Source organism: Pantoea sp. UBA5923, assembly GCF_002431095.1.
GTDB classification, from domain to species: Bacteria; Pseudomonadota; Gammaproteobacteria; order Enterobacterales; family Enterobacteriaceae; genus Pantoea; species Pantoea piersonii.
The window spans coordinates 352-57,702 of sequence record NZ_DJDN01000029.1 but is presented as its reverse complement, the minus strand read 5'-3'; the positions used below and the strand labels follow the sequence as shown (position 1 = coordinate 57,702).

Annotated in this window: 55 protein-coding genes and 1 pseudogene (1 of these 56 only partly in view); 36 read left to right on the top strand and 20 right to left on the bottom strand. The window is 56.1% G+C overall.

Annotated elements, in window-relative coordinates:
- The 3 genes in view from B3797_RS07595 to B3797_RS07585 are tightly spaced (at most 1 nt apart) and all read left to right on the top strand, a layout consistent with a single transcriptional unit that may run on beyond the window.
- Positions 1-248, top strand: partial view of a glycosyltransferase gene (locus tag B3797_RS07595; RefSeq protein ID WP_311790777.1) — the final stretch only. 919 nt of this gene lie to the left of the window's left edge; only the last 248 of its 1,167 coding nucleotides appear in the window; its start codon lies beyond the left edge, outside the window; it ends in the stop codon at positions 246-248.
- Position 249: 1 nt separating this feature from the next.
- On the top strand, positions 250-1,506 hold the full coding sequence (locus B3797_RS07590) for an O-antigen ligase family protein (RefSeq protein ID WP_311790776.1): 1,257 nt from the start codon (positions 250-252) through the stop codon (positions 1,504-1,506).
- Entirely contained in the window at positions 1,506-2,513 is a 1,008-nt protein-coding gene (locus B3797_RS07585) for a glycosyltransferase family 2 protein (protein ID WP_311790775.1), read from the top strand. The genes B3797_RS07590 and B3797_RS07585 overlap by 1 nt, the downstream gene beginning before the upstream one ends.
- Here the strand turns inward: B3797_RS07585 and B3797_RS07580 are convergent.
- Complete coding sequence (locus B3797_RS07580; protein ID WP_311790774.1) at positions 2,496-3,473, bottom strand: polysaccharide deacetylase family protein; 978 nt, start codon at positions 3,471-3,473, stop codon at positions 2,496-2,498. The genes B3797_RS07585 and B3797_RS07580 overlap by 18 nt on opposite strands.
- 330 nt (positions 3,474-3,803) lie before the next feature.
- On the opposite strand from B3797_RS07580, the gene B3797_RS07575 reads away from it, so the two are divergent.
- From B3797_RS07575 to coaD, 8 genes are all read left to right on the top strand, one after another.
- A complete protein-coding gene (locus tag B3797_RS07575; RefSeq protein WP_311790821.1) occupies positions 3,804-4,928 on the top strand; it encodes a glycosyltransferase in 1,125 nt (374 codons plus the stop codon).
- 42 nt (positions 4,929-4,970) lie between these two features.
- Entirely contained in the window at positions 4,971-6,080 is a 1,110-nt protein-coding gene (locus tag B3797_RS07570; RefSeq protein WP_311790773.1) for a glycosyltransferase family 9 protein, read from the top strand.
- Entirely contained in the window at positions 6,077-7,075 is a 999-nt protein-coding gene (locus B3797_RS07565; protein ID WP_311790772.1) for a glycosyltransferase, read from the top strand. Before B3797_RS07570 ends, B3797_RS07565 begins: the two co-directional genes overlap by 4 nt.
- Positions 7,076-7,147: 72 nt before the next feature.
- Positions 7,148-8,224, top strand: a complete 1,077-nt coding sequence (rfaQ, locus tag B3797_RS07560) for a putative lipopolysaccharide heptosyltransferase III (RefSeq protein WP_311790771.1) — start codon at positions 7,148-7,150, stop codon at positions 8,222-8,224.
- On the top strand, positions 8,217-9,350 hold the full coding sequence (locus B3797_RS07555) for a glycosyltransferase family 4 protein (RefSeq protein WP_311790770.1): 1,134 nt from the start codon (positions 8,217-8,219) through the stop codon (positions 9,348-9,350). The genes rfaQ and B3797_RS07555 overlap by 8 nt, the downstream gene beginning before the upstream one ends.
- A gap of 85 nt (positions 9,351-9,435) precedes the next feature.
- Positions 9,436-10,710 (top strand): lipid IV(A) 3-deoxy-D-manno-octulosonic acid transferase, encoded by a 1,275-nt coding sequence (waaA, locus tag B3797_RS07550; protein ID WP_120458102.1) that lies wholly within the window; start codon positions 9,436-9,438, stop codon positions 10,708-10,710.
- Positions 10,710-11,486: a glycosyltransferase family 2 protein gene (locus B3797_RS07545; protein ID WP_311790769.1), complete on the top strand. Its 777-nt coding sequence runs from the start codon at positions 10,710-10,712 to the stop codon at positions 11,484-11,486. Before waaA ends, B3797_RS07545 begins: the two co-directional genes overlap by 1 nt.
- Positions 11,483-11,962: a pantetheine-phosphate adenylyltransferase gene (gene coaD / locus B3797_RS07540; protein WP_311784175.1), complete on the top strand. Its 480-nt coding sequence runs from the start codon at positions 11,483-11,485 to the stop codon at positions 11,960-11,962. The genes B3797_RS07545 and coaD overlap by 4 nt, the downstream gene beginning before the upstream one ends.
- Here coaD and mutM read toward each other — a convergent pair whose 3' ends face one another.
- From mutM to radC, 4 genes are all read right to left on the bottom strand, one after another.
- On the bottom strand, positions 11,963-12,772 hold the full coding sequence (gene mutM, locus B3797_RS07535) for a bifunctional DNA-formamidopyrimidine glycosylase/DNA-(apurinic or apyrimidinic site) lyase (RefSeq protein ID WP_311784174.1): 810 nt from the start codon (positions 12,770-12,772) through the stop codon (positions 11,963-11,965).
- Positions 12,773-12,841: 69 nt separating this feature from the next.
- Entirely contained in the window at positions 12,842-13,009 is a 168-nt protein-coding gene (gene rpmG, locus B3797_RS07530) for a 50S ribosomal protein L33 (protein WP_001051798.1), read from the bottom strand.
- A gap of 11 nt (positions 13,010-13,020) precedes the next feature.
- Positions 13,021-13,257, bottom strand: a complete 237-nt coding sequence (rpmB, locus tag B3797_RS07525) for a 50S ribosomal protein L28 (RefSeq protein ID WP_010616494.1) — start codon at positions 13,255-13,257, stop codon at positions 13,021-13,023.
- Positions 13,258-13,500: 243 nt separating this feature from the next.
- A complete protein-coding gene (gene radC, locus B3797_RS07520) occupies positions 13,501-14,157 on the bottom strand; it encodes a RadC family protein (protein WP_311784173.1) in 657 nt (218 codons plus the stop codon).
- Between the two features lie 181 nt (positions 14,158-14,338).
- Here radC and coaBC point away from each other — a divergent pair, with 181 nt between their 5' ends.
- From coaBC to slmA, 3 genes are all read left to right on the top strand, one after another.
- Positions 14,339-15,571 carry a bifunctional phosphopantothenoylcysteine decarboxylase/phosphopantothenate--cysteine ligase CoaBC gene (coaBC, locus tag B3797_RS07515; RefSeq protein WP_311790768.1) on the top strand — a complete coding sequence of 411 codons (1,233 nt, stop codon included), beginning with the start codon at positions 14,339-14,341 and terminating at the stop codon, positions 15,569-15,571.
- Complete coding sequence (gene dut / locus B3797_RS07510) at positions 15,540-15,998, top strand: dUTP diphosphatase (protein ID WP_311784171.1); 459 nt, start codon at positions 15,540-15,542, stop codon at positions 15,996-15,998. Before coaBC ends, dut begins: the two co-directional genes overlap by 32 nt.
- Positions 15,999-16,109: 111 nt before the next feature.
- On the top strand, positions 16,110-16,706 hold the full coding sequence (slmA, locus tag B3797_RS07505) for a nucleoid occlusion factor SlmA (RefSeq protein ID WP_120458113.1): 597 nt from the start codon (positions 16,110-16,112) through the stop codon (positions 16,704-16,706).
- Positions 16,707-16,757: 51 nt separating this feature from the next.
- Here slmA and pyrE read toward each other — a convergent pair whose 3' ends face one another.
- Both pyrE and rph read right to left on the bottom strand, forming a co-directional pair.
- Positions 16,758-17,399 (bottom strand): orotate phosphoribosyltransferase, encoded by a 642-nt coding sequence (pyrE, locus tag B3797_RS07500; RefSeq protein ID WP_311790767.1) that lies wholly within the window; start codon positions 17,397-17,399, stop codon positions 16,758-16,760.
- A 49-nt stretch (positions 17,400-17,448) separates the two neighbouring features.
- Positions 17,449-18,165, bottom strand: coding sequence for a ribonuclease PH (rph, locus tag B3797_RS07495; protein WP_033754298.1), 717 nt, complete (start codon positions 18,163-18,165; stop codon positions 17,449-17,451).
- 145 nt (positions 18,166-18,310) lie between these two features.
- On the opposite strand from rph, the gene B3797_RS07490 reads away from it, so the two are divergent.
- Positions 18,311-19,495 (top strand): NupC/NupG family nucleoside CNT transporter, encoded by a 1,185-nt coding sequence (locus B3797_RS07490; RefSeq protein WP_311784169.1) that lies wholly within the window; start codon positions 18,311-18,313, stop codon positions 19,493-19,495.
- Between the two features lie 33 nt (positions 19,496-19,528).
- On the opposite strand, the gene B3797_RS07485 is transcribed toward B3797_RS07490, so the two are convergent.
- Positions 19,529-19,960 (bottom strand): DUF3574 domain-containing protein, encoded by a 432-nt coding sequence (locus B3797_RS07485; RefSeq protein WP_311784168.1) that lies wholly within the window; start codon positions 19,958-19,960, stop codon positions 19,529-19,531.
- Between the two features lie 159 nt (positions 19,961-20,119).
- Between B3797_RS07485 and B3797_RS07480 the strand changes: the two genes are divergently transcribed.
- From B3797_RS07480 to B3797_RS07450, 7 genes are all read left to right on the top strand, one after another.
- A complete protein-coding gene (locus tag B3797_RS07480; RefSeq protein ID WP_311784167.1) occupies positions 20,120-20,983 on the top strand; it encodes a YicC/YloC family endoribonuclease in 864 nt (287 codons plus the stop codon).
- A gap of 380 nt (positions 20,984-21,363) precedes the next feature.
- The gene (lpxP, locus tag B3797_RS07475) at positions 21,364-22,287 is read left to right on the top strand and encodes a kdo(2)-lipid IV(A) palmitoleoyltransferase (RefSeq protein WP_311784166.1); all 924 of its coding nucleotides are present in this window, start codon (positions 21,364-21,366) and stop codon (positions 22,285-22,287) included.
- A gap of 110 nt (positions 22,288-22,397) precedes the next feature.
- A complete protein-coding gene (locus tag B3797_RS07470; RefSeq protein ID WP_311784165.1) occupies positions 22,398-23,534 on the top strand; it encodes an alanine racemase in 1,137 nt (378 codons plus the stop codon).
- 131 nt (positions 23,535-23,665) lie between these two features.
- A complete protein-coding gene (locus B3797_RS07465; RefSeq protein WP_311784164.1) occupies positions 23,666-24,061 on the top strand; it encodes a polyketide cyclase in 396 nt (131 codons plus the stop codon).
- A 434-nt stretch (positions 24,062-24,495) separates the two neighbouring features.
- Complete coding sequence (locus B3797_RS07460; RefSeq protein WP_311790766.1) at positions 24,496-24,762, top strand: hypothetical protein; 267 nt, start codon at positions 24,496-24,498, stop codon at positions 24,760-24,762.
- A 71-nt stretch (positions 24,763-24,833) separates the two neighbouring features.
- Complete coding sequence (locus B3797_RS07455; protein ID WP_311790765.1) at positions 24,834-25,478, top strand: oligosaccharide flippase family protein; 645 nt, start codon at positions 24,834-24,836, stop codon at positions 25,476-25,478.
- A 375-nt stretch (positions 25,479-25,853) separates the two neighbouring features.
- The gene (locus B3797_RS07450; protein ID WP_033754272.1) at positions 25,854-26,471 is read left to right on the top strand and encodes a trimeric intracellular cation channel family protein; all 618 of its coding nucleotides are present in this window, start codon (positions 25,854-25,856) and stop codon (positions 26,469-26,471) included.
- On the opposite strand, the pseudogene ligB reads toward B3797_RS07450, so the two are convergent.
- Positions 26,352-28,155 (bottom strand): annotated as a pseudogene (ligB, locus tag B3797_RS07445) (NAD-dependent DNA ligase LigB). The gene B3797_RS07450 and the pseudogene ligB overlap by 120 nt on opposite strands.
- A gap of 242 nt (positions 28,156-28,397) precedes the next feature.
- Between ligB and gmk the strand changes: the two are divergent.
- The 7 genes from gmk (at position 28,398) to B3797_RS07410 (ending at position 37,567) form a co-directional block, all read left to right on the top strand.
- Entirely contained in the window at positions 28,398-29,021 is a 624-nt protein-coding gene (gene gmk, locus B3797_RS07440) for a guanylate kinase (RefSeq protein ID WP_103797571.1), read from the top strand.
- Positions 29,022-29,075: 54 nt separating this feature from the next.
- Positions 29,076-29,351, top strand: a complete 276-nt coding sequence (gene rpoZ / locus B3797_RS07435) for a DNA-directed RNA polymerase subunit omega (protein WP_013511051.1) — start codon at positions 29,076-29,078, stop codon at positions 29,349-29,351.
- Between the two features lie 20 nt (positions 29,352-29,371).
- Entirely contained in the window at positions 29,372-31,480 is a 2,109-nt protein-coding gene (gene spoT, locus B3797_RS07430; protein ID WP_311790764.1) for a bifunctional GTP diphosphokinase/guanosine-3',5'-bis pyrophosphate 3'-pyrophosphohydrolase, read from the top strand.
- A gap of 3 nt (positions 31,481-31,483) precedes the next feature.
- Positions 31,484-32,182: a tRNA (guanosine(18)-2'-O)-methyltransferase TrmH gene (gene trmH / locus B3797_RS07425; RefSeq protein ID WP_311790763.1), complete on the top strand. Its 699-nt coding sequence runs from the start codon at positions 31,484-31,486 to the stop codon at positions 32,180-32,182.
- Positions 32,179-34,257, top strand: coding sequence for an ATP-dependent DNA helicase RecG (gene recG / locus B3797_RS07420; RefSeq protein WP_311784159.1), 2,079 nt, complete (start codon positions 32,179-32,181; stop codon positions 34,255-34,257). Before trmH ends, recG begins: the two co-directional genes overlap by 4 nt.
- A 124-nt stretch (positions 34,258-34,381) precedes the next feature.
- Positions 34,382-35,767: a uracil-xanthine permease family protein gene (locus tag B3797_RS07415; protein WP_311790762.1), complete on the top strand. Its 1,386-nt coding sequence runs from the start codon at positions 34,382-34,384 to the stop codon at positions 35,765-35,767.
- A 120-nt stretch (positions 35,768-35,887) separates the two neighbouring features.
- Complete coding sequence (locus B3797_RS07410; RefSeq protein ID WP_311790761.1) at positions 35,888-37,567, top strand: AsmA family protein; 1,680 nt, start codon at positions 35,888-35,890, stop codon at positions 37,565-37,567.
- Positions 37,568-37,637: 70 nt separating this feature from the next.
- Here B3797_RS07410 and fabY read toward each other — a convergent pair whose 3' ends face one another.
- The 5 genes from fabY to typA form a co-directional block, all read right to left on the bottom strand.
- Complete coding sequence (gene fabY / locus B3797_RS07405; protein ID WP_311784293.1) at positions 37,638-38,585, bottom strand: fatty acid biosynthesis protein FabY; 948 nt, start codon at positions 38,583-38,585, stop codon at positions 37,638-37,640.
- 59 nt (positions 38,586-38,644) lie between these two features.
- Positions 38,645-39,082 carry a D-aminoacyl-tRNA deacylase gene (gene dtd, locus B3797_RS07400; RefSeq protein WP_311790760.1) on the bottom strand — a complete coding sequence of 146 codons (438 nt, stop codon included), beginning with the start codon at positions 39,080-39,082 and terminating at the stop codon, positions 38,645-38,647.
- Positions 39,079-39,948, bottom strand: coding sequence for a virulence factor BrkB family protein (locus B3797_RS07395; protein WP_311784292.1), 870 nt, complete (start codon positions 39,946-39,948; stop codon positions 39,079-39,081). Before B3797_RS07395 ends, dtd begins: the two co-directional genes overlap by 4 nt.
- Positions 39,949-39,951: 3 nt before the next feature.
- On the bottom strand, positions 39,952-40,548 hold the full coding sequence (yihX, locus tag B3797_RS07390) for a glucose-1-phosphatase (protein WP_311784155.1): 597 nt from the start codon (positions 40,546-40,548) through the stop codon (positions 39,952-39,954).
- A 219-nt stretch (positions 40,549-40,767) separates the two neighbouring features.
- On the bottom strand, positions 40,768-42,588 hold the full coding sequence (typA, locus tag B3797_RS07385; protein ID WP_120458137.1) for a ribosome-dependent GTPase TypA: 1,821 nt from the start codon (positions 42,586-42,588) through the stop codon (positions 40,768-40,770).
- A 435-nt stretch (positions 42,589-43,023) separates the two neighbouring features.
- On the opposite strand from typA, the gene glnA reads away from it, so the two are divergent.
- From glnA to B3797_RS07365, 4 genes are all read left to right on the top strand, one after another.
- Positions 43,024-44,433, top strand: coding sequence for a glutamate--ammonia ligase (gene glnA, locus B3797_RS07380; RefSeq protein ID WP_120458138.1), 1,410 nt, complete (start codon positions 43,024-43,026; stop codon positions 44,431-44,433).
- Between the two features lie 220 nt (positions 44,434-44,653).
- Entirely contained in the window at positions 44,654-45,703 is a 1,050-nt protein-coding gene (glnL, locus tag B3797_RS07375; RefSeq protein WP_311784153.1) for a nitrogen regulation protein NR(II), read from the top strand.
- Between the two features lie 7 nt (positions 45,704-45,710).
- On the top strand, positions 45,711-47,120 hold the full coding sequence (glnG, locus tag B3797_RS07370; protein ID WP_311790759.1) for a nitrogen regulation protein NR(I): 1,410 nt from the start codon (positions 45,711-45,713) through the stop codon (positions 47,118-47,120).
- A gap of 103 nt (positions 47,121-47,223) precedes the next feature.
- The gene (locus tag B3797_RS07365; protein WP_147402120.1) at positions 47,224-47,349 is read left to right on the top strand and encodes a YshB family small membrane protein; all 126 of its coding nucleotides are present in this window, start codon (positions 47,224-47,226) and stop codon (positions 47,347-47,349) included.
- Positions 47,350-47,422: 73 nt separating this feature from the next.
- Here the strand turns inward: B3797_RS07365 and hemN are convergent, their stop codons facing one another.
- Positions 47,423-48,796, bottom strand: coding sequence for an oxygen-independent coproporphyrinogen III oxidase (hemN, locus tag B3797_RS07360; RefSeq protein ID WP_311790758.1), 1,374 nt, complete (start codon positions 48,794-48,796; stop codon positions 47,423-47,425).
- A 229-nt stretch (positions 48,797-49,025) separates the two neighbouring features.
- A complete protein-coding gene (gene yihI, locus B3797_RS07355) occupies positions 49,026-49,544 on the bottom strand; it encodes a Der GTPase-activating protein YihI (protein ID WP_311790757.1) in 519 nt (172 codons plus the stop codon).
- A gap of 649 nt (positions 49,545-50,193) precedes the next feature.
- Here yihI and yihA point away from each other — a divergent pair.
- Positions 50,194-50,826 (top strand): ribosome biogenesis GTP-binding protein YihA/YsxC, encoded by a 633-nt coding sequence (yihA, locus tag B3797_RS07350; RefSeq protein WP_311784149.1) that lies wholly within the window; start codon positions 50,194-50,196, stop codon positions 50,824-50,826.
- A 404-nt stretch (positions 50,827-51,230) separates the two neighbouring features.
- On the opposite strand, the gene polA is transcribed toward yihA, so the two are convergent.
- The 4 genes from polA to B3797_RS07330 all read right to left on the bottom strand — a co-directional run bounded on the left by polA (position 51,231) and on the right by B3797_RS07330 (position 56,356).
- Entirely contained in the window at positions 51,231-54,017 is a 2,787-nt protein-coding gene (gene polA, locus B3797_RS07345; protein ID WP_311790756.1) for a DNA polymerase I, read from the bottom strand.
- A gap of 377 nt (positions 54,018-54,394) precedes the next feature.
- Entirely contained in the window at positions 54,395-55,024 is a 630-nt protein-coding gene (gene dsbA, locus B3797_RS07340) for a thiol:disulfide interchange protein DsbA (protein ID WP_271152503.1), read from the bottom strand.
- A 27-nt stretch (positions 55,025-55,051) separates the two neighbouring features.
- A complete protein-coding gene (locus B3797_RS07335) occupies positions 55,052-56,038 on the bottom strand; it encodes a serine/threonine protein kinase (RefSeq protein ID WP_311784291.1) in 987 nt (328 codons plus the stop codon).
- 42 nt (positions 56,039-56,080) lie between these two features.
- Positions 56,081-56,356, bottom strand: coding sequence for a YihD family protein (locus B3797_RS07330; protein ID WP_311784146.1), 276 nt, complete (start codon positions 56,354-56,356; stop codon positions 56,081-56,083).
- 52 nt (positions 56,357-56,408) lie between these two features.
- Between B3797_RS07330 and mobA the strand changes: the two genes are divergently transcribed.
- A complete protein-coding gene (gene mobA / locus B3797_RS07325) occupies positions 56,409-56,978 on the top strand; it encodes a molybdenum cofactor guanylyltransferase MobA (RefSeq protein WP_311784145.1) in 570 nt (189 codons plus the stop codon).
- Positions 56,978-57,351, top strand: a 374-nt coding sequence (mobB, locus tag B3797_RS07320) for a molybdopterin-guanine dinucleotide biosynthesis protein MobB (protein ID WP_311790755.1), incomplete at its 3' end; no start/stop codon positions are given. The genes mobA and mobB, both read left to right, overlap by 1 nt.

Sequence of the window (57,351 nt, the reverse complement as noted above, 5' to 3'; positions counted from 1 at the left end):
AGCATGAAAAGCTGACGGGCATACGGGTAGATTTTCCTTACGACGTCTACGATCCCGTAAAAAATATGATGACCCGCCCGCTATTGCTTTCCCATACCGCCTGCGCGGACGCTATAGAAACGTTATTAAATCCGCCAACCTATCAGCGCTTTAGCGAAGAGGCAAAACGCTGGACGAAAGAGCATTTTGATTACGCCGTTTTCAGGATCGAATTTAACGGTGCGTTGAGCGCTATAACTGGTAGCTGATATGAAAATTAAGCCGACTCTTTTTCGACAGGATATGCCGCATTTATTTTTTAGCCTGCTCATTTTCTCCGGATGCGCCCTTGCTTTTCTGACGTCCCCGTTCGGTGGATCGTTCGGCAGAAACGTTTTTTATATCACCAGCTATCTGGCGCTGGCCGGATTTATTGTTCATTCCAGATATTATCTGCAAGAGAAAAAAAACCTGATTTTGCCCGGGGCTCTTTTTCTTGTCGGGGTAGTAAGTATTATCTGGACTACGCTCTATAAACAACCCGGGGATTACATTACCCTTTACCGACAATATCAGTCGACCGGAAGGCTACAAATTGCCGCGTCGTTTTTGCTGCTGGTGACGCTAAACGAAAGGCGTATAAGTCAGCGCGCCGCAATCATCGCCGCCGTTATTACAGGCCTGGCTGTAAACAGTTATGCGCTTTATCAAGGCATTCATCTCAATATTGACCGGGTAGAGCTCAATTATGATCGGGCGACCGTTGCTGCTTATATCATCACAGCCGTAAACCTGGTTTTTATTAAATCAGCCCTGCTCTTCAGGACGCGTCACAAAATATGGCTGTTCGCCCTGTTATTTATAGTGACTTGCGCCACTGTCATTCTGACCGGAACACGAGCAGCCATGCTGACTTACCCCATACTGGTCCTGATCCAGGTCTTGTTTACTAAGGATGTCATACAGCGTAAGCATAAAATCATTCTGTTTACCGCCCTACCGGTATTGCTGGTGATTAGTGCGCTGGCTTTTCAAAGTAAAATAGAGTCGCGCATTCATGACTTAAAAGAAAACCTTGCCACGATGCATGAAACGCAGGGAGAAAACTCGCTAATCTCTCGCATCAGTATGCAGACTGTTGCCTTCCAGACCGGCTCCAGCGCCCTGGCAGGGCAATCCGCCGAGGCGCGCGGGCAGAAAGCTGAAGTGCTGATTAAACAAGACCCCAGCCTCTATGGCGCACGGATTTATCTGACCGTGCATATGCATAATGAGCTACTGGAAAACTTCTCTATAAAAGGCCTTTTCGGCGTTATTTCTTTAATCGGCCTCTATCTGAGTTTGATCTACTGTTCCTTCAGGCCGATGCGTAACTCAGCCCTGCTTTCTCTATCTGTATCGCTTATCGTTTATGGCTTGAGCGATGTAATTTTCTTTAGTACGGAAGGAACCTTGCTGTATTGCCTGGCAATTATTTTCAGCGTGATGATAATGAAAAAGAATAATCTCTCTGAGGGCAGAAGCTAATGGCAGAACAGGCTTATCTGCTAAGCGTCATCGTTCCCTTTCACAACGATGCAGCCTTTATTGTTCCCTGCCTGACCTCGCTGTTGACTCAGGCTGATGACGATATGCAGGTGATTATCATTGACGATGGTTCGACCGATAGTTCAGCGCAACAAGTTGCCACGCTATTAGCGCATTATCCTCACCAGCATATTACTTTTATCCAGCAGGAAAATCAGGGCATTGCAACAACGCGTAATGTCGGGTTACGTCACGCACGCGGCGAGTTTATTACTTTCCTGGACGGTGACGACATGGTAAGCAGTAACTACTATTCTGTTATTAAGCCAGTGCTGCTTGAAGGTAGCGACGATCTTATTGATTTCAATTACGCCCGCTTTGACGAGACGCCGCCTGTGGCGCCGCAAAGCGAAACGGCGCAGCGAAAGGTTTATGATATTCCGGGACAAGGCCTCGCCTGTTTACATCCGCTGTTTAAACGCGCGATGTGGCATTTGTGGAACCGTATTTATCGGCGCACCCTGCTGGAAGGCGACCGCTTCGAAGATGGCCGTCGTTATGAGGATGTGATTTTTACACCCTTCCAGTACTTTAAAACCCGCCATATTTGTCATCTGGATAATACCTTGTATTACTATCGTGACAACCGAGGCGGCATAACGCGCAATATTCGCCAGAGCGATATCAGAGATATGCTTTTTGCGCTGGAAAAGATGCGAACTCTGGCTGAAACGCGGCGCAATGAGCCAGATTTCCGCAGGCTGGCGGCGGACATGATGTTGAACTGCTTTAGCGAAGTAAAAAGCATGTCAAAGGCGCTGTATGGCTACTACTACTACTCCCCTGAGACCAGAAAATCGCTAAAAGCCGCCGCCTTGATTTGCCGAGGCTACTGCAAGCCGAAAAAATACTGGCAGATGCGCTATCCGGGCCTGGATACCTTCTTTTCCGCCATGCGCCGCATCGGCAAAAAGAAGCCAGGCCCAGCCTTACACCGACGCGAGTAACTGCTCCTTTTTCTGGATGGCAAATTCTGTCAGCGTCATGCCCTGAGTACGACTTTGCAGCCAGCTGAAGAGCTGTTCAAGATCGTCATACAATCGTTCAATATCCGCCTCATTTTTAAAGGTCGGGCTGCCGTCAGGCATGAATTCTGACGAATGAAGCATAAACTCCACATAATCGCAGCCCTGAGCCAGGGACTGCTCTGCTACCTGTTTCATCTGTGCCAGGTTGCCGCCTACGGGCCTGAGCCAGTTTACGGAAGGGCCGCGCCGTTTGCCTCGCAGATTATCCCAGGTTGATTTCAGTCGGGTAGCAAGGGGGCCGTGCCGATACTGGATGCTCATGGGCACTTCCAGTAAGCCTGACTGCCCAGGTTGCGATATATCGTTCTGGTCAAGGAAATAGGCGCGATCGGGGAAGCGGCTATAATCAGTGCCTCCATTACCCTGCGGCGCTCCGGCGGATCCGCGCCAGTCAACGCGCGGCGTAACCGAACAATCGACGAGATAGCCGTTATCCACCAGCGCCTGCGCATATATTTCGTTAAATGCCCAGCGTCCAGCGCGATGGCTGCACATCTTCGTCTGAAAAGTCTTTTCCAGCAGATCGGTCATAAAGGCGACTTTGTCGCGCAAAATCTGCTCTGGATATTCAATCAGGTAGGGCTGGTAGCGCCAGTCATCATCAGTAAGAGCATAAGCTGGCGGGCTATGCCAGGCGTGCAGGTGCATTCCTACTTCACCCTGGCCACGCGCCAGCACATCGCGGGCGAACTCGACATAGGCGGGATCGCTTGCCATCTCGTAATTGGTCAGCCAGGTGGGTTTAAAACCATACTTTTCACATAACGCCTGAAATCGCGGCAAAAAACGAACATTATGCGTGGTAACCTGGCCGCTACGGTTGCGCCAGAGGTTATCGCCCTCAGTATCGAGCGTAATTAAAAAAGCTGGTTTTTCCATTGCTTATCCGTAAAACGAGGTGGCGCAGTAAGCTGTTATGTTACGCAGGCAGGACGCAAGTGGCAAAAAATTTAATGGCAGAGTTCTTACTCTGATCTGCAGCAGAGCATGTTTGGTTAAACTAAAATAATTTAAGCTGTAAGTTCTTTCACCTTGTTACGTTAACGTTTTATAAAACAAGGGTAGGATATCCCAGCATGGCTCCTTTAAGATTGGGTCCATAACAAGATTAGTGTTTACACACTTTTTTCTGCCAGGTCGAAGCAGCCTTCTATTTAACTCTGTAAAGGCTGGCAATTTGAGGTAGGTATTTTGTCGAAACGCATACTGATGATCATTGATGGCTTACCCGGCGGAGGCGCTGAGAAAGTCGTACTGACACTGGCGGAAGGTCTGGTTAATCAGGGACATCACGTCTCCCTTTTCTCTTTACGCAGCGTATGCGATTACTCCATTCCGGATGGCGTGGATTATCAGGTCATCAAGGATCGCTGTAAATTTCCCTGGCGCAAACTCACTGAAACGCATCGCCGTGCGCAGCTTCTCGACCAGGCAATTGAACAGTCACAGAGTGCAAAAGGCGATTTCGATCTGGTGCTTTCACACCTTCATAAAACCGATCGCATCGTTAAACATTCTCGCGTACTGGATCAAGCAAAAACCTGGCACTGCCTGCATGGCGTCTTTTCGGCGTCCTATCTGGCCCGGAAATCAGGTTTCACACTCTGGCTGAAGCGATTAAAAATCCGGCAGGTTTATCAGCATCGTCAGCTTATTGCTGTCTCGCCCTATGTTCTTGAAGACTTAGTTGAAAATATTGGCGTCAGGCCCAGCCGCACGCGCGTTATCGCCAACCCGTTCGATTTTGAACAAATCAGGCAGCTTGTAGCAGAACCTTGTCCGCTTGCAGGCACCGATTTCATCCTGCATGTGGGCCGCTTCCACGAAACCAAACGTCATGACAGGCTTCTTGAGGCTTATGCGCAAAGCGGCATTACGGCACCGCTTGTGCTGTTGGGCCAGGGCCGTCCGGAACGCGAGGCGCAGTTGCGCCAGCAGGCGGAAAAACTGGGTATTGCAGAGCGCGTTATTTTTCAGGGCTTTCAGGCAAACCCTTATCCCTGGATACGCCATGCCCGGCTGCTGGTCGTCAGCTCTGACAGCGAAGGGTTCGGCAACGTTCTGGTAGAAGCGCTGATCTGCCAGACGCCGGTCGTCAGCACGCGTTGCCCGGGCGGACCAGCAACGATTCTGACTAATGACTTGTCGCGTGGTCTCGCTGATTTGAACGCCGCCTCTCTGGCGGAAAAAATGCATGAAATTTATCATTACCCGCCCGAGTTGCATCATCTCGACCTAAGCATTTATAGTCTATCCGTCATTTGTGAACAGTACCTGCAGCTTGCGCAGCCGCTACATAAGGAATTATCTGCTGCTCCGCAACGAACGAGCTAAGAAGGTCTCCCTTTCGGCGTGACCGGACAAAGGGAGCACATTTTGAATTACGTAATACTTTTTCTGCTTTTTTTGCCAGTAAAGTGGGTGATGAAGCTGCTGCATCCGCGAAAGGGTAAAAATCTGGTAATTCAGACAGCGAAAATCGGCGACTTCGTTAATATCACGCCGCTGCTGGCGCATCTGCAAAAAAGCGATGCGCTGCTAAGCCGCAGCGTTGCGCCACTGGCGGAGCGTGACGATACGCTGGAAACCCTCTGGTATATTGAGGATTACAAAAGCAGCCTGTTCAAGAAATTCCGGCTGATATGGCAGCTTCTCAACCGTTACGACAACATCTATCTTCTGTATCCCAACAACCTGAATTTATTTATTGCCTCCTGCTGTAACGCCAGCAATAAACAGTTTTTAACCACTTATAAGCGCAAAGCTTATCAAAACCTGTTCTACCTGACCGCCAGCGGCGTCGTCAGCCATGAAAAAAATACGCTGACGGTAGAAAACTATTTAAAACTGGCTGACCGCTCTTTTACTAAAGAGAGCTACCCCAGACACGCCACCCGTCCTCTCTGGCAACCTGACGCCCTGCCGAAAGAGATTTTTTCTGGCCAGGGAGCAAAGATTGGCTTTAGTATCACCGCAGGCAATCAGGCCAAAACGATCCCCCCATCCATCTGGAAAACCCTTTTCGACAGTCTGGATGATCTGCCCTGTACCTTTTATGCGTTTGGCGCGCCCAATGAGCAGACCAGGATGCAGGAGCTCTTTAAGGTGACCGGCGAGCGAGAGAATATTGTTAACCTGGTGGGAAAAGTGCCGCTGGAAAGCCTGCCAGCCGCCATCCGCGAAATGGACTTTTATGTCGCTTCAGATTCCGGGAATGTTTATATCGCCGACGCGCAGCAGGTGCCTGTTATTTTGATATACGGCCCCTGTAGCGTAGAGGAGCAACGCCCGCTTGGCGATGTACTGTTAATTGGCCCTGACCACATTGCCCCCTCTTCTTTTGTGTTTGATGCGCCTTCTCAGTTCCATCAACCAGCTGAACAGTTGTATAAACTGGACCAGCGCAAGCTTAACGATATTCACGATTTTATTTTCGCCAGGCTGGACAAGCAGCTGGCGCGACGGAAAAACAAACAGACAATATGACAGGAAAGCCTGATTATTCCCCTTTGCTCAGCATCATTTCCCCTATGTACAACGCGGGTGAGATGTTCGATGCCTTTATGCAGTCGCTGCTGGCACAGACGCTGACCTCGCTGGAAATCATTATCGTCAACGACGGTTCCACCGACGATTCCGGCGCGCGCGCCGAAGCGTATGCGGCACAGCATCCCCACGTCACCGTTATTCACCAGGAAAACGGCGGCGTGTCGCGCGCGCGCAACGCCGGTCTGCGCGTCGCGCGCGGCAAATATGTCACCTTTCCAGACTCAGACGACACCATGCAGCCAGAGATGTATCAAACCCTGGTGGCAATGGCGGAAGAGGACAATCTTGACGCCGCCCAGTGCAATGCCGAGTGGTTTTTTCAGCGCGACCAGCGCACCAGGCCGATAATTCCGCTGGATCGCCTGCGCAGCACGCCGGTGCTGGGCGGCGCGGAGTGGCTTAATACCGCGCTGAAAACGCGACGCTATCTGCATGTGGTCTGGCTGGGCATCTATCGCCGATCGTTGATCGAGCAAAAACAGCTCTGGTTCGAGCCAGGTTTGCATCATCAGGATATTCCCTGGACCACCGAGTTTATGTTGAACGCGCAGCGCGTCCGCTATACCGAGCAGGTGTTTTATCGCTACTATCTGCACGACGCCTCAATCAGCAACCGTAAACGTACCGGTCAGCGCAACGTGGAGTATCAGCGCCACTATCTGAAGATCGCCCGCATGCTGGAGGAGATCAACGCGCGCTATAAAGAGAGCGTGACGATTTATCCGGCTTTTCATGCACAAATTACCCACGAAGCGCTCAGCGTCTGCCACTGCGTGCGCCGCGAGCCCGATCCCGCAGCGAAGCAGGCGATAATCAACGATATTTTCACCAGCAAAACGCATCTACGTATGCTGCGCAATGCGCGCGGCATCAAACAGTGGTATCAGCTGCTGCTGTGGCTGAGCCGACTCTGGCGCTGGCGAGACAAATAACCGCCGCCGCAGGTTTCACCTCCGAAGGGTTTGCCCTACAATCGCCTCACTGAAAATTAAGAGCATTTGTGTATGGCAAACCCGACTCACGCAGACGTTACCCCACACAATATTTTGCTAATCAAGCTGCGCCACCACGGCGATATGCTGCTTACCACGCCGGTTATCAACGCGCTGCGCCAGCGCTATCCCCAGGCCAATATCGACGTGCTGCTCTACAAAGAGACGCGTCCGATGCTGGAAGCGCATCCGGCAATTCGCCAGCTACACGTTATCGACCGCAAATGGAAGCAGGAAGGAAGCTGGCGCAAACTGCGCCACGAGCGCGATCTGCTTGCCGCCGTTCGCGCCAGTCATTATGACGTCGTTATCAATCTCGCCGACCAATGGCGCAGCGCGCTGATTACCCTGTTCAGCGGCGCGCAGCTGCGTATCGGCTTTGCCTTCAATAAGCGCGACAACGCATTCTGGCGGCTCTGTCACAACGCTCTGGTCCCGACCCGCAACCATAATCAGCTTCATACGGTTGAGCAGAATATGACGGCGCTGACGCCGCTCGGCATTACGCCGCAAGGCGCGCGCGTCTCTATGCATTACAGCGCCGTTGATGGACAAAAAGTCGATGCGCTGCTGGCTGAACAGGGCGTTGACGCCTCTTTTATCGTCGTACAGCCTACCTCGCGCTGGAATTTTAAGTGCTGGGAAGAGGAGAAGGTCGCCGCGACTATCGACCAGCTGGCGCAGGCGAACCGCAAAGTGGTACTGACCGCCGCGCCCGACAAGCATGAAATGGAGATGATCGCGCGCATCCAGGCGCTCTGCACAACGCCGAATCTGGTATCGCTGGCGGGCCAGCTTACGCTGCCGCAGCTGGCAGCGCTGATTGACCGCGCCCGGCTTTTTATCGGCGTGGACTCCGCGCCGATGCATATGGCCGCCGCGCTCGACACGCCCTGCATCGCGCTGTTCGGCCCGACCAAGCTTCAGTTCTGGCGACCATGGGGCGAGCATAACCACGTCATCTGGGCGGGCGATTACGGCCCGCTGCCCGATCCTGACGCCATCGATACCAATACCCGCCAGCGTTATCTCAGCGCCATTCCGGTTGAAGATGTGGTCGAGGCGGCAAGGAAGTACTTACATGACTAAATTACGCCTGGCGATTGTCCGGCAAAAATACCGTCCCGACGGTGGTGCCGAACGTTTTATCTCACGCGCGCTCGAAGCGCTTGGCAGCGAGCAGCTGGATCTCAATATCATCACGCGCAGCTGGCAGGGCACGCCCAATCCTGACTGGCATCTGCATATCTGCAATCCGCCTAAGCTGGGCCGTATTTCGCGCGAGCGCGGCTTTGCGCGCGCAGCGCGCGCCTGCTGGGAAAAAGAGCGGTTCGATATTGTTCAGAGCCACGAGCGCATCGCGGGCTGCGATATTTTTCGCGCCGGCGACGGCGTGCATCGCGTCTGGCTGGAGCAACGGGCGCGCATCGTCTCGCCGTGGCAGCGTATGAGCGCCGCGCTCAGCCCCTATCATCGCTATGTGCTACGAGCGGAAGCGGAGATGTTTAACGCTTCCTCTCTGAAAGCGGTGATCTGCAACTCCGAGATGGTTAAGCGCGACATCCTGCGCTGCTTTTCATTGAGCGCGGAGAAAATCCACGTTATCCATAACGCTATTGATGCGCAGCGTTTCCAGCCCGCCAGCGAGGCGAGCCGCCATGCGACACGTCAGCAGCTGCAGCTGCCGGACAACGCCACTGTACTCATCTACGTCGGCTCCGGCTTCGAGCGGAAAGGTTTAAAGGCGGCGATTGAGGCGCTGGCGAACAGCGACCGCTATCTGATCGTAGTCGGACAGGACAAGCAGCTGTCGCGCTATCAGCAGCTGGCGAATCAGCTGAACTGTCTTGACCGACTGCGCTTTGTTGGCGTGCAGCAGGATGTACAGCCTTTTTACCACGCCGCCGACGGGCTGCTGTTGCCGACGCTCTACGATCCCTTTCCCAATGTGGTGCTGGAAGCGATGGCCTGCGGCCTGCCGGTGATTACCAGCACCGGCTGCGGCGGCGCGGAATTTATTACCGCTGGTCAGGAAGGCTTCGTTTGCGATGCGTTAGATATCAAGGCGTTAAATCAGGCTATTATGGCGATACCGGCGCTTTCAGCTGATTCGCGCTTAGGCGAAGCCGCAAGGCGTAGAATTGAGCCTTACGGACCTCAGCGTCTTGCGCAGTCGCTGACTTCGCTTTATCAGCAGGTTCTGTCGCATCGCTGACAAAGTGATGAGCGTATTTAGGCTTTCTGATAACATAGATTGATTTATGTGAAATTTTTTCTGCCAGGCTGTCGAAACGATAACTATGACAACCCTTTATACCGTTCTGCTCTACCTCATTCAGCCGCTCATCTGGCTGCGCCTCTGGCTGCGCGGTCGTAAAGCGCCGGCGTACCGTAAACGCTGGGCTGAGCGCTACGGCTACTGCACGGGAAAAGTGGAGCCGGACGGCATTGTTCTGCACTCGGTTTCCGTTGGTGAAACCCTGGCGGCGATTCCGTTAGTACGCGCGCTGCGTCATCGCTATCCCACCCTGCCGATTACCGTCACCACCATGACGCCGACCGGTTCTGAGCGGGCGCAGTCGGCGTTCGGCAAAGATGTGCATCACGTTTACCTGCCTTACGACCTGCCGGGCGCCATTAATCGTTTCCTCGACACGGTCAATCCGCGTCTGGTGATCATCATGGAAACCGAGCTGTGGCCCAACATTATCCGCATTCTGCATCAGCGTCAGATTCCGCTGGTGATCGCCAATGCCCGGCTGTCGGAACGCTCTTCTAAGGGCTATCGCAAGCTGGGCGGCTTTATGCGCGACCTGCTGCAGCGCATCACCCTTATCGCCGCACAGAATGCGGAAGATGGCGATCGCTTTCTGGCGCTGGGCCTGAAGCGCTCGCAGCTGGCGGTCACCGGCAGCCTGAAATTCGATATTTCCGTCACGCCTGAGCTGGCGGCCAGAGCAATTACGCTGCGTCGTCAGTGGGCGCCGCGCCGTCCGGTCTGGATCGCCACCAGCACCCATGAAGGGGAAGAGGCGATTGTGCTCGATGCGCATCGCCGTCTGCTGCAGACCTTTCCCGACCTGCTGCTAATCCTGGTGCCTCGCCATCCAGAGCGCTTCAGCGACGCGCGCGATCTGACGCAAAAACGCAACTTCAGCTTTATCCTGCGCAGCAGCGGCGAAATCCCCTCCGGCTCGACGCAGGTTGTTATCGGCGACACCATGGGCGAGCTGATGCTGCTCTACGGTATCGCCGATCTCGCCTTTGTCGGCGGCAGCCTGGTAGAGCGCGGCGGACATAATCCGCTGGAGCCTGCCGCGCACGCCATTCCGGTGCTGATGGGGCCGCACACCTGGAACTTCAAAGATATCTGCAGCAAGCTGCAGCAGGCGCAGGGCCTGATTACCGTAACCGACGTTGTGTCGCTGGAGAAAGAGGTGACCAATCTGCTGCAGGATGAGGATTACCGACTCTACTACGGCCGTCACGCGGTTGAGGTGCTGCACCAGAACCAGGGCGCACTGCAGCGTCTGCTACAGTTACTCGAACCTCATTTACCGCCACGGGCCCACTGATGACCGCTCGCCAACGTCTTTCTGTGGTAATGATCGCCAAAAACGAAGCGGCGCTGCTGCCCGACTGTCTCGCCTCGGTCTGCTGGGCGGATGAGATTATCCTGCTGGACTCCGGCAGCAGCGACGAGACCGCCGAGATTGCCCGCCAGGCGGGCGCAAAGGTCTATCACGCCGAGGCGTGGGCCGGCTTCGGCAAGCAGCGCCAGCGCGCGCAGCGCTACGCCAGTGGTGATATGATTCTGATGATCGATGCCGACGAGCGCGTTACGCCGACGCTGCGCGCCAGTATTGAGGCGGTACTAACGCAGCTGCCCTCGGCAACCGTATACAGCCTGAACCGCAGCAACCTTTTTCTCGGCCGCTTTATGCGCCACAGCGGCTGGTATCCAGATCGCGTGATGCGCCTCTATCCGCGCGCGCTGACCTATAACGACAACCTGGTGCATGAATCGCTGGAAACGCAGGGTGCGCCGGTTGTCCGGCTGCAGGGCGATTTGCAGCATCTGACCTGTCGTGACCTGATTGTTTTTCAGCAAAAGCAGCTGGCCTACGCCGCTGCATGGGCGCAGGAGCGTCACCAGCGCGGCAAGCGCTGCGGCCTCTTCTCGATATTTACCCATACGCTGGGCGCTTTTTTGAAGACGCTGCTGCTGCGCGCAGGCTTTCTCGACGGCAAGCAGGGATGGATTCTGGCCGTGGTCAACGCACAGTACACTTTCAATAAATATTCCGCGCTGTGGGCGCTGAATCATGCCGCAGATAAAGGTCGTCTATGAGCACTAAAGCGATTTATCCCGGAACCTTCGATCCCGTTACGCTCGGCCATCTTGATATCGTGACGCGCGCCGCGCAGATGTTTAATCAGGTAGTTATGGCGGTCGCCGCCAGCCCGAGCAAGAAGCCGATGTTTACCCTGGATGAGCGCGTCGATTTGGCACGCAGCATGGTGGCGCATCTGCCAAACGTCGAGGTAGTAGGATTTAGCGATCTGATGGCGAACTTCGCCCGGACGCAGCAGGCCAACGTGCTGGTGCGCGGCCTGCGTGCGGTGTCCGACTTTGAATATGAGATGCAGCTCGCCCATATGAATCGCCATTTGCTGCCGACGCTGGAGAGCGTGTTCCTGATGCCCACCGAAGGCTTCTCTTTTATCTCTTCTTCACTGGTAAAAGAGGTGGCGCGCCACGGCGGCGACGTGAGCGCCTTTCTGCCGCCGCATGTGCTCCAGGCGCTGCTGGCGAAGCTGGCCTGATTAACGCTGGCAGTTGGGGCACCAGAAGGTGCTGCGCTGCCCATGCTTACCGCTGGCAATCGGCGTGCCGCAGGCGCGGCAGGGTTCGCCAGCGCGTCCATAAACCTGCAGTTCCTGAGCAAAATAGCCTGGCTTGCCGTCGCTCTGTAAGAAGTCGCGTAGCGTCGTACCGCCCTGCTCGATGGAACGCAGCAGTACGGCCTTAATGGTCGCGGCCAGACGCTGCGCCTCTTCATCGCTCAGGCTCATTGCCGGACGATCGGGCAGGATCCCGGCCGTAAACAGCGATTCGCTGGCGTAGATATTGCCGACGCCGACCACCACTTTATTATCCATTAGCCACTGCTTTACCGCCGTACGCTTGCCGCGCGACTTCTCATAGAGATAGTCGCCGCTAAAGGCATCGCTGAGCGGTTCAGGGCCCAGATGCGCCAGCACGTTGCTCCCTTCGGGATCGGTGCTCCACAGCCAGGCGCCAAAGCGGCGCGGATCGGTGTAGCGCAGCACTTTGCCGTTGCTCATCACTAAATCGACATGGTCATGCTTCGCGGCGGGCTGCTCTTCCGGCAGCACGCGCAGGCTGCCAGACATGCCAAGATGGATGATGATCCAGCCGTGGGGCAGCTCCAGCAGCAAATATTTGGCGCGGCGCTGCACGCTCAGCACAGGCTGGTCGCTGAGCGCATGAATCTCCTGCGACACCGGCCAGCGCAGACGCGAATTACGCACCACCGCATGTAAAATCTTTTCGCCCACCAGATGCGGTTCTATGCCGCGTCGGCTGGTTTCGACCTCGGGTAATTCCGGCATGTTCTCTCCTCAAAAAGCGGCAAAAACAAAAAACCCGGCCGAAGCCGGGTTTTTCACAGAACACCAAAATTATTTAATTTTGGCTTCTTTGTAGATCACGTGCTGACGTACAACCGGATCGAACTTTTTCAGTTCCAGCTTCTCAGGTTTAGTACGTTTGTTCTTCGTGGTGGTATAGAAGTGACCTGTACCAGCAGAGGAAACCAGCTTGATCTTCTCACGAATACCTTTAGCCATGATTCAGTTCCTTAGTACTTCTCACCACGGGCGCGGATTTCGGCCAGAACCGTATCGATGCCCTTTTTATCAATAACACGCATACCTTTAGCAGATACACGCAGAGTAACGAAGCGCTTCTCGCTCTCAACCCAGAAACGGTGTGAGTGCAGGTTCGGAAGGAAACGGCGTTTCGTCGCGTTCATTGCGTGGGAACGGTTGTTACCGGTCACCGGACGCTTTCCAGTTACCTGGCAGACTCGTGACATGTCTATTCTCCAAAAATCAAATCAGCTCGAGCTTTAAAAACTAGGTCTTGGCCGCCTCGTCAGGCTCATAGCCCGCCAGGCGAGTTCCATGTGAACCCGCTAAGCTGGCCCAAACGCCAAACCCGAGATTCTCAAAGGTGGCGTAGTATACGCCGCTCAGCGCAAGTGCTCAAGTCCCGAACAGATAAAGATCCCTGAAGATCGTGCAAAAACCCGCCATCTGCACCTGGCAAGAGGGGCTTTTTACAGCCAGCCACGCTCCGCAAAAGAGACATATTCGCCGTGACCAATCACCAGATGATCGAGCAGACGTATATTAAGCAGGGCGCAGGCCGCGCTTACTTTGTGCGTAATATGGCGATCGGCGCGGCTGGGTTCTGCCATTCCGGAAGGATGATTATGCGCCAGAATAATCGCCGCCGCGTTAAGCTTCAGCGCCTCGCGCACGATTTCACGCGGATGCACCTCGACGCTGTTGATGGAACCCATAAATATCTTCTGCGCCTGCAAGACCCGGTGCTGATTATCAAGAAACAGCGCCATAAAAATCTCCCGCTCCTGATGCGCCAGCACGCCCTGCAGATAGTGTCGCGTCACCTGCGGGTTCGCCATCACATCTTCCCGCGCCATCTGGCTGGCGAAAAAGCGCCGCGCCAGTTCAGCGATAGCATGCAGCTGCGCCAGCTTCGCCGCGCCGACGCCTTTTATCTCATCAAACTCCGCCGGCCCGGCGGTCATAATGTGATAAAGCGAGCCGAACCGCTGCAGCATCTGCTGCGCCAGCGTTATAACATTCGCGCCGACTGTCCCCGTTCGCAGAAAGATCGCCAGCAGTTCGACGTCGCTTAACGCCTCTGCGCCCATCAACCGCAACTTTTCCCGTGGTGTCATATTGTCCATAAATGCCTCCTGCCGTTGACGACATCATGGTAAAATACTGTATACTTAACCAGTTATATCTGCCGAATTTACGAGGCGGCTCGCAAACGCAAGAGGTGAAAAGGTGCGGGGTCGGTTTTATGATACAGTCCTGCCACCCAGCCGCGCCTGACGCGGCTTCCAGCGAAACGAGGCCTACAGCATGATGGGATTAGCCGGAAAAAAAATTCTGCTTGGCGTAAGCGGCGGCATCGCCGCGTATAAAACGCCCGAGCTGGTGCGCCGCCTGCGCGATCGCGGCGCTGAGGTGCGCGTGATGATGACGCCCGCCGCTAAAGCCTTTATTACGCCGCTCAGCCTGCAGGCCGTTTCCGGCCATGCGGTATTCGAAGACCTGCTCGATCCTGCTGCCGAAGCGGCGATGGGCCATATCGAACTGGCGAAATGGGCGGATCTGGTGGTGCTGGCACCGGCGTCAGCTGACCTTATCGCTCGCCTGAACGCGGGCATGGCCAACGACCTGGTGACTACCGCTTGCCTCGCTACCGCTTCCCCGGTTGCCGTGGTGCCGGCGATGAACCAGCAGATGTATCGCGCCACCGTCACCCAGCATAACCTGCAGCAGCTTGAGGCGCGCGGCCTGCTGATTTGGGGACCCGATAGCGGCAGCCAGGCGTGCGGCGATGTGGGGCCAGGACGCATGCTCGATCCGCTGGCCATTGTCGACCACGCGGCGCAGTGGGCGTCGTCAGTCAACGATCTGCAACATCTCAACATTATGATTACCGCCGGTCCGACGCGCGAAGCGCTCGACCCGGTGCGCTACATCAGCAACCACAGCTCTGGCAAGATGGGTTTCGCCATCGCCGCCGCCGCCGCCAGCCGTGGTGCCAGCGTGACGCTGGTGACCGGTCCGGTAAACCTGACGACGCCGCCTGCGGTAAAACGCATCGACGTCACGACGGCACTGGAGATGGAAGCCGCCGTGATGGCTGAAGCAGCGCAACAGCAGATTTTTATCGCCAGCGCCGCCGTAGCGGACTATCGCGCCGCGACCATTGCGGCGGAAAAGATGAAAAAACAGGGCGGCGAAGATGATACCGTCACGCTCCAGCTGGTGAAAAACCCGGATATCGTGGCGGGCGTCGCCGCGATGCAACAGGGCCGACCTTATGTGGTTGGATTTGCCGCTGAAACCCAGAATGTGGAAGAATACGCACGACAAAAACGGGTAAGAAAAAATCTGGACCTGATCTGCGCCAACGACGTGGCGAAAGCCGGACAGGGATTTAACAGCGATACTAACGCGCTTCACCTTTTTTGGCAGGAGGGAGAAAAACGCTTGCCGCTCAGCGATAAGACGCTCCTTGGCCAACATTTATTAGACGAGATTGTCCGCCTTTATGATGAAAAAAATCGACGTAAAGATTCTTGATGCGCGCGTGGGCGCTGAGTTTCCGCTGCCTGCGTATGCCACCTCCGGTTCGGCCGGGCTTGATTTACGCGCCTGCCTGGACAGCGCGCTGGAAATCACACCCGGCATGACCACGCTGGTGCCAACCGGCCTCGCGATCCACATCGGCGATCCCAGCCTGGCGGCGGTTATCCTGCCACGCTCCGGTCTTGGCCATAAGCACGGCATCGTGCTGGGCAATCTGGTCGGCCTGATCGACTCCGACTATCAGGGCCAGCTGATGGTATCGGTATGGAACCGCGGCCAGCAGAGCTTTACGCTGCAGCCAGGGGATCGCCTTGCGCAACTGGTCTTCGTGCCGGTGGTTCAGGCGGAGTTCAACCTGGTGGAAGATTTCGACGCCAGCGCCCGTGGGGAAGGCGGTTTCGGCCATTCAGGTCGCCAGTAACGCCCATTTTTGCTTAACCATCTGTTTATTTCTTATCAGCCTTAAGTTTCGCGCTTAGGGCTGACAGGAAGGTGTGCCTGCTTAAGGTGAATTTCAGGGGTTTTTAAGGTCATGGCAGAAAAGAAACTCGCCAAACGGAACCGTCGCGAAGAAATTTTGCAGGCGTTGGCGCAAATGCTGGAGTCCAGTGACGGTAGCCAGCGCATCACCACCGCCAAGCTGGCGGCAAACGTCGGCGTTTCTGAAGCGGCGCTCTATCGCCACTTTCCCAGCAAAACGCGCATGTTTGACAGCCTGATTGAATTCATTGAAGACAGTCTGATTACCCGCATCAATCTGATCCTGAAAGATGAAAAAGAGACGATGGCGCGTCTGCGTCTTATCGTGCAATTGATTCTTGGCTTTGGTGAGCGTAATCCGGGGCTGACCCGTATTCTGACTGGCCACGCGCTGATGTTTGAGCAGGATCGCCTGCAAGGGCGTATCAATCAGCTGTTTGAACGTATTGAAGCGCAGCTGCGTCAGGTAATGCGCGAGCGCAGAATGCGTGAAGGCGAAGGGTTTGAAACGGATGAGGCGCTGCTGGCGAGCCAGCTGCTGGCTTTTTGCGAAGGCATACTGTCGCGTTATGTACGCTCAGAATTCCGTTTTCGCCCTACCGCCGACTTTGATATCCGCTGGCCGCTGCTGGCCGCACAGCTGGTGTAACTCGCCGGGCTGGATTCCCTTTCCCGAACAGGGAAAGGGAATGTCACAGCGTTAAATGCCGTACTCTTTCTGATAGGCGCGCACTTTCGCCAGATGATCGGCCATTTCCGGCCTCTCTTCCAGATAGCTAATCAGATCAGCCAGCGTGATGATGGCGGTGACCTGACATTTGTAGTCGCGCTCAACTTCCTGAATCGCTGAAATATCACCGCGCCCGCGCTCCTGCCGATCGAGAGAAATCAGCACGCCTGCCAGCGTGGCGTTATGCGCGCTGATAATATCCATCGATTCACGGATTGCGGTGCCTGCGGTGATTACGTCATCCACCAGCATGACGCGCCCCGCCAGCGGACTGCCTACCAGCAGGCCGCCTTCGCCATGATCTTTCGCCTCTTTGCGATTGAAGCAGTAGGGCACGTCGCGGTCATGATGGTCAGCCAGCGCCACGGCGGTTGTCGTGGCGATGGGGATACCTTTATAGGCGGGGCCGAACAGCAGATCGAAGTCAACGCCCTCATCTACCAGCGCCTGCGCATAGAAACGGCCCAGCAGCGCCAGATCGCGACCGCTGTTAAACAGGCCGGCATTGAAAAAGTAGGGGCTTTTACGGCCAGACTTCAGGGTAAACTCGCCGAACTTCAGCACCTGTTTGTTCAGGGCGAATTCAATAAACTGACGCTGCCAGGCTTTCATCTCTCACTCCTCTCACAAAAAAAAGGCGACTCTCTGGTCGCCTGTTAAATCAGTTGTTCAGCGCTGCTTTCTGCGCCTGAATCAGTTCCTCAATGCCGCCGCGCGCCAGCGCGAGCAGCGACAACAGTTCTTCATGGCTGAACGGCTCGCCTTCCGCCGTACCCTGCACTTCGATCATGCGGCCATCTTCCAGCATCACGACGTTCATGTCGGTTTCGGCGGCGGAATCTTCCACATACTCCAGATCGCAGCGCGCTTCGCCCTCGACGATGCCGACGGAGATCGCCGCCACCATCCCTTTCATCGGGTTGGCTTTCAGCTTGCCGTCCGCCACCAGCTTATTCAGCGCATCGGCCAGCGCCACGCAGGCACCGGTAATCGATGCGGTACGCGTGCCGCCGTCAGCCTGAATCACGTCGCAATCGAGCGTGATGGTAAATTCGCCCAGCGCTTTGAGATCGACCGCCGCGCGCAGCGAGCGGGCAATCAGGCGCTGGATCTCCAGCGTACGTCCGCCCTGTTTACCTTTTGCCGCTTCACGCGCCATACGGCTATGCGTGGAACGCGGCAGCATGCCATATTCAGCGGTAACCCAGCCCTGTCCCTGTCCTTTCAGGAAACGCGGGACGCTCTCTTCCACGGTAGCAGTGCAAAGCACTTTGGTTTCGCCGAACTCCACCAAAACTGAGCCCTCGGCATGTTTGGTGTAGTTTCGGGTCAGGGTGACGGGACGCACCTGCTGTGCGCTTCGGCCTGCTGGACGCATGGTAATCTCCGGCTGAAATGAATTGGCTGCGCATTATACGGACTTCCTCGTCGCCTGTCTTGCTGACGGGATTTCACAGCGGCAGATGAATTTCCTCACGGTCTGTGGCTAAATGCGCCTTCCTCACTCACTGAAAATAAAAAGTATGACCTCAATTCTTCATTTCCTGCTGGCGCTGGCGGTGATTTTCGCCCTTGCGCTGCTGGTCAGTCATGACCGCAAACAGATACGTCTGCGCTATATCGTACAGCTGATCGTGGTGGAAGCTGCGCTGGGCTGGTTTTTCCTGCACTCCGCCAGCGGGCAGGGGGCGGTCAGCGCCTTCAGCGGTTTTTTTGAGAAGCTGCTGACCTTTGCCGCGCAGGGCACCGACTTCGTGTTTGGCAATATGAGCAAGCAAGGGCTGGCCTTTATCTTCCTCGGCGTGCTCTGCCCTATCATATTTATCTCAGCGCTAATCGGCATCCTGCAGCACTGGCGCATTTTGCCGCTGCTGATTCGGCTGGTGGGCACGCTGCTGTCGAAGGTAAACGGCATGGGCAAGCTTGAGTCATTCAATGCGGTCAGTACCCTGATCCTCGGCCAGTCAGAAAACTTTATCGCCTATAAGGGCATTCTGGGTGATATTCCGCCGAAGCGCCTCTACACCATGGCCGCCACGGCGATGTCCACCGTGTCGCTCTCTATCGTCGGCGCCTATATGACGATGATCGCGCCTAAATATGTGGTCGCCGCGCTGCTGCTCAATATGTTCAGCACCTTTATTATCCTCTCCATTATCAACCCCGGCAAAGCGCAGGACGAGCAGGCAATTCAGCTCGACAAGCTGCATGAAGAGCAAAGTTTTTTTGAGATGCTCGGCGAGTACATTCTGGCGGGTTTCAAGGTTGCGATGATTATCCTGGCGATGCTGATCGGCTTTATCGCGCTGATAGCCGCGGTTAATGCGCTCTTTAGCGCGCTGTTCGGCTACAGTTTTCAGCAGGTTCTTGGCTATGTCTTCTATCCTTTTGCCTGGCTGATCGGCATCCCTGCCGCTGATGCGCTACAGGCCGCCAGCATTATGGCGACCAAGCTGGTCGCGAATGAGTTCGTGGCGATGATTGAGCTGCAAAAGGTAGCGGCAGGCATGACGCCGCGCGGTCTGGGCATTCTTTCCGTGTTCCTGGTGTCGTTCGCCAACGTTGCCTCTATCGGCATCGTGGCCGGGGCAATCAAAGGACTGAATGAACAGCAGGGCAATGTGGTGTCCCGCTTCGGCTGGAAGCTGGTTTATGGCTCAACGCTGGTGAGTCTGCTGTCGGCGGCATTTGCCGGCCTGTTTATCTGATCTCTGCGGCGGCCTTGCCGCCGCCGTTTCTGCTCAAAATCCGACGCATACCGGCGCATCGACGCGCATCACAGACTCCTGACCGAAGCGCTGCTTGTAAATCGTGCGCAGCGCTTCGATATCGCCATTCACGCCGTTTTCCGCCCCATGAATAAGCATGAGCGCCTTGCTCGGCTCGCGCGCCAGCTTTCCGCTTTTCTCCAGCCATTGACCGCTGGCGTCGTAAACGCTCAGGCCCGCCTTGAAGCGCGGCGTCACCTCTTTATCCAGAAAAAGCTGCCAGTCGGAGCGGCTTACCATCCCGCCCTGCGGTTTGCTGAGGCCGAACCACAGCGTGGTTTGCATCATCATTTCGCCGCCTGCGCATATGGCAACAGGTTTAGTCGGCGGCGCAGGCGGGCGCGGCGCCTGGCAACCGGCCAGCAACGCGGCCAGTGCCACGGAGAGGGTAACAGAGCGGAACATTGGCGTTATCCTTAATCAAAACGATCAGCGGCCATCATAAGTGTCTGTCCGCAAAAGCGGAAATGTTTCGTTATTCGCACGCGCTTGCGCTTATGCCTGTTAGCGCGCGGCGGGTATCGCTATACTTGCTGCATAATTTCTGACAAAGAGTAGCCGATTATGATCCGCAGTATGACCGCTTACGCCCGCCGTGAAGCCAAAGGCACCTGGGGCAGCGCCGCCTGGGAACTTCGCTCTGTTAACCAGCGTTATCTTGAAACCTATATCCGTCTGCCGGAGCAGTTTCGCAGTCTGGAGCCGGTTATTCGCGAACGTATTCGTCAGCGCCTGACGCGTGGCAAAATCGAGTGCAACCTGCGCTTTGACGCCGATCCCGGCGCGCAGGGCGAGCTGATGCTGAACGAAACCCTGGCGAAGCAGCTGGTGCAGGCCGCCAACTGGGTGAAGATGCAGAGCGACGAAGGCGCCATCAACCCGATGGAAATTCTGCGCTGGCCTGGCGTAATGTCTGCGCAGGAACAGGATCTGGATGCGATTAATGCCCAGCTGCTGAGCGCGCTGGACGGCGCGCTGGATGACTTTATCGTAGCGCGCGAAAGCGAAGGCGCCGCGCTGAAGGCGATGATCGAACAGCGTCTCGACGGCGTGAAGCAGGAAGTGGCGAAAGTGCGCGCCCAGATGCCTGAGATCCTGAAATGGCAGCGCGAACGCCTGGTCGCGAAGCTGGAAGAAGCGGAAGTCCAGCTGGAAAACAACCGTCTCGAACAGGAACTGGTAATGATGGCGCAGCGCATCGACGTCGCAGAAGAGCTGGATCGCCTTGAAGCCCATGTTAAAGAGACCTATAACATCCTGGGTAAAAAAGAGGCAGTCGGTCGCCGTCTCGACTTTATGATGCAGGAATTTAACCGCGAGTCGAACACCCTGGGTTCGAAGTCAATTAATGCAGACGTTACCGCATCGGCGATTGAACTGAAGGTGCTTATTGAGCAAATGCGCGAGCAGATTCAGAATATCGAGTAACAACGCAGTAAAGGTAAATAGCTCGCCTCGTGCGAGCTTTTCGCCATTTTTTCATGTCGGCCTGCGTAAATTCTGCGTAAATAACCATAAGATTTCATTTCCGGACCACTCTTCAGGAGAGTGCGTTTGTTGCCCGCTGTCATTTTGCTGATTTTTTAACGTGCTGTTTATACAGCGTCTTTTATTATCCTCCTCGCCGCTTTTCGCTTTAATGCCTCATTCGATGAAACATCCATCTCCATATGATTCTGTTGTTTCGCTTTCTTTAACTGCACTTTTTGCTAATGTGCCGGTCCGATTGACTACAAGCTGTAGCGCCTGGGGAACTTATGGAAGTGCTTCTTTATGCGATACATACATTCATCACATAAAGGTGCGCTATGAAAAAGACCGGAGCTTTTTGCCGTTCCATGCTGCATCCACGCTACTGGGTTACCTGGCTAGGTCTGGGCATTCTGTGGCTGCTGGTTCAGCTTCCTTATCCTCTTCTGATGCGTCTTGGCGCTAATGCCGGTACGCTTTCTCGTCATTTCCTAAAACGTCGTGAGCGCATTACGCGACGCAATATCGAACTCTGCTTTCCCGGCATTGCTGAAACCGACATTGAGCGCATGATCGCAGGTAACTTCGCTTCGCTGGGTATGGCGCTGGCAGAAACCGGCATCGCCTGGTTCTGGTCGGATCGCGCGGTAAAAAAACTGTTTGAGGTGTCAGGCCTGCAGCACTTGCAGTCCGCCATGGAGCAGAAGCGCGGCGTAATGGTAATTGGCGTGCACTTTATGTCGCTGGAGCTGGGCGGCCGCATCAGCGGTTTGTGTCAGCCGATGATGGCGATGTACCGCCCGCATAACAACCGGGCGATGGAGTGGGCGCAGACGAAGGGCCGTATGCGATCCAATAAGGCGATGATCGATCGGCGCGATCTGCGCGGTATGGTTCATGCGCTGAAAAAAGGCGAGTCGGTCTGGTTTGCACCGGACCAGGATTATGGCCCGAAAGGCAGCGTGTTCGCCCCACTGTTCGCCGTTGAGAAAGCAGCGACCACGAACGGTACATTTGTTCTGTCGCGCCTCGCGAATCCGGCGATGTTAACCATCGCGCTGATCCGCAATCCAGATAACTACGGCTACCAGCTGATCATTGATCCGGAACTGGAAAACTATCCTCATACTGATGAAGCCGCTGCCGCCGCCTATATGAATAAAGTTATCGAAAGCCAGATCCTGCGGGCGCCAGAGCAGTATCTGTGGCTGCATCGCCGCTTCAAAACCCGTCCGCCAGGCGAAGCCTCGCTCTACGTTTAATCCGCACCGCATCATGAGCAATCATGATGCGGTTTTTAGCATTGTGCGGCTGGCATCCGGCCGCCGATTGCTGAATGATGGGGTTTCATCCGTTTGTGCAGGAACCTCGTATGGATATGAATCAACGCTGGCAGCGTCCTCTGCCTGACGACCGTCTTACGCCCTACATTGAGATCGACGCCGAAAGGCTGGAAAAGAATCTGCAGGCGATGCAGGAGAAAGCCAGCCGCGCAGGCGTCACGCTGCGCCCTCATATCAAAACGCATAAAAGCCTCTATATCGCTCGTCGTCAGCGCGCGCTGGGCGCGTGCGGCATTACCGTTTCCAAACCGAGCGAAGGTGAAGTCTTTATCCGCGGCGGCGAACGCGACATCTTGCTGGCTTATCCGGTTATTCGTGCCGAAAGCATAGCGGCACTGCTGAAACTGGCGGCCCAGCATCAGGCGAAAGTGACGCTGATTGTCGATGCGCCGCATGGCGTAGCCGCTATCGCTGAAGCGCAACGCCGGCAGCCGGATGCCGACATCGCGGTAGCCATTAAGGTGGATGTCGGGCTGCATCGTATCGGCATCGATCCGCATCGCAACGACGCGGCCGCACTGGCGAAGGCTATTCAGGCGGCGCAGCTGCGTTTCGCTGGCCTGGTGTCGCACGCCGGGCACGCCTATGGCGCAGGAAATCCCGACGCCATTGCCGCGATCGCTCAGGAAGAAGCGCGGCTGATGCAGCATGTGCAAAACCAGCTGCGAGAAGCGGGCTTCGCCGGTTGTTCTGTTTCCGTTGGCGCCACGCCTACGGCGCTGGCCGCGCCAGTAGCGGCCGGAACCGATGAGATCCGACCGGGAAACTATGCCCTGCTCGATCTGACTGCATGTCGTCTTGGCCTGAGCCGCGTTGACGAACTGGCGCTCAGCGTTATTGCCCGCGTCGTCGCGGTAAATCGCCATTTCATCATTATTGATGCCGGTTCCAAAATGCTGAGTTCGGATAAAGGGCCTCACGGCACCAATGCCAGCGGGTTCGGCGTGGCCGTTGATGAAAAGGGCGTTTGTTATGAAGTCAGCAAGCTGTCGGAGGAGCATGGGTTTATCCCCTGGCAGGATAGCGCGCCCAGCGTCGGCGCCCTGCTGCGTATCTACCCTAATCACAGCTGCGCGGTGATGGCGCAGTCGGACAGCTATGTGCTGCGTCACGCCGATGGCCGCGCAGAGACCCAGCCGATTGACGCGCGCGGGCGTTTTCTCTGACTGTTTTACGGCAGGCCGCCAGGCCTGCCAGCCGGATGAAACCCCGTCTGCGCCACACTTCTCGCCGTGTGCGATTTTCCCTCTGCGCGCAACATGCTTTAATGCCTTTTTAACCACGTTCCGGAGGTAGCATGTTGTCGTCCCAGGTTGTCAGTCAGACCATTGCGCGTAACTGGTTAGATTTGTATGAAACGATCTGGAAGCCGGAATATTTTGCGAAATGGGCTTCCGGACTAAGCAGCAGCACGCTGGAACAGGAAGGGAGTTACTGGCGCGCCCGCGGACCTGAAGGTTCAGTAAAGATTCGCTTTACGCCACATAATCCGTTTGGCGTGATGGATCACTGGATAGACAGCGGCTTTGGTAAAGAGATCTATATGCCGATGCGCGTGATAGCTAATGAACAAGGCGCTGAGGTTGTGATAGTGGTTTATCGTCAGCCGCTGATGTCTGATGAGAAGTTTTCTCAGGATATTGAATGGGTAAGAGGCGATCTTGCGCGTCTCAACCGCCTGCTTACTCAGTAAATCAGGCGAAAAATCCCCCGCTCTTTAGTCATTGCTGGGCCTTACGGCTCAGAAAAGTGAAAAAAGTTCGGCGAAAATGCATAAGCGTTTTCGCCTTTTTCATCAGCCGCTCCTGCCCCTCACAACAGTTTCATTAAAGCCAGATAACCGGGAAAATTCCTGGACAGCTATTGCTGCCGTTTCGCTGTGATGCCTGTAATACGTGCATTCTCTGCATGTGTGCGTTTTTTATTCCGCTCATTTTCCCTTTTTACTGCACAACGATTAATAAACCTTTACAACGGAAGTTAAAAATATTTCATGCAAAGGGTGAATCCATTTATTTCTGTAGCGGCTTTATCGGACTTTTCTGATGGTGTGAAATTAAAAAAAACGAGGTATAAATTAACCACACACACAGCAACACTTAAAATAACAACATCAGGAAATTAAAAATGGATTGCTCAACTACGGCTCTGCTGTCAGAAGAAGAACTTGTTGAGATCGCTGGCAGGATGCTGGCAGGAGAATATAAAACAATAAAAGGATTTACCCAGGACCTGGCCGCTTTTCTGTTAAGCACAGAAAAGACGGCCCTGTCCCGGGACAATAAAAATAACGGGGAAATTATTTACGTATCAGAAATCCATCGCATTGAATCAATAATAACAGGTGAAGCCTGGCGTACTGCGTCTGGACTTCGCTCAGGCGAATGGCATTAATTATTTGGGCGGAATAGCCAACTATTTCGCGCATAACACTTTATTCGGTACCTGTACCTAACGAGTATATCATGGCGATACGTGAACGAAGCTTTACTGGTGCAAAGTGGTCTATTCTCTCTTCAATTAAGGTTATTGGCATCGGTGTGCTCCAGCTCTCTTTACTGGCGCAAATCCTGCAGGCTAACGAGCTGAACTTGCTGGCTGTAGCTATTGTCGGGCTGCTGATCATCGATACCCTTGCCGATCGCGGCTTTTCTAACGCCTTAATCCGCAGCGGCAGCTTGTCGGTTCGCGATCAGTCAATGCTTTACTGGGGCAATATGCTGCTGAGCCTGATTATTTTCGCTGTACTGTTTATCGGCAGCGATCTTATTGGCAGCTATCTGCAGCAGCCTGAAATGGCTATTATGCTGGAAATGGTCTCTGTGGTGTTTATTATTATTCCTCAGGGGCAGCATTATCGTGCTATTTTACAGCGTGAAAAGCAATATACCCGCATCGCCTTTACTGAAACTATATCAGTGCTTTTTGGCTTAGGCGTCACCTTATTCACCGTCTGGCTAACGCCGTCTGTACTGTGCGCCATCTGGGGTTATCTGGCAATTGCCTCTGTGCGTATGCTGATCTACTGCTATTATGGCCGCGAAAGTTTTCAGCCGGAATATCGCTTTAACCTGAAAGAATACAGTCACATTCGTGCAAGAATTGGATAATAAAAACAAGTCTGTATGGTGGGCTCTGGGCATCTGAAGAGATGCATTCGCGTGCTGGCGACAGCACGCTTTTTTCTTTTTATCCGCCCTGCATTTTTATTGCTCTGTAAATATCTCCCTGCCTGCGAAAGCTGGGCCTGACGTACCTCATCCTGTTAATTCCCTGAAAAACCGCTTCGCTCGAATAGTCGCTGAAATTACGATTCGCATTTCTTATTTTATTGCCGCAGCGGCGCTTCCCGCTTTCCCTCTAAGTCGGCGTTTTTCCTCAGGCCAGCATAAGTTAAACTGATACGAAGCGATCGCCTGAGAATTTTTCAGTAGCTGATATTCCTCTAACCCCGTAGCCTTGCCGCCCACCCTCTGGAGCCAGCTATGTTATTAACCGTCCTTTATATTATCGGCATTACCGCGGAAGCCATGACAGGCGCGCTTGCCGCCGGACGACGCAAAATGGATCTGTTTGGCGTCATTATCATCGCCTCAGTGACGGCGATAGGCGGCGGCTCGGTGCGAGATATTTTGCTGGGCCATTACCCGCTGGGCTGGGTGAAGCACCCGGAATACATCATGATCGTTGCCGCTGCGGCAGTGCTTACCACCTGGCTTGCGCCGCTGATGACGCACCTGCGCAAAGTTTTTCTGGTGCTGGATGCGCTGGGTCTGGTGGTCTTCTCGATTATCGGCGCGCAGGTGGCGCTGGACAGCGGCCATGCGATGATTATCGCCGCCATCGCCGCCGTGATTACCGGCGTATTTGGCGGCGTGCTGCGCGATATGTTCTGTAACCGTATCCCACTCGTCTTTCAGAAAGAGCTTTATGCCGGAATCGCCTTCGCTTCCGGCTGGATCTATATCCTGCTGCTGAAAACCTCACTGGCGCATGAGGCCGTCGTGATCATTACTCTGCTGTTCGGCTTTCTGGCGCGCCTGCTGGCGCTGCGCTTCCGGCTCGGTCTGCCTGTTTTCAACTACCCGCATCCGGAGCACTGACGCCGTTCGGGATGCCCTGTTCTCGCAGAAAAGCGATCAGCTTTTGCATGCGTGCATCCTGCAACATGGCGTAAATACGCTGCGCCAGGGTTGCGCCGACGCCAGGCAACGCCTGCCACCGCTGCACGTCGCGCTGCTGCACCTCATCCCAGGTCGCGTCCGGCAAAGCGTGAAGCGCTCGCCGCGGCAGCGGTATACCCAGCGCGCCGATCCAGCGGCGCAGCGGCTGCTGTCGCGTAAGGTTGAACCGGTGCCAGAGCTGCTGCGCGCGCGTCGGGCTAATGCCTGACGTCTGCGCGATCTGTTCCGGCGTCAGCGTCAGCCAGGAAAAAAGATGCTCCATAGCGCTGTTCTCTAACAGCCGTAGCCAGGTGCTGCGCTGTACGCCCGCGATATCCAGCACCGATTTCTGACTCAGCCAGCTTAGCCGCGCCAGCAACTGCTGTCGGCAGGCGGGCGTGATGCTCAGGCAACTGAGCGGCGTGAATTGTTCAGGATCGGGCGATTGTGGGTAATCACGCTCCCCTACCCGCCAGATCACTCTTTCCAGGCGTGGAATACCCTGCCCAGCCAGGCTGATAACGACCTGATCGCCTGCAATAACATCCCATTCCCGCCAGCGCCGCAGCGAACCGATATTCACCCGCCGTACCATTTTGTCGTCGAGCGCGACCGGCTGGAGATTAAGCACTACAGAGATATTTCCGGTACGGCCAGTGTTGAAATCAACCGACCGCACTTCACTGGTTACGTCCGGCGGCTGGAATTTCCACGCCACCGCCCAGTCGCCTTCGCCAGGCATCCAGCTTTTTCCGGCTGGCCGCATCGCCTGATGTACCACCACGCCGTCTGTGGCAAAGGGAAGCGGCGCGCTGAACCAGCGATCCCGCCAGCGTGCGACCTCTTCCTCATCACGGACAGGTTTGCTCCACGTTTGCGCCAGCCCCATTCCCCAGGCAGCGAGCTGTTGCAGACGTTCCGCCATCTCAGCGGGACCATCCGGCCAGCCCCAGATAAACAAGCCGATATCGGCCAGCAGCGGACCAGGTGTCTGGCTCATTAACGCGCCCGCTACCTGCGCCCGCGCATTTTTACCGCCGTCGCGCGCCTGACGATGATCGGTCATCTTCAGAAACAGCTCGCCCTGCAGCACCACACGCGGCGCATCGCTCTCAATCTGTAGCGGGATGGCAGGAATATAAGCCGCTTTTGCCAGCCATGACTCGCCGCGCAGGCCGTCGCCGCGACTAATTAGCGCCGTCAGCTTTCCCCTCTCATAAACCAGCGTAACCGCTACGCCGTCGATTTTCGGTTGTACCCATAAATCCCGACGATTCTGCATCCAGTACGCCAGCGCCAGCTTATCCCGCAGTTTTTTTACGCCGGTATGCGCCACCGGATGCGCGACTCTGCCGCTGGCTGGCAGGCGGGAGGTATAAGTCGCCTGCTCGGATCTGAAGCAGCGCTGCCAGCTTTTCAGGCGTTGCAACAGCGTGTCGTAATCCGCATCGCTGATCAGACTCTTTCCGTCGCGATAGTAGGCGTCATCCCAGCGTTGCAGCTGCTGCTGCAGACGGGCAATTTCATCTCCGGCGCGTGCGGGCGTCCACACCGGACAAAGCGCGTTGGCTGAACCGACAGCCAGCAGTAACAGACTTAGCAGCAGGCGTAACGTCTCTTTCATAGCGAGCCTCCTCAACGTTTCGCCTATTGAAGCGGCGAGGAAACGACAAGGCGACAGGCAAAGCGAGAGAACGGAACTGGCTGCGCAGGAAAAGCAGACGCTTGCGGCCTGGCAAAGCCGCTTCTGCGCGCCGCGCCGTAAAAGTTTTAGCGCAGCGTTACGCGCAAACGCTGCGTTACGGCGCTAAGCCGTGTATACTGAGCAGGAAATCGACTCCGCTCTTTACTCAATTCAAGAAGACCATGGCTCAAGGCACGCTTTTTATTGTTTCCGCCCCCAGCGGCGCGGGTAAATCCAGCCTGATTCAGGCGCTACTGAAGACACAACCGCTGTACGATACGCAGGTGTCTGTTTCTCATACCACCCGCGGCATGCGTCCCGGCGAAGTCCATGGCGAGCACTATTACTTCGTCTCGAAAGATGAATTTGAAGCGATGATCGCGGAAGACGCCTTCCTCGAACATGCGAAAGTCTTCGACAACTATTACGGCACGTCGCGTAAAGCGATTGAGCAGGTTCTCTCTACCGGCGTCGATGTTTTCCTGGATATCGACTGGCAGGGTGCGCAGCAAATCCGCGCAAAAATGCCCGCCGCACGCAGCATTTTCGTTCTGCCGCCCTCGCAGGACGAGCTGGACCGTCGCCTGCGCGGCCGCGGTCAGGACAGCGAAGAGGTGATTGCCCGTCGCATGGCGCAGGCGGTCTCTGAGATGAGCCACTACGCTGAATACGACTATTTAATTATCAATGATGATTTCGATCTGGCCCTGTCGGATCTGAAGACCATTATCCGCGCTGAACGCCTGCGCATGGGGCGCCAGAAGGCGCGCCACGATGCTTTAATCAGCAAACTATTGGCAGTCTGAAGTCAGTTTCAGTATTATGCCCAGTCATTTCTTCATCTGTGGAGTAGCACACCTATGGCACGCGTAACCGTTCAGGACGCAGTAGAAAAAATTGGTAACCGTTTTGACCTGGTGTTGGTCGCTGCACGTCGTGCACGTCAGATGCAGGTAGGCGGTAAAGATCCGCTGGTTCCGGAAGAGAACGATAAAGCCACCGTTATCGCCCTGCGCGAAATCGAAGAAGGCCTGATCACTAACCAGATCCTGGACGTTCGCGATCGTCAGGAGCAGCAAGAGCAGGAAGCCGCTGAATTACAAGCCGTTACCGCTATCGCTGAAGGTCGTCGTTAACAGCAACCTGCAGGCCAACCTTGTATCTGTTTGAAAGCCTCAATCAGCTGATTGAAAAATACCTGCCGGAGGAGCAAATCAAGCGCCTCCAGCAAGCGTACCTTGTCGCACGTGATGCTCACGAGGGACAGACACGCTCCAGCGGCGAGCCTTACATTACCCATCCTGTTGCCGTCGCCTGTATCCTGGCGGAGATGAAGCTCGACCATGAAACGCTGATGGCCGCGCTGCTGCATGACGTGATCGAAGACACGCCAGCCACCTATCAGGATATGGAGCAGCTGTTCGGCAAAAGCGTGGCGGAACTGGTGGAAGGCGTATCCAAGCTGGATAAGCTGACCTTCCGCGACAAGAAAGAGGCGCAGGCAGAAAACTTTCGCAAGATGATCATGGCGATGGTGCAGGATATCCGCGTCATTCTCATCAAGCTGGCCGACCGCACGCACAATATGCGCACGCTGGGCGCGCTGCGTCCGGACAAGCGTCGCCGCATCGCGCTGGAAACCCTGGAGATCTACAGTCCGCTGGCGCATCGCCTGGGTATCCATCACCTGAAAACCGAGCTGGAAGAGCTGGGTTTCGAGGCGCTCTACCCTAATCGCTATCGCGTGATTAAAGAGGTAGTAAAAGCGGCGCGCGGCAACCGCAAAGAGATGATTCAGAAGATCCTGGCGGAGATCGACGGACGACTGCAGGAAGCGGGTATCCCCTGTCGCGTCAGCGGTCGTGAAAAGCATCTCTACTCTATCTACCGTAAAATGACGCTGAAAGAGCAGCGCTTTCACTCCATCATGGATATCTACGCTTTCCGCGTGATCGTGAAGGATGTGGATACCTGCTATCGCGTGCTCGGTCAGATGCACAGCCTGTACAAACCGCGTCCAGGCAGGATGAAAGATTATATCGCTATCCCCAAGGCCAACGGCTATCAGTCGCTGCACACCTCCATGATCGGGCCACACGGCGTGCCGGTCGAGGTGCAGATCCGTACCGAAGATATGGATCAGATGGCTGAGATGGGGGTCGCCGCGCACTGGGCATATAAACAGGCGGGCGAAAGCGGCACTACCGCGCAGATTCGCGCCCAGCGCTGGCTGCAAAGCCTGCTGGAGCTGCAGCAGAGCGCGGGCAGTTCTTTTGAATTTATTGAGAGCGTGAAGTCCGATCTCTTTCCTGACGAGATTTACGTCTTCACGCCGGAAGGGCGCATCGTCGAGCTGCCGGCTGGCGCGACGCCGGTCGATTTCGCTTATGCGGTGCATACCGATATCGGCCACGCCTGTGTCGGCGCGCGCGTCGATCGGCAACCCTATCCGCTGTCGCAGCCGCTTGCCAGCGGCCAGACGGTAGAAATTATCACTGCGCCGGGCGCACGACCTAACGCCGCATGGCTTAACTTCGTCGTCAGCTCCAAAGCGCGTGCCAAAATTCGTCAGCTGCTGAAAAACCTCAAGCGCGAAGACTCCGTCAATCTTGGACGCCGTCTGCTGAGCCACGCGCTCGGCGGCAGCCGCAAGCTGGCCGAGATCCCGCCTGAGAACATCAAGCAGGAGCTGGATCGCATGAAGCTAACGTCGCTGGATGACCTGCTGGCGGAGATCGGCCTCGGCAACGCCATGAGCGTTGTGGTGGCGAAGAACCTGCTGCAGTCTACCAGCGCGACGCCGCCGAGCAGCAGCAAGCGCGGCAAGCTGCCTATCAAAGGCGCGGACGGTGTTCTGATTACCTTCGCCAAATGCTGTCGTCCGATTCCCGGCGATCCCATTGTGGCGCACGTCAGCCCCGGCAAAGGGCTGGTGGTGCATCACGAATCCTGTCGTAATATTCGCGGCTACCAGAAAGAGCCGGAAAAATTTATGCCGGTGGAGTGGGATAAGGTCACCGATCAGGAATTCGTGGCTGAAATCAAAGTCGACATGTTCAACCATCAGGGCGCGCTGGCGAACCTGACGGCGGCGATCAACACCGCAGGCTCTAATATCCAGAGCCTCAATACTGAAGAGCGCGACGGCCGCGTTTACAGCGCCTTTATCCGCCTGACCGCGCGCGATCGCGTCCATCTGGCGAACATTATGCGTAAAATCCGTGTAATGCCGGACGTGATCAAAGTCCACCGTAACCGTAATTAGCGCATGAACGCCCAACGCTTTGCTCGTATTCAGGAGATGCTGGCGCTTCGCCAGCACGACCTCACCGTCTGTATGGAACAGGTGCATAAGCCGCACAACGTCTCGGCGGTGATCCGCACCGCGGATGCGGTGGGCATTCATGAAGTGCACGCCGTCTGGCCCAGCGAACGAATGCGTACCATGGTCTCCGCTTCTGCCGGCAGCAACAGCTGGGTGAAGGTAAAAACCCACCGCAACATCGCTGAAGCGGTCACGCATCTGAAAGATCGCGGCATGCAGGTGCTGGCGACTAACCTGTCGGCCAGAGCGGTCGATTTTCGCGAAATAGATTATACCCGCCCGACCTGCATTCTGATGGGTCAGGAAAAAACCGGCATAACCGCCGAAGCGCTGGCGCTGGCCGATTGCGACATCATTATTCCGATGGTCGGCATGGTACAGTCGCTCAACGTTTCCGTGGCGTCCGCGCTGATCCTCTATGAAGCGCAGCGCCAGCGGCAGAATGCCGGGCTCTATCAGCGTCAGCACAGCCTGCTGGATGAAGATGAGCAGCAGCGCCTGCTGTTCGAAGGCGGCTATCCGGTGCTGGCGCGCGTAGCGAAGCAGAAAGGTCTGCCTTACCCCCATATCAACGCCAGCGGCGAAGTAGAAGCTGACGCTGATTGGTGGGCCAGAATGCAGGCGACGGGGAAAAAGAAATGAAAGGCCGCCTGCTGGATGCCATTCCGCTCAGTACCCTGACCGGCGTCGGCGCCAGCCAGGCGGCGAAACTGGCTAAGCTCGGCCTGCATACCATTCAGGATCTGCTGCTCCATCTCCCGCTACGCTACGAAGACCGCACTCAGCTCTACGCTATTAACGATCTGCTGCCCGGCATCTGGGCCACGGTAGAGGGCGAGGTGTTGCAGTCTGAGGTCACTTTTGGCCGACGCCGTATGCTGGTGTGTCAGATCAGCGACGGCAGCGGCGTCCTGACCATGCGTTTCTTCAACTTCAACGCAGGGATGAAGAACAGCCTTGCGCCGGGTCGCCGCGTTACCGCCTATGGCGAAATCAAGCGCGGCCAGCGCGGCCCAGAGATTATTCACCCCGAATATCGCGTACAGGGCGAACAGAGTCCGGTAACTCTGGAAGAGACCTTAACGCCGGTCTATCCCACCACCGAAGGCATTCGTCAGGCCACGCTGCGCAGCCTCACCGATCAGGCGTTAACGCTGCTGGAAAGCGTGCCGATCGCCGAACTGCTGCCGCAGGAGCTGGCGCAGGGATTGATTAGCCTGCCGGAGGCGCTGCGCACGCTGCATCGTCCGCCGCCGGATCTGCGTCTGAGCGAGCTGGAACACGGCCGTCATCCGGCGCAGCGTCGTCTGATTCTGGAAGAGCTGCTGGCGCACAATCTCAGTATGCTGGCGGTACGCGCCGGGGCGCAGCGCTATTACGCGCTGCCGATGCCCCCGCGCCATACGCTGAGCGACAAACTGCTGGCGGCGCTGCCCTTCTCCCCGACCGGCGCGCAAAAACGCGTGGTGCAGGAAATAGAGCGCGACCTGGCCAACGATTTTCCGATGATGCGCCTGGTACAGGGCGACGTCGGCTCCGGTAAAACCCTGGTCGCAGCGCTGGCGGCGCTGGATGTCATAGCACACGGCAAGCAGGTGGCGCTGATGGCACCCACCGAGCTGCTGGCAGAACAGCACGCGAACAACTTCCGCAGCTGGTTCGCGCCGCTTGGGATTGAAGTCGGCTGGCTGGCCGGCAAGCAGAAAGGCAAAGCGCGTCAGGCGCAGCAGGAGGCGATCGCCAGCGGCCAGGTGGCGATGGTGGTCGGTACGCACGCCCTGTTCCAGGAGCAGGTGCAGTTCAAAGGACTGGCGCTGGTGATAATCGACGAGCAGCACCGCTTCGGCGTTCACCAGCGGCTGGCGCTGTGGGAGAAAGGCGAAGAGCAGGGCTTCCACCCGCATCAGCTGATTATGACCGCTACGCCGATCCCGCGTACCCTGGCGATGACCGCTTACGCCGATCTCGATACCTCGACCATTGACGAGCTGCCGCCAGGCCGTACGCCGGTCACCACCGTGGCGATCCCTGACAGCCGCCGCGACGACATTATCGCCCGCGTGCGGCATGCCTGCCAGGAGGGCCGTCAGGCTTACTGGGTCTGCACGCTGATCGAGGAGTCCGAGCTGCTGGAAGCGCAGGCGGCGGAAGCGAGCTGGGAAGCCTTAAAAGCTGCACTGCCCGATCTGAATATTGGCCTGGTGCATGGCCGCATGAAGCCGGCGGAGAAACAGGCGGTCATGGCGGCCTTTAAAGCCAATGAGATGCAGCTGCTGGTAGCCACGACGGTAATTGAGGTTGGCGTCGACGTCCCCAACGCCAGCCTGATGATTATCGAAAACCCGGAACGCCTGGGTCTGGCGCAGCTGCATCAGCTGCGCGGACGCGTCGGACGCGGCGCGGTCGCCTCGCACTGCGTCCTGCTCTACAAGGCGCCGCTGAGCAAAACCGCGCAGCGGCGTTTGCAGGTGCTGCGCGACAGCAACGACGGCTTTGTTATTGCCCAGCACGATCTGGAGATCCGCGGCCCAGGCGAGCTGCTGGGTACGCGCCAGACCGGCAACGCCGAGTTCAAAGTCGCGGACCTGCTGCGCGATCAGGCGATGGTGCCAGAGGTGCAGCGCGTGGCGCGCCATATCCACCAGCATTATCCTGAACAGGCCAAGGCGCTGATTGAGCGCTGGCTGCCGGAAACCGCCCGCTACACCAACGTCTGACCCGCCTTCTTTACCACTGGCTAAACCCTCTCTCTCCGCGCGCTTAAGATAAAGAATGGCAAACGATTGCTTTCAGCCATAAGCGGTTTAAAATCCCCCTCTTCACAGATTGGGAAGCCACTTTATGTCCGTTAAGCAACCAGACGCCATCCTGAATAAATCAACAGCGCCGCGTCAGAGCGAGCTGATTTATCGTCTTGAAGATCGTCCGCCGCTGCCGCAAACGCTGTTTGCTGCTGGCCAGCATCTGCTGGCGATGTTCGTGGCGGTCATCACCCCCGCTCTGCTTATCTGTCAGGCGCTGGGCCTGCCTGCACAGGATACGCAGCATATTATCAGCATGTCGCTTTTCGCCTCCGGCGTCGCCTCCGTGTTGCAGATTAAAACCTGGGGTCCGGTCGGTTCCGGTCTGCTGTCGATTCAGGGCACCAGCTTTAACTTTGTTACGCCTTTAATTATGGGCGGCATGACGCTGAAAAACGGCGGCGCAGACGTGCCGACTATGATGGCCGCGCTGTTCGGCACGCTGATGGTCGCGTCCTGTACCGAGATGGTGTTGTCGCGCGTGCTGCATCTGGCGCGCCGCATCATTACTCCGCTGGTCTCCGGCATCGTCGTGATGATTATCGGCCTGTCGCTGATTCAGGTCGGGCTGACTTCGATTGGCGGCGGATTCGCGGCCATGAACGATCACAGCTTCGGCGCGCCAAAAAACCTGCTGCTGGCGGGCGTGGTGCTGGCGGTGATCATCGTGCTCAACCGGCAGCGCAACGCCTATTTGCGCGTCGCGTCGCTGGTTATCGCCATGGCCGTCGGCTATTTCGCCGCCTGGCTGATGGATATGCTGCCGCAGGCCGCCGCGCCGGTCAGCCAGCCGCTGCTGTCGGTACCCACGCCGCTCTACTACGGCCTGGGCTTTGACTGGAACCTGCTGATCCCGCTGATGCTGGTATTTATGGTGACGTCGCTGGAGACCATCGGGGATATCACCGCCACTTCGGACGTCTCAGAGCAGCCGGTAAGCGGCCCGCTCTATATGCAGCGTCTGAAAGGCGGCGTGCTGGCGAACGGGCTGAACTCCTTTGTTTCCGCCCTGTTCAATACGTTCCCGAACTCCTGCTTCGGCCAGAACAATGGTGTTATCCAGCTTACCGGCGTCGCCAGTCGCTACGTGGGCTTTGTGGTGGCGCTGATGCTGATCCTGCTTGGCCTGTTCCCGGCGGTTAGCGGTTTTGTGCAGCATATTCCGGAACCGGTACTGGGCGGCGCGACCATCGTGATGTTCGGTACCATCGCCGCCTCTGGCGTGCGCATCGTATCGCGCGAGCCGCTGAACCGCCGCGCGATTATGATTATCGCGCTGTCGCTGGCGGTCGGAATGGGCGTATCGCAACAACCGCTGATCCTGCAGTTCGCGCCAGACTGGCTGAAGACGCTGCTCTCTTCCGGCATCGCCGCAGGCGGGATCACCGCCATCGTGCTGAACCTGATCTTCCCGCAGGAAAAGTAACCTCTCCGGCGGGCTACGGCCCGCCTCTGCTATTTATTCGGATTTACATCCAGGCTGTTGAGCTACAACGGTAATTCAGGCATAACAAGCACTGACCGGAAAGATGGCGGGATGGATGCAATGAAATTTCTTGGAAAGTTTTTTCTTACGGTACTGTTGCTGCTGGTGCTGAGCCTGGTAGTGATCTACGTTCTGTTGCAAACGCAATGGGGCGCGGGCTGGTTCAGTCGTTACGTGAGCGATAAAACCGCATGGCATCTCTCCCTCAGCAAGATCGAGCATAATTTCTCCTCGCCTTCGCACATCATTCTCGACAACTTCAGCTTCGGCCATGACGGCCAGCCGGCCGCGGTCGTGGCAAAACGCGTTGATCTCGGCCTCGCCCTGCTGCAGTTCAGCGACCCGCTGAATTTCGGCAGTATCGAACTGCGCGACGGCATCGTGAATCTGGCGAACCTGACGCCTGGCGACAATCTGCCCTTCCAGGCCGGTCGTCTGCAGTTGAATAATATGCGCATTGACAGTCCAGCTACGGCGCTGCCGCTTTCGGCTCTTCAGGTGAACGGCGGCATTATGCCCTGGAAACCCACCGCGAAGAGTATGCTGGGCAGCGACGCGCAGTTTCAAATGAGCGCTGCCGATATGACGCTGAACAACGTTTCAGGCGCTAACGTCTTGATTCAGGGCAGCGTGACGCAGGGCCGTATGCTGTTCAGCAACGTCGGCGCCGATCTGGCGCGCGGTTCGATGACCGGCAGCGCCGAGCGCGACGCACAGGGCAACTGGCTGATCCGCCAGCTCCGTCTGAACGATATTCGTCTGCAAACCACCCAAGGCCTGACCGATTTTCTGCGCCCGATTCAGGCGCTGCCTTCCGTTACTATCAACCGTCTGGATATGACCGATGCCCGGCTTCAGGGCCCGGACTGGGCAGTCACTGACCTCGACCTGACGCTGAAAAATGTGACCTGGCAAGGCGACGACTGGCGCAGCGACGACGGTTCGCTGTCGCTGAATGCCAGCAACTTTATTAATGGCCGCTTCGAGCTGAACGATCCGATTCTTAATCTCAATCTGTCGCCGCAGGGCATTGCGCTTACCCAGTTCAGCTCGCGCTGGGCTAACGGCGTCATCCGCGCCGACGGAAGCTGGAGCCGCAGCGATAAGCGTCTGACGCTGAATAATTTGGCGGTTGCCGGGCTGGAGTACACCCTGCCGGAGACGTGGCGCGATCGCTGGCAGGCGACGCTGCCGGGATGGCTCGATACGCTGGAGATCAAACGCCTTACCTCCAATCGCAATCTGATTATCGATATCAATCCGGCGTTTCCGTTCCAGATGACCTCGCTGGACGGCAGCGGTGAAAACCTGCTGCTGGCGCGTCAGCATCAGTGGGGGATCTGGTCAGGCAAGCTGAGCCTCAACGCGGCGGAAGCGACCTTTAACCGCACTGACCTGCGTCATCCCTCTCTGTCGCTGAACGCCGACGACCGGCAGATTCAGGTGACGGAGCTGAGCGCCTTCAGCGGCAGTGGATTACTGGAAGGCTCGGCCAGCGTCGGTCAGCAGCCGGATCGCCCGGTCGCGCTGACGCTAAAGGGCCAGGCGGTTCCCGCCAGCGTGTTGCAAAACTGGGGCTGGCCCGCCTTGCCGGCAAACGGCCCCAGCAACTTCCAGCTTCAGCTGAACGCCTCGCTGAAGGCGGGCGTGCCGCTAAAACCTTCAGCGAACGGCTCGCTCTCGCTGCGCACCGATACCCAGCAGATCCAGCAGCAGATGCAGGCGGGCGAGATAAGATAAAGGGTTATGCCAGCGGCCAGGCAGACGCCGCGCCGCCAGAAAAAAGGGCCGATGATTTGGCCCTTGTTATTTAATTGATACGCGCGCCGGAACCGCCCTCTTCCAGCGGCTCGTCGGGATCGGCGGGCAGGACGATATAAACGCCTTCAAACACTGCCCCCAGCTCCTCATTGCCGAACAGCTCCACCTCAAGTCGTACGCGCGCTTTGCGGCCGCGCGCCAGTCGGTCGAGATCGCCGCTCATAGAGCCAATATCGGCAGTCGCGCCCGGACGCCCGCTGATCGGTTTGCTGTAGCGAATATGGGCATCGGCCAGAATAATGGTGCCGCCAAGATGGCGCTCGCGCAGCAGCAGCCAGATCAGCCCCCAGCCGGTCAGGGTCGCCAGCGAAAAGAGGCTACCTGCAAAAAGCGTATGGTGCGGATTCTGGTTGCCGGTTTCCGGCATGGTGGTAATGAATTTCTGGCCGGTGAACTGCAAAATCCGCACGCCCATCTTTTCGCTGAGCGGGATATTGTCATACCAGGCCTGCTGTAATTGCCCACACCAGTCGGCGCGATGCAGGATATCGTCCAGCGTCACCACCGGTTTGATCATCAGGAAGTGGCGCAACGGCGTGGTTTGCGGCGCGGTGATCTCGCCCTGATTGATGTAACCCAGCTTGGCGAAGAATTCGACCGCATCTTCACGCGCGGCGCAGGTGACGCGCTTGACGCCCTCCTGACGAGCGACCGACTCCAGCGTCATCGCCACCAGCGTGCCCAGCCCTTTGCCCTGGACAGAGGGATGTACGGCGAGGAAGCGAATCGACGCTTCGTTGTCGGCATTGATATAGAGCCGCCCGGCGGCTACCGGCTGGCCATGCTCGTCCACCACCATCTGATGGTGCGCCAGCGCGTCCCAGCCATCCCGCTCCGACCCCTGAGGCTGGCGCAGCGGCTTGCGTAGCATTTCCCAGCGGAACTGGTAGTACATATCCAGCTCTTCCGCAGTTTGCGGTACCCGAAGATGATACATAAAGTGGTTCTCTCGTTCAGAGCCTGCATGGCCGATCCCGTGCTGCTCGGCTACCAGCCTCACACCTGTAACCAGAAGGTAACAGGACCATCATTGACCAGCGCGACCTGCATATCGGCGGCGAAGCGTCCGTTGGCGGTGGTCACGCCCTGGCGACGACAGCAGTCGCTGAAATATTCATACAGGCGGTTCGCCTCATCGGGCGCCGCGCCGCGTGAAAAAGAGGGACGCATTCCTTTCTGCGTGTCCGCCGCCAGCGTGAACTGCGATACCACCAGCACGCTGCCGCCAGCCTGCTGGACGTTGAGGTTCATTTTTCCCTGCTCGTCGCTGAAAATGCGGTAGCCCAGCACTTTTTCCGCCAGCCTTTCGGCGCGCTTCTCATCATCCTCTTTTTCCACACCCAACAGCACCAGCAGGCCGGAACCGATTTCGCCGACCACCGTACGATCTACGCTTACGCTGGCGCTGAGTACTCGTTGTATCAACGCAATCATGCAACCTCTCGTTCTTTTTCGCCTTCCTGCTGTTTTAACTGGCGATAATCGCCCAGCGTCACGGTGATTTCCGCGCCCAGCAACACAATACACCAGGTCCAGTAGACCCAGAGAAACAGGATTGGAATAACCGCCAGCACGCCATAAATCAACTGGTATGAGGGAAACATCGTAACATAGAGGGCAAAGCCCTTTTTACCCAGCTCAAACAGCGCGCCCGCCACCAGCGCGCCGATAAGGGCGTCGCGCGACGGCACGCTGCGCGTCGGCACAATGCTGTACAGCAGCCAGAACGCGAACCAGGAGAGCAACAGCGGGAAAACCCGCAGCACCTGATCGATGATGCCGTAAACGCCGCTGGCGCTTATCCAGCGCAGCGACAGCAGATAAGAGCTGATCGCCAGGCTGGCGCCAGCCAGCAGCGGCCCCAGCGTCAGGATCATCCAGTAGACGGCGAAGGAGTACACCAGCGGACGCTTCTTATGGCTGCGCCAGATTGTGTTGAGCGACGTATCGACCGAATGCATCAGCAGCAGCGCAGTGATAATCAGTCCTACCGCGCCGAGCGCCGTCATACGGTGTACGTTAGCGACGAACTGATCCAGATAGCGCTGCACCACATTGCCCGTCGCCGGAACAAAATTGGTAAAAATGAAGTTTTTCAGCTGAACGCTGACTTCAGAAAAGACCGGAAACGCAGAGAAAAGCGCGAATACCACAGCGATCAGCGGTACCAGCGCCAGCAAAGAGACAAAGGCCAGGTTTCCGGCCTGCGTCGTCATGTTGTCCTCGTTAATACGTTTCCACAGCAGCCTGAACCACAGCCAGAGGGCGTGGCAGTTCGAAATAAAGGGACGCGACGTCATCATTCAGCGATGGCTTGCCAGCCAGGTCGGCACTGTTTTGCTATCGGTGACCAGCACGCTCCTGATGCCCAGCGCCTCGGCAGCCGCGATATTAGCCTCATTGTCGTCAAAGAAGATTGCCTGATCGGCAAGGTAGCCCTCCTGCTGCAACACATGCTCAAAGATGCGCGCTTCAGGCTTGCGCATCCCTAACTCCTGCGACAGGTAGACCACGTCCGCCGCCGCTCGCACCTCAGGATACTGCGTCGGCCAGAATTCCGTATGCAGCCTGTTGGTGTTGGAGAGGATCACCACGCGGTGGCCGTCGGCGCGCAGCTGGTTCATCAACGCCAGCGTCTCGGCGCGTGCCTCCATGAATACCGCCTGCCAGCCCGCTACGAACTGTTCGTAGCTCAGCGCGATATCGAGCTGCTCGCACAGCTTCGCGGCGAAATGCTCGTCGCTAATTTCACCGCGCTCGTGCTGCTCAAACGCCTCATCCATCTGGAAACGGCTTTGCAACAGCGCCAGCGGTACGCGGCCAAGGTCACTCCAGACGCCCAGCACACGGTTAAAATCAATATCAACAATCACATTGCCTAAATCAAAAATGTACAACATGTCGTTACTCCTCTGATTCCCTGGATCATTCACTCTAGCGGCAAAAACATGGACTGAACAGGTAACAGGCAGGAGAAAAATCCGTTATGGAAGCTGGCGCATGCAGGCTTAACGCGCGCAGGGTACGGGCTGGGCTATGCAGCAGGGTAAACAGAATCAGAATGGCGGCAGGAATAAAAAAGCCCCGGTAAACGGGGCTTTTTATCAAGGCGAAACGTCTTACTCTTTCGGACCGCGAGACGCGCGTTTGCGGTCGTTCTCGGTCAGATGACGTTTACGGATACGGACTGACTGCGGCGTCACTTCTACCAGCTCGTCGTCATCGATGAATTCGATGGCCTGCTCAAGGGTCATCTTCACCGGCGGCACCAGGGTAGTCGCTTCATCCGTACCGGAAGCACGCATGTTGGTCAGCTTCTTACCGGTCAGGCAGTTAACGGTCAGGTCGTTAGAACGGCTGTGAATACCGATGATCTGGCCTTCATAGACTTCTGCACCGTGACCCAGGAACAGCTTGCCGCGATCCTGCAGACCGAACAGGGCGAAGGCTACCGCTTTACCCTGACCGTTGGAGATCAGCACGCCGTTCTGACGCTGGCCCACTTCGCCCGGACGAATGTCGTCGTAGTGGCTGAAGGTGGAGTAAAGCAGACCGGTACCTGAAGTCATGGTCATGAATTCGTTACGGAAGCCGATCAGACCACGGCTCGGGATAACGTAGTCAAGACGCACGCGGCCTTTACCATCCGGATCCATGTTTTTCAGATCGCCTTTACGCTCGCCCATGGCTTGCATAACCGCGCCCTGATTGTTCTCTTCGATATCCAGCGTAACGTTCTCGAACGGCTCTTGTTTACGGCCGTCGATTTCACGGAAGATAACTTTCGGACGGGATACCGCCAGCTCGAAGCCTTCGCGACGCATGTTTTCGATCAGCACCGACAGGTGCAGTTCGCCACGGCCGGATACGCGGAACGCGTCCGCATCTTCAGTCTCTTCAACGCGCAGCGCAACGTTGTGCACCAGCTCTTTGTTCAGGCGCTCAAGGATCTGACGTGAGGTCACATACTTGCCTTCCTGACCGCAGAACGGCGAGGTGTTGACGTTGAAGAACATGGTTACGGTCGGCTCATCGACGCTCAGCGCCGGCAGCGCCTCTACATTCTGCGGATCGCAGATAGTATCGGAGATGTTCAGCTCGCCCAGACCGGTGATCGCCACGATATCGCCCGCTTCCGCCAGGTCAGTATCGATACGCTCCAGGCCCAGGTGACCCAGCACTTTGCCAACTTTACCGTTGCGCGTTTTGCCTTCGCTGTCGACAACAGTAACCTGCTGGTTCGGCTTGATTTTACCGCGCTTGATGCGGCCGATGCCGATCACGCCCAGGTAGTTGTTGTAGTCCAGCTGCGAAATCTGCATCTGCAGCGGCGCGTCAACTTCAACCTGCGGCGGAGAAACGTGCTCAACGATCGCCTGATAAAGCGGGGTCATATCTTCAGCCATGTCGGTGTGATCCAGACCGGCGATGCCCTGCAGCGCAGACGCGTAAATAATCGGGAAATCAAGCTGCTCGTCGGTTGCGTCCAGGTTGACGAACAGGTCAAACACCTGGTCAACAACCCAGTCAGGACGCGCGCCCGGACGGTCAATCTTGTTGATAACAACGATCGGCTTCAAACCATGGGCAAAGGCTTTTTTGGTCACGAAGCGGGTTTGCGGCATAGGGCCATCCATCGCATCGACAACCAACAGCACCGAATCCACCATGGACATGACGCGCTCTACCTCACCGCCAAAGTCGGCGTGTCCTGGGGTATCAACGATGTTGATACGGTAGTCATTCCATTTGATGGCGGTGTTTTTCGCGAGGATGGTAATCCCACGCTCTTTCTCCAAATCGTTGGAGTCCATCACACGCTCAGTCGCTTCGGTACGCGCGTCAAAGGTACCGGACTGTTGCAGCAGTTTATCAACCAGGGTGGTCTTACCATGGTCTACGTGCGCGATGATGGCGATGTTACGCAAATTTTCGATCACAACTTTGCCTCAGGCATTAGAAATAGCGCGCTATTGTACACGGATTAAGCGGGATACTGAACACGATCACACTTCTCACCTGAAGTTTATTGCACTGACGGAAATTTGCGCTGGCAGCGGTGCACTTAATGCACTAAGTTGGAATATTGCACCATATTGGTGCTTAAATTTGCTGGTAAAGCACGCTTTTGGTGCAAAAAAGTCAGGCTGGTGCATCTCTCTGGCGACAAAAGAGTGCGCACAGGCCCGATTTAGTCGCTTTGAAAAAAGTTGGCATAAAATTCGCTTTATCTTTTTTAAGCGAAAACAGCAGTTGCACGACAGTTGCAGAGCTTGCCGAGATCGGCTGGTTGGGAATGGCGGTCAGACACACTGGAATTCAGACGACGCTGCCACTCACCACGATGATAATGACCCTTTCCAGGAGAGTTGAGTATGTCCGCTGAACACGTTCTCTCGATGATGAACGAGCACGAAGTTAAGTTTGTTGACCTGCGTTTTACCGATACCAAAGGTAAAGAACAGCACGTTACTATCCCTGCTCACCAGGTTAACGCTGACTTTTTCGAAGAAGGCAAAATGTTTGATGGCTCCTCTATCGGCGGCTGGAAAGGCATTAACGAATCAGACATGGTGCTGATGCCGGACGCAACGACTGCGGTTCTGGACCCGTTCTTCGAAGACCCGACGCTGATCATCCGTTGTGACATCCTCGAGCCAGGCACAATGCAGGGCTACGATCGCGACCCGCGTTCCATCGCCAAGCGCGCTGAAGAATATCTGCGCTCTTCCGGCATCGCCGACACCGTACTCTTTGGACCGGAGCCGGAATTCTTCCTGTTCGACGACATTCGTTTCGGCTCTTCTACCTCCGGCTCGCATGTCGCTATCGATGATATCGAAGCGGCCTGGAACACCGGCAAAGAGTACGAAGGCGGCAACAAAGGCCACCGTCCTGGCCTGAAAGGCGGCTATTTCCCGGTTCCACCGGTCGACTCTTCGCAGGACATCCGCTCCGCCATGTGTCTGACCATGGAACAGATGGGCCTGGTTGTTGAAGCGCACCACCACGAAGTGGCGACCGCAGGTCAGAACGAAGTGGCAACCCGCTTCAACACCATGACCAAAAAAGCGGACGAAATTCAGATCTACAAATATGTCGTGCATAACGTCGCACACGCCTACGGCAAAACCGCGACCTTTATGCCGAAGCCGATGTTCGGCGATAACGGTTCTGGCATGCACTGCCATATGTCGCTCTCTAAAGGCGGCGTAAACCTGTTCGCAGGCGACAAATACGGCGGCCTGTCTGAAACCGCGCTGTTCTACATCGGCGGTATCATTAAGCACGCAAAAGCGATCAACGCCCTGGCGAACCCGACCACCAACTCCTATAAGCGTCTGGTGCCTGGCTATGAAGCGCCGGTTATGCTGGCTTACTCTGCCCGTAACCGCTCCGCCTCTATCCGTATCCCGGTTGTTGCCAGCCCGAAAGCGCGTCGTATCGAAGCGCGCTTCCCGGATCCGGCTGCTAACCCGTACCTGGCGTTCACCGCGCTGCTGATGGCTGGCCTCGACGGCGTGATCAATAAGATCCACCCGGGCGATGCGATGGATAAAAACCTGTACGATCTGCCGCCGGAAGAAGAAGCGGAGATTCCAAAAGTTGCAGGTTCGCTGGAAGAAGCGCTGAACGCGCTGAACGAAGATCGCGAGTTCCTGACCCGCGGCGGCGTATTCACCGACGATGCCATCGATGCCTATATCGAACTGCGTAAAGTTGAGAACGACCGCGTTCGCATGACGCCGCACCCGGTTGAGTTCGAACTGTACTACAGCGTTTAATCTTTATTCTGCACAGGTCGCGTTGCCGCTCCTGGCGGCAACAGGAAAGATCCCGAGGCTGCTAACGCAGCGGCGACGCGCAAGCGCAGAAGGTTTTTGTTGCCGTGGAAACTTTAGCCCATCTCCGGATGGGCTTTTTTCGCCGCGAAATCATCGTTCAGCCGTCTGGAAACAGGCGCGGAAGAGTATAATGCACTGAATTAGTGCAGAGGAACGCTGTATGGCAACTGGCTCCCTGCCCGATGCGGGGCAAATTCTCAACTCTCTGATAAACAGTATCCTGCTGGTGGACGACGAACTGGTCATTCACTACGCCAATCCGGCGGCGCAGCAGTTACTGGCGCAAAGCTCACGCAAACTGTTCGGCACACCGTTGCCCGATCTGACAGGTTACTTTTCGCTGAATATCGAAGTAATGCGCGAGAGTCTGGAGGCTGGCCAGGGCTTTACCGACAGCGAAGTGACCCTGGTGGTCGATGGCCGCGCGCATGTGATGGCGCTGACGGCGCAAAGGCTGCCGGACAGCTTTATTCTGCTGGAGATGGCGCCGATGGATAACCAGCGCCGCCTCAGCCAGGAGCAGCTTCAGCATGCACAGCAGGTCGCGGCGCGCGATCTTGTGCGCGGGCTTGCGCATGAAATTAAAAACCCGCTCGGCGGACTACGCGGCGCGGCGCAGCTGTTATCACGCGCGCTGCCCGATCCGTCGCTAAACGAATACACCAAAGTCATTATCGAGCAGGCCGATCGTCTGCGTAACCTGGTCGACCGACTGCTCGGCCCGCAGCAGCCTGGCATGCATATTACGCAGAGTATTCATCAGGTAGCGGAGCGCGTGGTGAATCTGGTGTCGATGGAGCTGCCGGAAAATATCGCGCTGGTGCGCGATTACGATCCCAGCCTGCCAGAACTGCCACACGATCCCGATCAGATTGAGCAGGTGTTGCTGAACGTGGTGCGCAACGCGCTGCAGGCGCTGGGCAAAGATGGCGGCACCATTATTTTACGCACCCGCACCGCCTTTCAACTCACGCTTCACGGCACGCGCTACCGGCTGGCAGCGCGCATCGACGTTGAGGATGACGGCCCGGGTATTCCGGCCCAGCTGCAGGATACGCTGTTCTACCCAATGGTGAGTGGACGCGAAGGCGGCACCGGCCTCGGTCTCTCTATCGCCCGTAGCCTGATTGATCAGCATTCAGGAAAAATTGAATTTAACAGTTGGCCTGGACACACCGAATTTTCGGTTTACCTGCCTATACGCCAGTGAGGTTTCTATGCAACGAGGGATAGTCTGGATCGTCGATGACGATAGCTCCATCCGCTGGGTGCTTGAACGCGCGCTTACTGGAGCCGGGTTAAGCTGTGCCACGTTCGACAGCGCCAGTGAAGTGCTGGATGCGCTCTCGACCAAAACCCCAGACGTTTTACTGTCAGATATTCGCATGCCGGGCATGGATGGGCTGGCGCTGCTGAAACAGATTAAACAGCGTCATCCAATGCTGCCGGTCATCATTATGACAGCGCACTCCGACCTGGATGCGGCGGTAAGCGCTTATCAGCAAGGCGCGTTCGATTATCTGCCGAAGCCCTTTGATATTGATGAAGCCGTGGCGCTGGTTGAGCGCGCTATCAGTCACTATCAGGAGCAGCAGCAGCCGCGCAACCAGCCAGTCAGCGGCCCGACTACTGATATCATCGGCGAAGCGCCGGCGATGCAGGACGTTTTCCGCATTATTGGGCGTTTGTCGCGCTCGTCGATCAGCGTGCTGATCAACGGCGAATCAGGCACCGGTAAAGAGCTGGTCGCACATGCACTTCATCGTCACAGCCCGCGCGCCAAAGCACCCTTTATCGCGCTGAATATGGCGGCTATCCCGAAAGATCTGATCGAATCTGAGCTGTTCGGCCATGAAAAAGGGGCCTTTACCGGCGCAAACCAGATTCGTCAGGGCCGTTTCGAGCAGGCGGACGGCGGCACGCTGTTCCTGGACGAGATCGGTGATATGCCGCTCGATGTCCAGACGCGTCTGTTGCGCGTACTGGCCGACGGGCAGTTTTACCGCGTCGGCGGCTATGCGCCAGTAAAAGTCGACGTGCGTATTATTGCGGCCACGCACCAGAACCTGGAGCTGCGGGTGCAGGAAGGCAAGTTTCGCGAGGATCTCTTCCATCGCCTGAACGTGATCCGCGTTCATCTGCCGCCGCTGCGTGAACGCCGTGAGGATATTCCCCGCCTGGCGCGTTATTTCCTGCAGGTGGCGGCGCGCGAACTGGGCGTTGAGGCGAAAATCCTTCATCCGGAAACCGAAGCGGCGCTGACGCGTCTGCACTGGTCAGGCAATGTGCGCCAGCTGGAGAATACCTGCCGCTGGCTGACGGTGATGGCGGCCGGTCAGGAAGTGCTGATTCAGGATCTGCCTCCTGAGCTGTTCGAGTCCAGCACGCCGGAAAGCCCGGTGCAGTCGCTGCCGGACAGCTGGGCGACGCTGCTGGCGCAGTGGGCCGACCGCGCGCTGCGTTCCGGTCATCAAAACCTGCTCTCTGAAGCGCAACCGGAAATGGAGCGCACGCTGTTGACGACTGCGCTGCGCCATACCCAAGGGCACAAGCAGGAAGCAGCACGACTGCTGGGCTGGGGACGCAACACCCTCACTCGCAAACTGAAAGAGCTGGGCATGGAGTAACGGCGCGGGCGAACGAGCAACTTTTTGTACGCTTTTTCGCCTTGTCCCGCTTTACACACCGATGCCGTTCAGTATTATACGGGCGGCTATCGGGAGATGAACGATGTTAGAATCCTTTCTTCACATGATTTCGCACAATGTCGCCGTTATCGGCAGCGCTGCCGGCCATTCGCCGCAGGCTGCTGTCGCGGCCGTACTGTGCGCCATTATGGTCAACCTGTTTAACTGATCGCAGTGCTGCAAGCGGATGACGGGGCGCATCTCTGTCATCGCCTCGTCATCCGCGCAGGCATATGCTCGCCTTAAATCACGCGTGAAAACTGCTGCTGGCGCGCCTTCTGCCGCAGATAAACGTCAAAGCACATACAGATGTTGCGGATCAGCAAACGGCCTGCGCCAGTGACCTGCAAACCGCTGGCGCGCCGCTCCACCAGCCCATCCTCTGCCAGCGGCTGTAGCAGCGCTAAATCTTCAGCAAAGTAGTCGCAGAAACGAATCGCGTACTGCGCTTCAATGGCGCGGAAATCGAGCGAGAAGTTACAAATCAGCCTTTTGATAACGTCGCGACGCAGGCAATCATCCCTGCTGAGCGCCACGCCGCGCCAGAGCGCCTCTCCGCGCGTCGCCACCGCGTCATACCAGCGGTTAAGCTCTTTCTCATTCTGCGCGTAGCTGTCGCCGATCATGCTGATGGCGGAAACGCCGAGGCCCAGCAGATCGCTGTCGCCCTGGGTGGTGTAACCCTGGAAATTGCGATGCAGCAGCCCTGCGCGCTGCGCCTGCGCCAGCTCATCCTGCGGCTTCGCAAAGTGATCCATGCCGATAAAGTCATAGCCCTGCCGGGTCAGCGTAGCGATGGTCTGCTGCAGGATCTCCAGCTTCTGCTGCGCCGACGGCAGCTCCTGCTCTTTGATTTTACGCTGCGCCGCAAACAGCGCGGGCAGGTGCGCATAGTTGAACACGCTCATCCGATCCGGATTAAGTGCAATCACGCGCTGTAGCGTATAGGCGAAGCTCTCCGGCGTTTGCAGCGGCAAACCGTAGATAAGATCGATGCTGGTGGAGTGAAAGCCCTGTTCGCGCGCGCGCGCCATGAGGGCAAAAATCGCCTCTTCATCCTGTACGCGATTAACGCGTTCCTGCACCGCTTTATTGAAATCCTGCACGCCCATGCTCAGCCGGTTAAAGCCGAGCTGGCGCAGATGCGAGATTGTGTCAGGCTCGATTTCGCGTGGATCGACCTCAATCGACATTTCAAGATCGTGGGCCAGGTTAAAGTGTGTTCTCAGCAAAGCCACCAGCCGGGAGAGCTGCTCACGGTTGAGAAAGGTCGGCGTGCCGCCGCCCCAGTGCAGCTGCGTGACGCGCCGATCGCGGAACAGCGGCGCACGATGGTGGATCTCCTGCGCCAGCGCGTCCAGATAGCGGTCGGCCTTATGCAGCTGGCGCGTCACGATCTTATTGCAGCCGCAGAAGTAGCAGAGCTTATGGCAGAACGGGATATGAACATAGAGCGACAGCGGCCGCTCAGGATAGCGTTCCACGGCGCGCTGAAAATCCGTTTCGCCGTAGCTGTCGCTGAACTCAAGCGCAGTGGGATAAGAGGTATAGCGCGGGCCAGCGTAGTTGTACTTTTCAATAAGCCGCTGATCCCAGGAGACGGGTTGCAAAGACATGCTTACTCCTTCCGGTGACGTCTGAGAGAAGGTCGCGATGCAGAAGAGAGGAAAGGTGGGCGGGACTGAACCCGACGTAAACGTGACTTCAGACGCGACAGGCGCCGTAGTTTAGCCAATAACAGCAGGAGATAACATGTCAGCAGCAGCGCTAAAATTGATCCAGGCCAAAACATAACGATTTACCTGTCTGGCGCGGCATGCGCCGGAGCGCATGCCGATCAAAAACTCAGTTGCCTTTTAGCAGGCGATACATATCTTCTTCGGCCTGCTCGTCTTCCGCCTCGTCATCCATGTTGATGCCGAGCTGCTCCATCAGTTCGTCAATGCGATCCAGGGTTTCATCAAGCCATGCCTGCTCTTCCGCCGACAGCGTGTCGCCATTTTCCATGCGATCCAGCAGCGCATCCAGACGCTCGCTGTTCTCCAGCTGCGCCAGTTCCTCTTCCGGACTGAGGCGCACTTTTGGCGCGACCGGCTTCGCCGCTTTTTTTACCGGTGCGCTGACCGTTGCGCCATCCGCCACCAGCGGAATCGGTTTTTTACTGCCGATACGCGGGTCTTTGGCTTTATTGCCCTGGCCAGATTTTCCCGCGCTGATTTCAGGATTGGCGCGGCTGCCCGAGGCATTGCCGCGATGCTTTTTGTCGCGCTTGCGATCGCGCGCGACCTGATTGAGTTCTTCACGCGATTTGCGTTTTGTTTTGCTTGCCGGTTTACCGTGCGCGCCGCGTACAGGTTGCTTCATGATGTTCGGTCTCAACGTTTTTAATCAGTATCAGTATATACCCCTCACTCTTGACGCGGCTCTTTTGTCAGCGATGCGTACCTGAAAGTACGTATCCTCTTCACAAGCTCGTCTGATAACGGAAGGTACAGAATTGCGGCGAAATCTAGCAGAAAGCGGACAAAGAAAAAAGGCGACAGCCTGAAGCTGTCGCCTTATTTCACACCTTCCGCAGAAGGAATCATATTTTTAATCCATTTTGGCTCGCAACGTCCCGGTTGATCCCGCGCCTGCTCAACTCCTGAGCTACTCCCTGTCCTTTTCCGGCCCGTAATCCCTGACCGTTTCCCTTCCCCTGCTCGCGGTCATCCCAACGCTCCTGAGCACATCTTCCTGATGGGTGCTGCCCTGCACTGCCCAATAATGTAGACCAACCTGCGGAAGCCACAACCCAGTCACGGACTGATTTGCGCATTTAAACAGCCATATATTGCTAATTACATGATTTTTAATATTTTTATTTTTCAGGTTTTTCATTAAAACAGGTTATAACGGGCAACATTTATGGCAAATGTCTTACAAAATTCTGACGACCGATGCTGTCGGGCACTTTTGCGCCATAACGCGTATAATCAGCGCCAATGCCCGTATTCGTCTCTGGAGTTAAATTTTGTCTGCACTGAATTATCACGTTACCCATTTTATCCTCAGCGCCCCCGATATCCGCCATTTACCTGCCGATACCGGTATTGAGGTCGCCTTTGCCGGGCGTTCGAACGCGGGTAAATCCAGCGCGCTGAATACGCTGACCAACCAAAAAAGCCTGGCGCGCACCAGTAAAACCCCTGGGCGCACGCAGCTGATCAACCTGTTTGAAGTCGCCGACGGCAAACGCCTGGTGGATTTGCCGGGTTACGGCTATGCCGAAGTGCCGGAAGAGATGAAGCGTAAATGGCAGCGCGCGCTTGGTGAATATTTGCAAAAACGCGAAGCGCTGAAAGGCCTGGTGGTGCTGATGGATATTCGTCACCCGTTAAAAGATCTCGACCAGCAGATGATTGAGTGGGCGGTAGAGAGCCAGATTCCGGTACTGGTGCTGCTGACGAAAGCAGATAAGCTCGCCTCTGGCGCGCGCAAAGCGCAGCTCAATATGGTACGCGAAGCCTCGCTGGCCTTTATGGGCGACGTGCAGGTGGAGATGTTCTCTTCTCTGAAAAAGATGGGCGTCGATAAGCTGCGCCAGAAGCTGGATGTCTGGTTTAACGAATTAGCGCCTGCGCAGGATACGTCGGCTGACGCGTAGAAAGTGAGTGATGTCGCTCGCTGCGCTGAGCAAAGCCCAATAAAAAACGCCCCAGTCATATAATGACTGGGGCGGCTAATATTCAGCCAAATCCGATTACGTGAAGTAAAAGGTCTGAAAGATAGAACATCTTACCTCTGTACCCTACGCCTCGAACTTTACCTGATTTTTTCTGACGTACAAAGGCTTTTTTGTAGTTAGTTTTCATCAAACGACATGATTTTTCATGCGTTCATCACAAAAATAGCCTCTGACTGTAGTTTAATTACCAAAAAAATGCTTAACCGATAAGTAGTTAGAAAACGCGCAATTTCTCTTTCAGGCTGAATCGGTTAAACAGACTATTTTCTTATAGGCCGAGCTGACCGGAGAGCAGTATCCTTCCCCGGCCTGAGCAACATTAATCAGTGTGCCTCGTCCCAGTTTTCTCCGACGCCGATCTCTACCTGCAACGGGACATCAAGCTTCATACTGCCCTCCATCAGCTTACGGATCTGCTGGCTTGCGGACTCGACTGCATCGCTCTGCACTTCGAACACCAGTTCATCGTGCACCTGCATGATCATCCTTACCGCGTCATCGTTTTGCTGTTGCAGCCAGTCGTCGACCGCAATCATTGCGCGCTTGATGATATCCGCCGCTGTGCCCTGCATAGGTGCGTTGATAGCCGCGCGCTCGGCGGCTTTACGGCGAATAGCATTGCTGGAATTGATATCCGGCAGCCAGAGGCGGCGTCCATCCAGGGTTTCGACATAGCCTTTGCTGGCCGCCAGCTGGCGCGTGTTTTCCATATAACGCAGCACGCCGGGATAGCGTTCAAAGTAGAGATCCATATACCTTTTCGCTTCGCCCGCACCGATATTAAGCTGACGCGACAGACCGAAGGCGCTCATGCCATATATCAGGCCGAAGTTAATCGCCTTCGCGCTGCGGCGCTGCTCGCCGCTCACTTTGTCGAGCGCAACGCCAAATACCTCTGCTGCGGTGGCGCGGTGAATATCTTCGCCGTGGGCGAAAGCGTCCAGCAGGCCTTTGTCCTGCGACAGGTGCGCCATGATACGCAGCTCAATCTGCGAGTAGTCCGCCGCCACGATGCGGTTACCTTTCCCTGCGATAAAGGCCTGACGGATGCGGCGCCCTTCATCATTGCGCACAGGAATGTTTTGCAGGTTAGGATCGGTAGAGGAGAGACGCCCGGTTGCGGTTACCGCCTGATGGTAGGAGGTATGTACGCGGCCGGTCAGCGGGTTGATCATCTGCGGCAGCTTGTCGGTATAGGTCGATTTAAGCTTCGACAGGCCGCGATGCTCAAGAATGACTTTCGGTAGCGGGTAATCGAGGGCCAGTTCCGCCAGCACCTCTTCGCTGGTAGAAGGCGCGCCGCCAGGCGTTTTTTTGGTCGGTTTGATGCCCTGCTTTTCAAACAGAATCGTCTGTAGCTGCTTAGTGGACGAAAGATTAAAAGGCTCGCCCGCCAGCTCATGCGCTTTCTGCTCCAGCTCCGCCAGCCTGTGCATCAGCTCTTTTGAGTGCTGCGCCAGAATGCCCTGATCGATCAGCACGCCGTTACGCTCGACGCGTGAAATCACCGTCACCAGCGGCATTTCAATCTCTTCGAAAATTTTCCTCGGACCCGCCTCTTTCTCCAGCTCCGCCCACATTTTCAGGTGCAGCTGGAGCGTGACGTCAGCATCTTCCGCCGCGTAGTGCGCCGCCTGTTCCAGCGCGATTTGATTGAAAGTCAGCTGGTTTTTGCCCTTGCCGGCGATCTCTTCAAAAGTCACGGTCTTATGATTCAGCCAGCGGGCCGACAGGCTGTCCATATCGTGCTTACCCACCACGCTGTTAAGAATGTAGGATTCCAGCATGGTATCGAACTTAATGCCGCCCAGTTCGATATCGTAATTTTTCAGGACGCCGCGATCGTACTTCAGGTTCTGACCTACTTTCAGGGCTTTGCTATCTTCCAGAATCGGTTTGAGCTGCGCCAGCACCTCAAGGCGATCCAGCTGATCCGGTGCATCAAGATAATCGTGGCCGACCGGCAAATAGGCGGCCTCTCCCGGCGCGACGGCCAGCGCGATGCCGACGATGTTGGCGCTGAGCGTATCGAGCGAGTCGGTTTCCAGATCAAACGCGAAGAGATCGCTCTGTTTCAGCTTCTCCAGCCAGGCATCGAAGGTCGCCTGATCGAGAATAGTGACGTAGCCGTCTGAAGCGAGCACGCTGGTCGCCTCTGGCTTCGCGGTTCCTTCGTCAGGCAGCGTCTGCTGGGCTTTCAGATTGCTCTTTTTCCCCTGTAGCCATTTGCCGTCCTGCAGATCGGCCAGCCAGCGTTTAAATTCGTAACGACCGAACAGCTCCTGCAGAGCCGCGACGTCCGGTTCGGCAACCGTCAGTTCGCTACAGGTAAGCTCCAGCTCGACGTCGGTTTTGATGGTGGCAAGCTGATAAGAGAGGAATGCCACTTCGCGGTTCTGCTCCAGCTTCGCCGCCATGGTTTTCGCGCCGCGGAAAGAGAGCTCGGCGACCTTATCAAGGTTATCGTAAATAGAGCGCATGCCACCTAACCCCTGCAGCAGCGCCTGCGCGGTTTTTTCCCCAACGCCCGGTACGCCAGGAATGTTATCCGAGCTGTCGCCCATCATCGCCAGGAAGTCGATGATCAGCGCTGGGGGTACGCCATATTTTTGCTCTACCTCTTCAGGGCCGAGAATGGTGTTGGTCATGGTATTGATTAAGGTAATGTTCGGCGTGACCAGCTGCGCCATATCCTTATCGCCAGTGCTGATAAGCACAGGGCGGCCCTCTTTCTCCGCCTGCAGCGCCAGCGTACCGATCACGTCGTCCGCCTCAACGCCGCTTACCGCCAGCAGCGGCAAGCCCATCGCTTTTACCATCTCGTGCAAAGGCGCCGTTTGCGCGCGCAGATCGTCCGGCATTGGCGGGCGATGTGACTTGTAGTGTTCGAACAATTCATCCCTGAAAGTTTTGCCTTTGGCATCAAATACCACGGCAACGTGGCTTGGATTGTATTGCGTCAGCAGACTTTTCAGCATGTTGAGCACACCATACATCGCGCCGGTAGGCTCTCCTGCGCTGTTAGTGAGCGGCGGAAACGCATGGTAAGCGCGGTAAAGGTAGGATGAGCCATCAACCAGAATCAGGGGGTTTTCTGCAATTTGCGCCATAAGTCTGTGTAATCTTCGTTGCCATGGATTGGACTATAAGGATGCCACAGCTTGAGCAGAATGTTGAACGCAGGGCGTCTACGCCACGATTTTTTCACGGTTTTACGGCGCGGATCGCAAGGATCTTTCTGTGGATAACTTTGTGCGCAAAAATCATAACGCTTTAGGCTCTGCGATATAAAATGCCGCTAACATTTATTAATTGCAGAAAAATCAATGTACTATTTTATTACCGTGACAGGGTAAGCCTTTCTACACAGGTAGTGGCTTATGTGGATATTAAATTTAGAAGGGTGCGAATGGACTATTTTGCTAAATAATTTCGGCCATAAAAAAACGCCGACAATGTCGGCGTTTTCAGACGGAAAGTACGCGGGTTATTTCTGGCTGACCAGGAACTTCACGACGTTGGCATATTCCGCGACAAAGTTATCCATAGAGCTGGTGTCGAGACCGCCATTATTGACCATATATTTACCGTTAACGAACATTGCCGGTACGCCACGCAGATCGACATCTGACGCCGCTTTTTCCTGCTGCGCAACCAGCGCTTTTACGGCAAAGCTGTTCCAAGCAGCATCATACTCCTGAGAAGAGATACCTGCCGCGTTAATAAAGGCCGCCTTCAGGCTATCTGCATCACTGATGGTTTGGGTTTTCTGAATGCCATCGAAGAGAGGCGCAGTCACTTTATCCTCGACGCCCAGCGCCATCGCAACCGCCCATGCGTGGGTGACTACCGGACCGAAATCGCCGCCCAGGAAGTCGACGTGATATTTAACGACTTTAGTATCAGCGGGCAGATTCTTTTTCACGGCATCGCTGATGTGATAAATACGCTCGAACTGATAGCAGTGCGGGCAAAAGAAGGAGAAGAACTCCATCACCTGCGGTTCGCCAGCAACAGGCTTCGGCAGGCTGACGTATTGCTGGCCATCGGTAAACTGGGCAGCAGAAGCGCTAAACGCCAGCACTAAACCAACCAGTGCAAACCATATTTTCTTCATTGTGAAAAATTCTCCTGACTTCTCTATTTAAAATTGCGGGGTCAGCTGTAGCGGCGGTTCCTGCAACAACTTCTCCTGCTCGGTAAATTGCGAAATCTGTCTGCGCCAGAAATCCTCGTCCGTCATCCATGGAAAAGCACGGGGGAAAGCTGGATCCTGCCAGCGGCGCGCAACCCAGGCCAGATAATAAACCATGCGCATAGCGCGTAAAGGCTCAATCAGTGACAATTCATTAATATCAAAATCACTGAATTCAGTATAAGCCTCCAGCAAAATATCCCACTGGATACGCTGCTCCTGACGATCGCCGTTGATCAACATCCAGAGATCCTGCACTGCTGGCCCGTTACGCGCATCGTCGAGATCGACGAATAACGGCCCGTCGCGCCACAGGATATTGCCCGGATGACAATCGCCATGCAGACGCAGCGGCTGCCAGCTGTGATGCCAGCGCTGCTGCAAGGCGACGCCAAGCTTATCGACAGCCTGTAACAGAGCGACCTTCAGAGAGGCGGGCACCAGAGCGTTGCTCGCCAGCTCAGCGCGCGGCTGATGCAGGTACTCCTCTAAATCCATAGTAGGACGCTGCTCAAAACGTTGTTTGCGTCCGGTCTGATGTATGCGCCCCAGAAAACGGCCTACCCACTCCAGATGCTCATCATTGTCCGTTTCATACTGACGACCGCCAAGGCTGGGAAAAACGGTGAACAAGAAGCCGGCATGGGTGTGAAGCGTTTTTCCTTGCAGAACAAGGGGCGCGGCAACCGGCACTTCGTCAGTTTGCAGATCGTGCGTAAAACGATGTTCTTCTTCAATTTGTGCCGCGCTCCAGCGCTGCGGGCGATAAAACTTCACGACGTAGCGATGCCGGTCTTCATCACTGAACTGATAAACCCGATTTTCATAGCTGTTGAGCGGCGTTAAACCAGACTCAACCCTAAGACCTGTCTCCCACAGCGCATCAAGGATGGCGTCAGGATTAAGCGTCTGGAAGTTAAAAGCGGCATCCATGATGTTACCCGTTACTGTCTTTGCAAGGAGCCGGCAAGCATAGCATTAGTTGTCGTCCTTAATCACACCGCGAGCGCGCAGCAGTGCGGTTTTAAAATCCGTTTCATAATCTTTTTGTCGGCCCGGAATTTCCGCATACTTGTCTGCGTCACGCATTTTCAGATGGTAAATCAATATGTCATCGGTTAATTCACTTAATGGGCCACTGAAACCAGATTCCTGCGCCAGTTTTTGTAAAAATTGCATAAGGTTAAGATCGGGTTCCTGCTGCCATGCAGGCCGTAACAGCTCAAGCAGTTCATTCAGGCGATGATATTTCATCTATTTTTCCTCATAACAGGTTTGTTATAAGCCTTTAAACAGGGGTATCGGCATGACAGCATTAACCGGCGTTATTCTGGCCGGCGGACAAGGGCGTCGCATGGGCGGTCAGGATAAAGGTTTGGTGCTGTTTAACGGCATCCCGCTTTATCAGCATGTTCTTCAACGGCTCAGGCCGCAAGTTGACATTGTCATGATAAGCGCCAATCGTAACCTTGATCGGTATCAGATGAGCGGCTGTACGGTTATCCCTGATACTCTGCCCGATTATCCAGGGCCGCTTGCAGGCATGCTGAGCAGCCTCCTCGCCGCGGAAACGGAATGGGTCGCCTTCTGTTCCTGCGATACGCCATTTGTGCCCGTAGATTACGTAGATCAGCTATGGCGACAGAGAGAAAAGGCGCCAGCAGTCTGGGCGCGTTCGGCCGAGCGCGATCACCCTGCGCTGGCGTTATTGCACCGCAGCCTGGCCGAGCCGCTGGCTGATTATCTGCAGCGCGGGGAGCGACGTCTGATGCAGTTTTTACGTGAGCAGGGCGGACATGCGGTGCAGGTAAGTCAGAATGAAGCCCCTTTCCGCAACGTCAATACGCCTGAAGATCTCCAGGAGAACGCTGAATGATGCTGCCCTTACTGGCTATTGCCGCCTGGAGCGGAACCGGAAAAACCACGCTGTTGCAGCAGGTGATCCCGCAACTGAAAGCGAGAGGCATCCGGCCTGGGCTGATAAAACATACGCATCATCAGATGGAGATCGATACGCCGGGTAAAGACAGCTACCTGCTGCGAAAAGCGGGCGCCGATCAGGTTATTGTCGCCAGCTCGCAGCGCTGGGCGCTGATGTGCGAGACGCCGCAAGGCGCTGCGCTCGATTTGCATTATCTGGTCAGCCATATGGACCCGGCTTTGGTGGATGTCGTGCTGGTTGAAGGATTTAAAGATGAGCCGGTGCCGAAAATCATCCTGTGGCGCGCAGGCGTAAAAGAAGATGTTTC

Coding starts and splice junctions, on each gene's coding strand:
- B3797_RS07590 (WP_311790776.1), top strand. CDS start 250: ATGAAAATTAAGCCGACTCTTTTTCGACAGGATATGCCGCATTTATTT.
- B3797_RS07585 (WP_311790775.1), top strand. CDS start 1,506: ATGGCAGAACAGGCTTATCTGCTAAGCGTCATCGTTCCCTTTCACAAC.
- B3797_RS07580 (WP_311790774.1), bottom strand. CDS start 3,473: ATGGAAAAACCAGCTTTTTTAATTACGCTCGATACTGAGGGCGATAAC.
- B3797_RS07575 (WP_311790821.1), top strand. CDS start 3,804: ATGATCATTGATGGCTTACCCGGCGGAGGCGCTGAGAAAGTCGTACTG.
- B3797_RS07565 (WP_311790772.1), top strand. CDS start 6,077: ATGACAGGAAAGCCTGATTATTCCCCTTTGCTCAGCATCATTTCCCCT.
- rfaQ (WP_311790771.1), top strand. CDS start 7,148: ATGGCAAACCCGACTCACGCAGACGTTACCCCACACAATATTTTGCTA.
- B3797_RS07555 (WP_311790770.1), top strand. CDS start 8,217: ATGACTAAATTACGCCTGGCGATTGTCCGGCAAAAATACCGTCCCGAC.
- waaA (WP_120458102.1), top strand. CDS start 9,436: ATGACAACCCTTTATACCGTTCTGCTCTACCTCATTCAGCCGCTCATC.
- B3797_RS07545 (WP_311790769.1), top strand. CDS start 10,710: ATGACCGCTCGCCAACGTCTTTCTGTGGTAATGATCGCCAAAAACGAA.
- coaD (WP_311784175.1), top strand. CDS start 11,483: ATGAGCACTAAAGCGATTTATCCCGGAACCTTCGATCCCGTTACGCTC.
- mutM (WP_311784174.1), bottom strand. CDS start 12,772: ATGCCGGAATTACCCGAGGTCGAAACCAGCCGACGCGGCATAGAACCG.
- rpmG (WP_001051798.1), bottom strand. CDS start 13,009: ATGGCTAAAGGTATTCGTGAGAAGATCAAGCTGGTTTCCTCTGCTGGT.
- rpmB (WP_010616494.1), bottom strand. CDS start 13,257: ATGTCACGAGTCTGCCAGGTAACTGGAAAGCGTCCGGTGACCGGTAAC.
- radC (WP_311784173.1), bottom strand. CDS start 14,157: ATGGACAATATGACACCACGGGAAAAGTTGCGGTTGATGGGCGCAGAG.
- coaBC (WP_311790768.1), top strand. CDS start 14,339: ATGATGGGATTAGCCGGAAAAAAAATTCTGCTTGGCGTAAGCGGCGGC.
- dut (WP_311784171.1), top strand. CDS start 15,540: ATGATGAAAAAAATCGACGTAAAGATTCTTGATGCGCGCGTGGGCGCT.
- slmA (WP_120458113.1), top strand. CDS start 16,110: ATGGCAGAAAAGAAACTCGCCAAACGGAACCGTCGCGAAGAAATTTTG.
- pyrE (WP_311790767.1), bottom strand. CDS start 17,399: ATGAAAGCCTGGCAGCGTCAGTTTATTGAATTCGCCCTGAACAAACAG.
- rph (WP_033754298.1), bottom strand. CDS start 18,165: ATGCGTCCAGCAGGCCGAAGCGCACAGCAGGTGCGTCCCGTCACCCTG.
- B3797_RS07490 (WP_311784169.1), top strand. CDS start 18,311: ATGACCTCAATTCTTCATTTCCTGCTGGCGCTGGCGGTGATTTTCGCC.
- B3797_RS07485 (WP_311784168.1), bottom strand. CDS start 19,960: ATGTTCCGCTCTGTTACCCTCTCCGTGGCACTGGCCGCGTTGCTGGCC.
- B3797_RS07480 (WP_311784167.1), top strand. CDS start 20,120: ATGATCCGCAGTATGACCGCTTACGCCCGCCGTGAAGCCAAAGGCACC.
- lpxP (WP_311784166.1), top strand. CDS start 21,364: ATGAAAAAGACCGGAGCTTTTTGCCGTTCCATGCTGCATCCACGCTAC.
- B3797_RS07470 (WP_311784165.1), top strand. CDS start 22,398: ATGGATATGAATCAACGCTGGCAGCGTCCTCTGCCTGACGACCGTCTT.
- B3797_RS07465 (WP_311784164.1), top strand. CDS start 23,666: ATGTTGTCGTCCCAGGTTGTCAGTCAGACCATTGCGCGTAACTGGTTA.
- B3797_RS07460 (WP_311790766.1), top strand. CDS start 24,496: ATGGATTGCTCAACTACGGCTCTGCTGTCAGAAGAAGAACTTGTTGAG.
- B3797_RS07455 (WP_311790765.1), top strand. CDS start 24,834: ATGGCGATACGTGAACGAAGCTTTACTGGTGCAAAGTGGTCTATTCTC.
- B3797_RS07450 (WP_033754272.1), top strand. CDS start 25,854: ATGTTATTAACCGTCCTTTATATTATCGGCATTACCGCGGAAGCCATG.
- gmk (WP_103797571.1), top strand. CDS start 28,398: ATGGCTCAAGGCACGCTTTTTATTGTTTCCGCCCCCAGCGGCGCGGGT.
- rpoZ (WP_013511051.1), top strand. CDS start 29,076: ATGGCACGCGTAACCGTTCAGGACGCAGTAGAAAAAATTGGTAACCGT.
- trmH (WP_311790763.1), top strand. CDS start 31,484: ATGAACGCCCAACGCTTTGCTCGTATTCAGGAGATGCTGGCGCTTCGC.
- recG (WP_311784159.1), top strand. CDS start 32,179: ATGAAAGGCCGCCTGCTGGATGCCATTCCGCTCAGTACCCTGACCGGC.
- B3797_RS07415 (WP_311790762.1), top strand. CDS start 34,382: ATGTCCGTTAAGCAACCAGACGCCATCCTGAATAAATCAACAGCGCCG.
- B3797_RS07410 (WP_311790761.1), top strand. CDS start 35,888: ATGAAATTTCTTGGAAAGTTTTTTCTTACGGTACTGTTGCTGCTGGTG.
- fabY (WP_311784293.1), bottom strand. CDS start 38,585: ATGTATCATCTTCGGGTACCGCAAACTGCGGAAGAGCTGGATATGTAC.
- dtd (WP_311790760.1), bottom strand. CDS start 39,082: ATGATTGCGTTGATACAACGAGTACTCAGCGCCAGCGTAAGCGTAGAT.
- B3797_RS07395 (WP_311784292.1), bottom strand. CDS start 39,948: ATGACGTCGCGTCCCTTTATTTCGAACTGCCACGCCCTCTGGCTGTGG.
- yihX (WP_311784155.1), bottom strand. CDS start 40,548: ATGTTGTACATTTTTGATTTAGGCAATGTGATTGTTGATATTGATTTT.
- glnA (WP_120458138.1), top strand. CDS start 43,024: ATGTCCGCTGAACACGTTCTCTCGATGATGAACGAGCACGAAGTTAAG.
- glnL (WP_311784153.1), top strand. CDS start 44,654: ATGGCAACTGGCTCCCTGCCCGATGCGGGGCAAATTCTCAACTCTCTG.
- glnG (WP_311790759.1), top strand. CDS start 45,711: ATGCAACGAGGGATAGTCTGGATCGTCGATGACGATAGCTCCATCCGC.
- B3797_RS07365 (WP_147402120.1), top strand. CDS start 47,224: ATGTTAGAATCCTTTCTTCACATGATTTCGCACAATGTCGCCGTTATC.
- hemN (WP_311790758.1), bottom strand. CDS start 48,796: ATGTCTTTGCAACCCGTCTCCTGGGATCAGCGGCTTATTGAAAAGTAC.
- yihI (WP_311790757.1), bottom strand. CDS start 49,544: ATGAAGCAACCTGTACGCGGCGCGCACGGTAAACCGGCAAGCAAAACA.
- polA (WP_311790756.1), bottom strand. CDS start 54,017: ATGGCGCAAATTGCAGAAAACCCCCTGATTCTGGTTGATGGCTCATCC.
- dsbA (WP_271152503.1), bottom strand. CDS start 55,024: ATGAAGAAAATATGGTTTGCACTGGTTGGTTTAGTGCTGGCGTTTAGC.
- B3797_RS07330 (WP_311784146.1), bottom strand. CDS start 56,356: ATGAAATATCATCGCCTGAATGAACTGCTTGAGCTGTTACGGCCTGCA.
- mobA (WP_311784145.1), top strand. CDS start 56,409: ATGACAGCATTAACCGGCGTTATTCTGGCCGGCGGACAAGGGCGTCGC.